Source organism: Clostridium sp. Ade.TY (assembly GCF_000498355.1).
Lineage (GTDB): Bacteria > Bacillota > Clostridia > Clostridiales > Clostridiaceae > Clostridium.
The window spans coordinates 1-57,671 of sequence record NZ_AVSV01000016.1 but is presented as its reverse complement, the minus strand read 5'-3'; the positions used below and the strand labels follow the sequence as shown (position 1 = coordinate 57,671).

Annotated in this window: 46 protein-coding genes and 1 tRNA gene (1 of these 47 running past the window's edge); 14 read left to right on the top strand and 33 right to left on the bottom strand. The window is 26.2% G+C overall.

Features of this window, described 5'->3' with window-relative positions; all coding sequences use genetic code 11:
• Positions 1 to 199, bottom strand: partial view of a glutamate 5-kinase gene (gene proB / locus O212_RS0105305; RefSeq protein ID WP_024614101.1) — the beginning only. The gene continues 620 nt to the left of window position 1, outside the view; 199 of the gene's 819 nt are visible here — the first part of the coding sequence; it begins with the start codon at positions 197 to 199; its stop codon lies beyond the left edge, outside the window.
• Positions 200 to 599: 400 nt separating this feature from the next.
• On the opposite strand from proB, the gene O212_RS0105300 reads away from it, so the two are divergent.
• Both O212_RS0105300 and glpK read left to right on the top strand, forming a co-directional pair.
• Positions 600 to 1,307, top strand: coding sequence for an MIP/aquaporin family protein (locus O212_RS0105300; RefSeq protein WP_024614100.1), 708 nt, complete (start codon positions 600 to 602; stop codon positions 1,305 to 1,307).
• A 33-nt stretch (positions 1,308 to 1,340) separates the two neighbouring features.
• Positions 1,341 to 2,840 (top strand): glycerol kinase GlpK, encoded by a 1,500-nt coding sequence (gene glpK, locus O212_RS0105295; protein WP_024614099.1) that lies wholly within the window; start codon positions 1,341 to 1,343, stop codon positions 2,838 to 2,840.
• Between the two features lie 70 nt (positions 2,841 to 2,910).
• Here glpK and O212_RS0105290 read toward each other — a convergent pair whose 3' ends face one another.
• A complete protein-coding gene (locus O212_RS0105290; RefSeq protein WP_024614098.1) occupies positions 2,911 to 3,102 on the bottom strand; it encodes a hypothetical protein in 192 nt (63 codons plus the stop codon).
• A gap of 217 nt (positions 3,103 to 3,319) precedes the next feature.
• Here O212_RS0105290 and O212_RS0105285 point away from each other — a divergent pair, with 217 nt between their 5' ends.
• The 3 genes from O212_RS0105285 to O212_RS0105275 all read left to right on the top strand — a co-directional run bounded on the left by O212_RS0105285 (position 3,320) and on the right by O212_RS0105275 (position 5,361).
• Entirely contained in the window at positions 3,320 to 4,675 is a 1,356-nt protein-coding gene (locus O212_RS0105285; RefSeq protein ID WP_024614097.1) for a YjiH family protein, read from the top strand.
• 41 nt (positions 4,676 to 4,716) lie between these two features.
• Positions 4,717 to 4,986 (top strand): ATP cone domain-containing protein, encoded by a 270-nt coding sequence (locus O212_RS0105280; RefSeq protein ID WP_024614096.1) that lies wholly within the window; start codon positions 4,717 to 4,719, stop codon positions 4,984 to 4,986.
• Between the two features lie 93 nt (positions 4,987 to 5,079).
• Positions 5,080 to 5,361: a hypothetical protein gene (locus O212_RS0105275; RefSeq protein WP_024614095.1), complete on the top strand. Its 282-nt coding sequence runs from the start codon at positions 5,080 to 5,082 to the stop codon at positions 5,359 to 5,361.
• A 33-nt stretch (positions 5,362 to 5,394) separates the two neighbouring features.
• Here the strand turns inward: O212_RS0105275 and O212_RS0105270 are convergent, their stop codons facing one another.
• From O212_RS0105270 to O212_RS0105240, 7 genes are all read right to left on the bottom strand, one after another.
• Positions 5,395 to 5,718 (bottom strand): DUF5661 family protein, encoded by a 324-nt coding sequence (locus O212_RS0105270; RefSeq protein WP_024614094.1) that lies wholly within the window; start codon positions 5,716 to 5,718, stop codon positions 5,395 to 5,397.
• 62 nt (positions 5,719 to 5,780) lie between these two features.
• Positions 5,781 to 7,808, bottom strand: coding sequence for a molybdopterin-dependent oxidoreductase (locus tag O212_RS0105265; protein WP_024614093.1), 2,028 nt, complete (start codon positions 7,806 to 7,808; stop codon positions 5,781 to 5,783).
• 30 nt (positions 7,809 to 7,838) lie between these two features.
• Positions 7,839 to 8,054, bottom strand: a complete 216-nt coding sequence (locus tag O212_RS0105260) for a hypothetical protein (RefSeq protein WP_024614092.1) — start codon at positions 8,052 to 8,054, stop codon at positions 7,839 to 7,841.
• Positions 8,055 to 8,090: 36 nt separating this feature from the next.
• A complete protein-coding gene (locus O212_RS0105255) occupies positions 8,091 to 9,050 on the bottom strand; it encodes an alpha/beta hydrolase (protein ID WP_024614091.1) in 960 nt (319 codons plus the stop codon).
• Positions 9,051 to 9,210: 160 nt separating this feature from the next.
• Positions 9,211 to 9,378 carry a (2Fe-2S)-binding protein gene (locus tag O212_RS16370; RefSeq protein ID WP_081705804.1) on the bottom strand — a complete coding sequence of 56 codons (168 nt, stop codon included), beginning with the start codon at positions 9,376 to 9,378 and terminating at the stop codon, positions 9,211 to 9,213.
• Between the two features lie 74 nt (positions 9,379 to 9,452).
• The gene (locus O212_RS0105245; protein WP_024614090.1) at positions 9,453 to 11,156 is read right to left on the bottom strand and encodes an ABC-ATPase domain-containing protein; all 1,704 of its coding nucleotides are present in this window, start codon (positions 11,154 to 11,156) and stop codon (positions 9,453 to 9,455) included.
• Positions 11,156 to 11,737 (bottom strand): DUF1836 domain-containing protein, encoded by a 582-nt coding sequence (locus O212_RS0105240; protein ID WP_024614089.1) that lies wholly within the window; start codon positions 11,735 to 11,737, stop codon positions 11,156 to 11,158. Before O212_RS0105240 ends, O212_RS0105245 begins: the two co-directional genes overlap by 1 nt.
• Positions 11,738 to 11,950: 213 nt before the next feature.
• Between O212_RS0105240 and O212_RS0105235 the strand changes: the two genes are divergently transcribed.
• The gene (locus O212_RS0105235) at positions 11,951 to 12,598 is read left to right on the top strand and encodes a hemolysin III family protein (RefSeq protein WP_024614088.1); all 648 of its coding nucleotides are present in this window, start codon (positions 11,951 to 11,953) and stop codon (positions 12,596 to 12,598) included.
• Positions 12,599 to 12,620: 22 nt separating this feature from the next.
• Here the strand turns inward: O212_RS0105235 and ybaK are convergent, their stop codons facing one another.
• Together ybaK and O212_RS0105225 are read right to left on the bottom strand one after the other, a co-directional pair.
• Positions 12,621 to 13,091: a Cys-tRNA(Pro) deacylase gene (gene ybaK / locus O212_RS0105230; protein WP_035279188.1), complete on the bottom strand. Its 471-nt coding sequence runs from the start codon at positions 13,089 to 13,091 to the stop codon at positions 12,621 to 12,623.
• A gap of 156 nt (positions 13,092 to 13,247) precedes the next feature.
• Positions 13,248 to 14,159 (bottom strand): type II CAAX endopeptidase family protein, encoded by a 912-nt coding sequence (locus O212_RS0105225; RefSeq protein ID WP_024614086.1) that lies wholly within the window; start codon positions 14,157 to 14,159, stop codon positions 13,248 to 13,250.
• Positions 14,160 to 14,389: 230 nt separating this feature from the next.
• Between O212_RS0105225 and O212_RS0105220 the strand changes: the two genes are divergently transcribed.
• Positions 14,390 to 15,601: a multidrug effflux MFS transporter gene (locus O212_RS0105220; protein WP_024614085.1), complete on the top strand. Its 1,212-nt coding sequence runs from the start codon at positions 14,390 to 14,392 to the stop codon at positions 15,599 to 15,601.
• Between the two features lie 378 nt (positions 15,602 to 15,979).
• A complete protein-coding gene (locus O212_RS0105215; protein WP_029699200.1) occupies positions 15,980 to 17,386 on the top strand; it encodes a C69 family dipeptidase in 1,407 nt (468 codons plus the stop codon).
• 38 nt (positions 17,387 to 17,424) lie between these two features.
• Here the strand turns inward: O212_RS0105215 and O212_RS0105210 are convergent, their stop codons facing one another.
• Positions 17,425 to 18,732: a sodium-dependent transporter gene (locus O212_RS0105210; RefSeq protein WP_024614083.1), complete on the bottom strand. Its 1,308-nt coding sequence runs from the start codon at positions 18,730 to 18,732 to the stop codon at positions 17,425 to 17,427.
• A gap of 514 nt (positions 18,733 to 19,246) precedes the next feature.
• On the opposite strand from O212_RS0105210, the gene O212_RS0105205 reads away from it, so the two are divergent.
• Positions 19,247 to 20,836, top strand: a complete 1,590-nt coding sequence (locus O212_RS0105205; protein ID WP_024614082.1) for an ATP-binding cassette domain-containing protein — start codon at positions 19,247 to 19,249, stop codon at positions 20,834 to 20,836.
• Positions 20,837 to 20,890: 54 nt separating this feature from the next.
• Here O212_RS0105205 and O212_RS0105200 read toward each other — a convergent pair whose 3' ends face one another.
• Together O212_RS0105200 and O212_RS0105195 are read right to left on the bottom strand one after the other, a co-directional pair.
• Entirely contained in the window at positions 20,891 to 21,676 is a 786-nt protein-coding gene (locus O212_RS0105200) for an HAD-IIB family hydrolase (RefSeq protein ID WP_024614081.1), read from the bottom strand.
• A 71-nt stretch (positions 21,677 to 21,747) separates the two neighbouring features.
• The gene (locus tag O212_RS0105195) at positions 21,748 to 23,502 is read right to left on the bottom strand and encodes a ferredoxin hydrogenase (protein ID WP_024614080.1); all 1,755 of its coding nucleotides are present in this window, start codon (positions 23,500 to 23,502) and stop codon (positions 21,748 to 21,750) included.
• A 285-nt stretch (positions 23,503 to 23,787) separates the two neighbouring features.
• Here O212_RS0105195 and O212_RS0105190 point away from each other — a divergent pair, with 285 nt between their 5' ends.
• Positions 23,788 to 24,678: a phosphatidylserine decarboxylase gene (locus O212_RS0105190; protein WP_024614079.1), complete on the top strand. Its 891-nt coding sequence runs from the start codon at positions 23,788 to 23,790 to the stop codon at positions 24,676 to 24,678.
• 18 nt (positions 24,679 to 24,696) lie between these two features.
• Here O212_RS0105190 and O212_RS0105185 read toward each other — a convergent pair whose 3' ends face one another.
• The 12 genes from O212_RS0105185 to O212_RS0105130 all read right to left on the bottom strand — a co-directional run bounded on the left by O212_RS0105185 (position 24,697) and on the right by O212_RS0105130 (position 36,561).
• Positions 24,697 to 25,824, bottom strand: coding sequence for a DUF1887 family CARF protein (locus O212_RS0105185; protein WP_024614078.1), 1,128 nt, complete (start codon positions 25,822 to 25,824; stop codon positions 24,697 to 24,699).
• A gap of 49 nt (positions 25,825 to 25,873) precedes the next feature.
• Positions 25,874 to 27,562: a CDP-glycerol glycerophosphotransferase family protein gene (locus tag O212_RS16570; RefSeq protein WP_024614077.1), complete on the bottom strand. Its 1,689-nt coding sequence runs from the start codon at positions 27,560 to 27,562 to the stop codon at positions 25,874 to 25,876.
• 109 nt (positions 27,563 to 27,671) lie between these two features.
• The gene (gene pssE, locus O212_RS0105175) at positions 27,672 to 28,139 is read right to left on the bottom strand and encodes a PssE/Cps14G family polysaccharide biosynthesis glycosyltransferase (RefSeq protein WP_024614076.1); all 468 of its coding nucleotides are present in this window, start codon (positions 28,137 to 28,139) and stop codon (positions 27,672 to 27,674) included.
• A 1-nt stretch (position 28,140) separates the two neighbouring features.
• Entirely contained in the window at positions 28,141 to 28,611 is a 471-nt protein-coding gene (pssD, locus tag O212_RS0105170) for a PssD/Cps14F family polysaccharide biosynthesis glycosyltransferase (RefSeq protein ID WP_024614075.1), read from the bottom strand.
• 9 nt (positions 28,612 to 28,620) lie between these two features.
• Positions 28,621 to 29,772: a CDP-glycerol glycerophosphotransferase family protein gene (locus O212_RS0105165; RefSeq protein ID WP_024614074.1), complete on the bottom strand. Its 1,152-nt coding sequence runs from the start codon at positions 29,770 to 29,772 to the stop codon at positions 28,621 to 28,623.
• Positions 29,773 to 29,833: 61 nt separating this feature from the next.
• Positions 29,834 to 30,853, bottom strand: coding sequence for a ribitol-5-phosphate dehydrogenase (locus O212_RS0105160; protein ID WP_024614073.1), 1,020 nt, complete (start codon positions 30,851 to 30,853; stop codon positions 29,834 to 29,836).
• Complete coding sequence (locus O212_RS0105155) at positions 30,843 to 31,565, bottom strand: 2-C-methyl-D-erythritol 4-phosphate cytidylyltransferase (protein ID WP_024614072.1); 723 nt, start codon at positions 31,563 to 31,565, stop codon at positions 30,843 to 30,845. Before O212_RS0105155 ends, O212_RS0105160 begins: the two co-directional genes overlap by 11 nt.
• Before the next feature lie 39 nt (positions 31,566 to 31,604).
• Positions 31,605 to 33,293: a CDP-glycerol glycerophosphotransferase family protein gene (locus O212_RS15920; RefSeq protein WP_024614071.1), complete on the bottom strand. Its 1,689-nt coding sequence runs from the start codon at positions 33,291 to 33,293 to the stop codon at positions 31,605 to 31,607.
• A gap of 9 nt (positions 33,294 to 33,302) precedes the next feature.
• The gene (locus O212_RS15915) at positions 33,303 to 34,487 is read right to left on the bottom strand and encodes an ABC transporter ATP-binding protein (RefSeq protein WP_024614070.1); all 1,185 of its coding nucleotides are present in this window, start codon (positions 34,485 to 34,487) and stop codon (positions 33,303 to 33,305) included.
• A gap of 13 nt (positions 34,488 to 34,500) precedes the next feature.
• Positions 34,501 to 35,316: an ABC transporter permease gene (locus tag O212_RS0105140; protein WP_024614069.1), complete on the bottom strand. Its 816-nt coding sequence runs from the start codon at positions 35,314 to 35,316 to the stop codon at positions 34,501 to 34,503.
• 213 nt (positions 35,317 to 35,529) lie between these two features.
• Positions 35,530 to 35,604: transfer RNA gene (locus O212_RS0105135), tRNA-Arg, on the bottom strand.
• A gap of 117 nt (positions 35,605 to 35,721) precedes the next feature.
• Complete coding sequence (locus O212_RS0105130; RefSeq protein WP_029699195.1) at positions 35,722 to 36,561, bottom strand: HAMP domain-containing sensor histidine kinase; 840 nt, start codon at positions 36,559 to 36,561, stop codon at positions 35,722 to 35,724.
• A 213-nt stretch (positions 36,562 to 36,774) separates the two neighbouring features.
• On the opposite strand from O212_RS0105130, the gene O212_RS0105125 reads away from it, so the two are divergent.
• Together O212_RS0105125 and rbr are read left to right on the top strand one after the other, a co-directional pair.
• Positions 36,775 to 37,650, top strand: coding sequence for a DegV family protein (locus tag O212_RS0105125; protein ID WP_024614068.1), 876 nt, complete (start codon positions 36,775 to 36,777; stop codon positions 37,648 to 37,650).
• Between the two features lie 64 nt (positions 37,651 to 37,714).
• On the top strand, positions 37,715 to 38,329 hold the full coding sequence (rbr, locus tag O212_RS0105120) for a rubrerythrin (RefSeq protein ID WP_024614067.1): 615 nt from the start codon (positions 37,715 to 37,717) through the stop codon (positions 38,327 to 38,329).
• A 48-nt stretch (positions 38,330 to 38,377) separates the two neighbouring features.
• Here the strand turns inward: rbr and O212_RS0105115 are convergent, their stop codons facing one another.
• The 3 genes from O212_RS0105115 to O212_RS0105105 form a co-directional block, all read right to left on the bottom strand.
• Positions 38,378 to 41,506 carry an AAA family ATPase gene (locus O212_RS0105115; RefSeq protein ID WP_024614066.1) on the bottom strand — a complete coding sequence of 1,043 codons (3,129 nt, stop codon included), beginning with the start codon at positions 41,504 to 41,506 and terminating at the stop codon, positions 38,378 to 38,380.
• A gap of 3 nt (positions 41,507 to 41,509) precedes the next feature.
• Complete coding sequence (locus O212_RS0105110) at positions 41,510 to 42,709, bottom strand: exonuclease SbcCD subunit D (protein ID WP_024614065.1); 1,200 nt, start codon at positions 42,707 to 42,709, stop codon at positions 41,510 to 41,512.
• 94 nt (positions 42,710 to 42,803) lie between these two features.
• On the bottom strand, positions 42,804 to 43,592 hold the full coding sequence (locus tag O212_RS0105105; protein ID WP_024614064.1) for a DUF1189 domain-containing protein: 789 nt from the start codon (positions 43,590 to 43,592) through the stop codon (positions 42,804 to 42,806).
• Between the two features lie 153 nt (positions 43,593 to 43,745).
• Between O212_RS0105105 and O212_RS0105100 the strand changes: the two genes are divergently transcribed.
• Both O212_RS0105100 and O212_RS0105095 read left to right on the top strand, forming a co-directional pair.
• Positions 43,746 to 44,957 carry a L,D-transpeptidase gene (locus tag O212_RS0105100; RefSeq protein ID WP_242829559.1) on the top strand — a complete coding sequence of 404 codons (1,212 nt, stop codon included), beginning with the start codon at positions 43,746 to 43,748 and terminating at the stop codon, positions 44,955 to 44,957.
• A 99-nt stretch (positions 44,958 to 45,056) separates the two neighbouring features.
• On the top strand, positions 45,057 to 46,403 hold the full coding sequence (locus tag O212_RS0105095) for a CCA tRNA nucleotidyltransferase (RefSeq protein ID WP_024614062.1): 1,347 nt from the start codon (positions 45,057 to 45,059) through the stop codon (positions 46,401 to 46,403).
• A gap of 31 nt (positions 46,404 to 46,434) precedes the next feature.
• On the opposite strand, the gene O212_RS0105090 is transcribed toward O212_RS0105095, so the two are convergent.
• The 4 genes from O212_RS0105090 to addB form a co-directional block, all read right to left on the bottom strand.
• Complete coding sequence (locus O212_RS0105090) at positions 46,435 to 49,149, bottom strand: YfhO family protein (protein WP_024614061.1); 2,715 nt, start codon at positions 49,147 to 49,149, stop codon at positions 46,435 to 46,437.
• A 15-nt stretch (positions 49,150 to 49,164) separates the two neighbouring features.
• Positions 49,165 to 50,163, bottom strand: a complete 999-nt coding sequence (locus O212_RS0105085; RefSeq protein ID WP_024614060.1) for a glycosyltransferase family 2 protein — start codon at positions 50,161 to 50,163, stop codon at positions 49,165 to 49,167.
• Positions 50,164 to 50,365: 202 nt separating this feature from the next.
• Positions 50,366 to 54,079: a helicase-exonuclease AddAB subunit AddA gene (gene addA / locus O212_RS0105080; protein WP_024614059.1), complete on the bottom strand. Its 3,714-nt coding sequence runs from the start codon at positions 54,077 to 54,079 to the stop codon at positions 50,366 to 50,368.
• A complete protein-coding gene (addB, locus tag O212_RS0105075; RefSeq protein WP_024614058.1) occupies positions 54,079 to 57,537 on the bottom strand; it encodes a helicase-exonuclease AddAB subunit AddB in 3,459 nt (1,152 codons plus the stop codon). The genes addA and addB overlap by 1 nt, the downstream gene beginning before the upstream one ends.
• Positions 57,538 to 57,671 lie beyond the last annotated feature (134 nt).

The following is a 57,671-nucleotide window of genomic DNA, read 5'->3' as shown; positions in this document are numbered from 1 at the left end:
TTAATTTGCTACTTCCAACACCTATAGCTCCTGATGTTACAAGAACAACTTCTTTTCCTGAATTCATTAAGTCTGAAATAACTCTTGCAAGTTTTTCAATTCTTGTTAAATTAATATTTCCATTCTCATAAGTTAATGTTGATGTTCCTACCTTTATAACTATTCTTTTTGAATCTCTTATTTCTTTTCTAATGTTCATTGTCTTTACAACCCCTTGTATTATTTTTTAGCTTCTTCTATTATATATCCTTATTTTTTTATTTTCTATTATTATGTTATTAATTTTAGCATAATATATTTTTAAATTAATATATATTTATTGATTATATTTATTAAAAAAAATTTTTACAATTAAGTTTAAATATGTTATACTATCTTTGTAAATGTTTTCAATAGATATTATACATTTTAATAAAATATCATTAAATGTTTATGTGGTAGAGATTTAGAGTTAAGCATAAATAGGATAGCTTATTTTCCTATGCTTAACTTTTTTTGTTTTCATGAGAATTTTAGATATAGGTTTAATTAATGAATATAGAACATTAACTATTTCGTTAATGTTTATATTATAAAACTAATCTAATGGGGGTATTTTTATGGTTAACTTTCTAGCAGAAATGATAGGCACAATGATCTTAATTTATCTTGGAGATGGCGTTGTTGCAAATGTTGTTTTGAAAAAAACAAAAGGCAATAATGGTGGTTGGATGGTAATCACAACCGGTTGGGCATTTGCCGTTGCTGTCCCTGCATTTATTTTTGGTGCAACTAGTGGCGCGCACTTTAATCCAGCCTTAACTTTATCCTTAGCTGCTATCGGTGATTTCCCTTGGAGCCAAGTTCCTATGTATATAACTGCCCAAATGCTTGGAGCATTTTTAGGAGCTACTTTAGTATTTATTCAATATTATAATCACTTTGAGGTTACTGATGATAAGGATGGAAAACTCGGTGTATTCTGTACAGGCCCTGCAATAAAAAATAGTAAATTCAACTTTATAAGTGAATTCTTCGGAACTTTCTTATTAGTATTTGCTATTTTAGGAATTAATTCAGTTCCAATGGCTAATGGTCTTAATACACTTGCTGTAGGTTTATTAATTTGGGTAATTGGTTTAAGTTCCGGTGGTACTACTGGATATGCAATAAACCCAGCAAGAGACTTAGGTCCAAGAATAGCTCATGCTATATTACCTGTTCCAGGTAAAAGAGATTCTGATTGGAAATACGCTTGGATTCCAGTTATAGCTCCTATATGTGGTGCATTAGTTGGTGCATTTGCATTTGTAACTTTATTTAGATAGTTAATTTATGAGAATTTATATGAGGTGAGTGAAATGAAGAAATATGTAATAGCTTTAGATCAAGGAACTACTAGTTCAAGAGCAATTATTTTTGATAAGTGCCAAAATATAATTGCAGTTAGTCAAAAGGAATTTACTCAAATTTATCCAAAGGAAGGTTGGGTTGAACACAATCCAATGGAAATTTGGTCTTCTCAATTTGGTGTTTTACAAGAAGCTATAGCAAAAAGTAATATCTCTCCAGATGAAATTGCAGCTATAGGTATAACAAACCAAAGAGAAACTACAATTGTTTGGGATAAAAACACTGGTACACCAATATATAATGCAATAGTTTGGCAATGTAGAAGAACTGCTTCTATATGCGATGAACTTAGAGCAAAAGGATTAGAAGAATATATTAAAGATACTACTGGATTAGTTCTTGATGCTTATTTCTCAGGTACAAAAATTAAGTGGATACTTGATAATGTTGAAGGTGCTAGAGAAAAAGCTGAAAATGGAGATTTATTATTCGGTACTGTTGATAGCTGGCTTGTTTGGAAACTTACAAATGGAAAATCTCACGTAACCGATTATACTAATGCTTCAAGAACTATGCTTTTCAATATAAGAGATTTAAAATGGGATGATAAATTATTAAAAGAATTAAATATTCCAAAAAATATGTTACCTGAAGTTAAAAGTTCATCTGAAATTTATGGATATGCAAACCTTGGAGGAGAAGGTGGCGTTAGAGTTCCTGTAGCTGGTATGGCAGGTGACCAACAAGCTGCACTATTTGGACAAACTGCCTTTGAAAAAGGTGATGCTAAAAATACTTATGGTACAGGATGCTTCTTATTAATGAATACAGGTAATGAATTAATAAAAAGTAATAAAGGCTTAATTACAACAATTGCAGCTAGTACTAAAGATAATGTACAATACGCTTTAGAAGGTTCAATATTCGTTGGCGGAGCTGTAATTCAATGGCTTAGAGATGAATTAAAACTAATAACAGATGCTGCTGATTCAGAATACTTTGCAAATAAAGTAAAAAATAATGGTGGTGTTTATGTTGTTCCAGCATTTGTTGGACTTGGAGCTCCTTATTGGGATATGTATGCAAGAGGTGCTGTACTTGGATTAACTAGAGGCTCTAATAGAAATCATTTGATAAGAGCAGCTTTAGAATCAATAGCTTATCAAACAAAAGATGTTTTAGATGCTATGGTTTCAGACATGGGTTGTGAAATAAATATTTTAAGTGTTGATGGCGGCGCTAGTAGAAATAAATTCTTAATGCAATTCCAATCAGACTTAATAAACAAAAAAGTAGAAAAGCCAATAATTATAGAAACAACAGCTTTAGGTGCTGCTTACTTAGCTGGACTTGCTGTTGGATTCTGGCAAAACAAAGATGAAATTAAACAAATGAAATGTATCGGCGAAACATTTGAACCAAAAATGGATTCTGATGAAGTTAATAAACTTTATTCAGGTTGGAAAAAAGCTGTTAAGAGATCAATGGAATGGGAAGATTCTGAATAAAAATACAAAAAAGAACTATCATGAAAATGATAGTTCTTTTTTTATTTTAGTTTATCAGAAGGCTTTATTATTAATGTTCTTGGTAGTTTGAAATTGTACATTCAACCTTTTTAATAGTATCTTGTACTGCACATAATGAATCTTCTATCATCTTTTTATTTTCCGTCTTCTCAACAGTGCTAGTTGCCTGATTTAACATTGATTCTGCTTGTTTTAATTCATCAAGAGAACATCTTACATTTTGAATAGCATTTCTTTTCATTTGTAACACACTCCTTTCTTACTACACTAATAGTATGTGTCTTTTAAAAATCTTAATACATGTGCATTTTAGAATATATTCCAAAAATTTATATATATTTTTATGAATATTTTTTAACATAACCCCTATCTTTTTTCATAAATTTAATGTATTATTAATACATATAATGTATAAATATTAATTTTTAATGCATAAAAGTATAAAAGGAGTATGATTTATGAATAATTTAACGAATAAATATAATTTAGGATCATTATTAAAATTTTTAATTCCATCGTTAATTGGAATATCTTTATTTATGATTCCTTTTAAAATAGAAAATCAAGTAACAATTCCTATAGCCTTTTTAGCTAAGTTTATAGAAGGAAATTTTACTAACTTCTTAAAATTAATGGCTTTAATTTTAATATCACTATCTGTTATAGGAAGTGTAATTATAAAAATATTTAAGCCAAAATTTTTAGTAGAAAATGAATACTTAAATAATTTATTTAATGTATCACCACTATGGTTTATCGCTAGAATTTTAGGAATGATTTTTATTATATGTGCTTATTTTAATATAGGACCTGAATTTATATGGTCTGAAAACACAGGTGGACTTGTATTAAATGATTTATTACCAATATTAATTGCAGTATTTTTATTTGCTGGATTTTTATTACCATTACTTTTAGATTTTGGACTTTTAGAATTTGTAGGTTCACTTCTTACTAAAGTTATGAGACCTATTTTTAATCTTCCTGGAAGATCATCAATAGATTGTATTGCTTCATGGCTTGGTGATGGAAGTATTGGTATACTTTTAACTTCAAAACAATATGAACAAGGATTTTATACTAAAAGAGAGGCTGCAGTTATAGGAACAACATTCTCAGCTGTATCAATAACATTTTGTTTAGTTATAATCTCACAAGTTGGACTTGCTCATATGTTTTTACCTTTTTATTTAACAGTTACACTTTCAGGAATTGTTGCAGCAATAATAATTCCAAGAATTCCACCTCTTTCAAGAAAAGAAGATTCATACTTTGGAGATCAAGATTCAAAGAATTTAGAAGTTATTCCTAGTGGATATACTCCATTTTCTTGGGGACTTGAAAAAGCTGTTGAAAAAGCGGAAAGTAATACTAGCACAAAAGAATTTTTTATATCAGGAATAAAAAATGTTTTAGATATGTGGATTGGCGTACTTGCAATAGTTATGGCTATGGGCGGAATAGCTCTTATGATTGCTGAATATACTTCTATATTTCAAGTTATGGGAACTCCATTTATTCCATTACTAAAATTACTTGGAGTACCTGAAGCTGCTGCCGCATCTCAAACTTTAATTGTTGGCTTTGCAGATATGTTTATACCATCAGTTCTTGCAACTACAATAACTAATGAAATGACTAGATTTATAGTAGCTTGTATATCAGTAACTCAACTTATTTATATGTCAGAAGTAGGCGGCCTTTTACTTGGCTCTAAAATTCCTGTTGGAATAAAGGACTTAGTAATATTATTTATTGAAAGAACATTAGTAACTTTACCTGTTATAGTTCTTATGGCGAATATTTTCTTTTAATTCATATAATACTAATAAGAGTATTTAAGGGAGGTTTAGGTATGGTAATAATAAAAAAAGATGGTCGTTTAGAAAATTTTAATATTGATAAACTAATTACAAGTATTAAAAACACTTTTAGTGACTGTAATGAACTATTAAACCAATCAGATATTAACTATATCAGAAATACTTTTAACTCTAAACTTACTAATTTCATAAGAAGAAATCCTGATAGACAGATTTCAAGCTTAGAAATTAAAATGTTTTTATTTGAATCATTAAGAGAATGTGGATTTAATGATATCGCTAAAAAATATATTTTATTTTAAATTTATAGCTATACCAATTATTTTGGTATAGCTATTTAAATATATTGAAATTTTATATGGTATAATTTGTATATAAATGTGGGGGTGATTCATTTGTTTAGTTATATAAAAATTTGTCCTAAATGTTCAGAAACATTTAATGTTAAAGAAGTTAAAATGAGTAGGGTTACTAAATGTCCTCATTGTAAAACTCCAATAATAGCAACTCTTAACAATACTTTTATAGCAGGAATTTTTTTAGTTATAGGTTATGGCATATCTCAAGTATTATCTTCTAAAGGTATTGTTCCTTTTTATATTCCATTTATAATAATAGCTTTTATAGCTCTATTTGTAATAGAACCTTTAACTATAACTTATAAAGTAAAAGACTAGGATTTATCCTGGTCTTTTAAATATTATATTTTATTATTTTTTAATTTTGCTCCAATAATCTTTTGCCTCATCTTCTAACTTTTTCAACCTTGTATAATAATCAGGAAACTCTAATAAATGAGCTAAAGCTATTTGACCTGTAAGTATTGGATCATTATTTGTAACATTAGTGTTTGGAAATTTAGTTCCATGTTCAAGTTCAACTTCTAATCCCATTTTAAATTGTTTAAAATCAAATTTTTCTTTTGAAAAATCTATTTTTAATTTTTTAGCTATATATTTTGCTTCCTCATCTGTAAAAGAAATTTTTCCTAATTCACCTCTAAATTTAACTAACATCCACTTACTACTTTTCATTTTAAACCTCTTATAATAAATTATTTTTAAATTTATTATATTTATATATAACTATAAATGTTCTAATTTAAATATATTTTAAAGTAAGTATATTTTTCTATACTAACAAATGTCTCATTATAGGTTATTTGTCCGCCAATATCTGATTTATCTGAGATAGTTATATAATTAGGATTACCATGTTTAGTCCACCAACCAACATACATCATTACAACATAATCAGAAATTGAATTATCTAATATAATCTCAACTTTTATACTTCCATTTTCTGATTTCAAAGTAACCTTTTCATTATTTGTTATACTTAATTTTTCAGCCATATTTTCATTTATGTATGCCTTTGATATTCCTTCTTTATCCATCATATGTTGACTAAATAAAGTATCTCTGCTGTGATTAGTTAACAACCTAAACTTATTATCATTATTATTCTCAATAAAATCTTCTCTATATAGATTAATTTCAAATTTTCCTGACTTAGTTAAGAATCTTTTATCTCTCCATGCAACTGAGTCATGTATAGTTATATAATTTTCTTTTATTTTTTCTAAAGATATATCCTCTATATATTCATTAAGAGGTTCGATTATTTTTTCTATGTATTCCCTCTTGCTTATGAATGGATAATCTTTCATCTCTAGCCGTTTTGCAAGTTCCTTAAAAAATTCATATTCATCCATTCTTTTATCTAATGGTTCAACAACTTTTTCATTATATATTATATATGGATTTGTCATTGAACTATAAAGTAAATCTTCGCTCTCTAAAGTACTTGTTGTTGGTATAAATAAATCACATTTTTTTGCAGTATCAGTCATAAACATATCAAAACAAACTTTAAATTCTATTTTATCAATAGCACTATTTAAACCATTTAAATTTGGTAATTGGTTTAATAAATTACTCTTTACTATTACAGCCATTTTTACAGGTACATTGCTTTTAGTTAAGTCATATTTAATCTTAGGTTTTTTAATATAAATATTATCTTTATAATATGTACTACCTTGAATTGATTCTTTTATAAAACTTTCTATATCGCTAGTATAAAATTTTCTATTAGCACCAAAACTTTCACTATTAAATGGATCATTATTTAAAACTGATGGATAAACTTTATTTGCATAATTTATTCCACCACCGCTTTCTCCTATTTGTCCAGTTATAGCTCCTAATGTATCTATAGCTCTTATTGTATTTCCACCATTTCTATACTTTTGCATTCCATATCCTAAAAGTATCGTTGAATATTTCTCCGTATATAAATTTACAAGCTTATTTAATTCTTCTAGTTCAACTCCACATTTATTTATCAATAAGTTTAAATCTAGTGATTCCACATATTCTTTATACTTATTAAATCCTAAAACATATGAGTTTATATAATTCATATCATAAAGTTTTTTTTCTATTATTAACTTTCCCATAGCTAATGCTAATGCACTATCTCCACCAGGCTTAATCTTTATATACATATCAGATAACTTTGCTGTATTTGTATATATCGGATCAATAACTATTATTTTAGCTCCATTATCCTTTGCCTTTTTTATCATTTGCATAGTATGAATAGTTGTATTTGCAGGATTTTTTCCCCATACAAATATATTTTTGCTATTTAACATATCTTCTAAAGAATGACTTCTTGAATCTCCAAAATCTAATTTTTGAGCAGCCATTCCAGCACTCCAACATGGACCACCTTTTTGTTTGCTTACCCCTCCATAAAAATTAAAAAATATATCTCCAATACTTTTTAAAACTGCACCATTACCATATTGCTCATAATATAATATAGAATTAGAAGAAAATTTTTCTTTATATTCCTTTAGCTTTTTAGCCATAATTTCTAATGCTTCCTCAAAAGATATTTCAATCCATTTATTATCTTTCTTAAGCATTGGTTTATATATTCTATCTTTATGATTTAATCTATCTAAATGAGCCAAGCCCTTTTTACATATAAAACCTTTAGTATAAGGATGATTTTTATCTCCTTCTATTTTTATCTCTCCATTATCTTTTACATAAACATTAAATTTACAACAATCAAAACAATCTAAGGTACAACCATGACTTAACCTTTTCATATAATACCTCCATTTAACTTTAAACTAAAATTATTTTCTCTTCCTATCTTTTGATTTATAAACATATAATCCATATATCATAACTGCAATTAAAGCTAATATATTTGTACTTTGATCTGAAAATGTACTTTTTCCTGAATATATATCAAAAAATATAATACCTGCACATAAAATTTCTCCTAATATTGCTATTCCAAATATTATCTTTGCTACTTTTTCTTTATTTTTTATTTTAATATTACTCATTATTACCTCTCCTTATATATCCTCTTTAACTTATTACTAAATATTTTTATTAATAAAATCTTTTACTGTTTCCCAATATTTTTTTGGATTCACTGTTGCTGACTTAGCATGTCCAGCTCCTTTTATTACTAATTTTTCCTTCTTACAATTTGCTGCATTATAAACTTCATCTAACATATAAAAAGGCACAAAATCATCCTTATCTCCATGTATAAACAGCATAGGAACCTTTGCTTTAGCCAATTGTTTAATTGATGATGCAGTTCCTAAAAAATAACCAGCTCTAATTTTACATACTAAGCTTGCTACATTCATAAAAGGAAATGCTGGTAATTTAAATAAAACTTTTAATTGATATGAAAATTGATCCCAAACTGAAGTATATCCGCAATCTTCAATTATCAATTTTAAATTACTTGGAAGTTCTTCTCCAGATGTCATCATAACTGTTGCTCCACCCATTGATATTCCATGTAAAATTATTATATTATCCTTCTCATTATCATTTAAAAATTTAATCCAATTAATTATATCTAATCTATCATCCCATCCCATTCCTATGTAAGTACCTTCACTCATTCCATGACCTCTTAAATCTGGAACTAATAAATTGTATCCCATATCATAAAAGTTTTTTGCAAAATTAGACATAAGCTTTCCTTCACTTGTGTATCCATGGACAGTTATAACCCACTTATTTGTATTATTTTTGTTTTTTATTTTATATCCATGAAGCTTTAAACCATCATTTGACTTAATATAAACATCTTCATAATTTGAGTCATTTAAAAACCACCTTAAATCTTCTTCAGCATTTTCGCCACTTGTTTGACTTTGTGATAAATTTTCTTCGCTTTTTGTTTCTTCAGAATTAAAGACAATATCCTTTGATACTTTAGGATTTATAGCTAAATTATAAAATTTATTTCCTATAAAAATTAAAGCACTAAAGATTAAAATTAATACTACACAAATTACAATAACTATATTCTCCATAAACCTCTTCCTCCATACTATAATTTAACTCTATATTGATATTATATTCCAGTAAATTTATTAAACAAAATCAAAAATATAATAAATTTTATTAACCCCTTTATCTTTTATAATAAACCAAAAAATAAAGTACTTAGTATTTAACTAAGTACTCTATTAATTATTTATTTTCATCTATTAATCTTTGAATTTCATCTTGGCAACTTCCACATACAGTCCCAGCTCCTGTTGCTTCACCAACTTCTTCAACAGTATGTGCACCATTTTTTATTGCTTTAATTATAGTCTCTTCTGTTACTCCAGTACATAAACATATAACATCACTCATTATAATCTCTCCTTTAATTAATATATCAGAGATATTATTTGCAAAATTTGTACTAAATATAACTATATCTTTAATTATTTAACTCTAAGTTTTCTATATCTATTAAACGCTGCCATTATTTCTTGTCTTCTTGGCATAGCTAAGTCACATGCCCCACCTTTTATTCCATTAATTGATATTAATCCTTTTTCTTTTATTCTATTTAATATCTTATCTGTAATTTCTATTAATGTTAACTTATTATTTATAGCATTATCTTCTGCCCATCTCATCATATTCCCTATTGAAGTTACTTGTTCTTTATCAACTATTTGTTCCACTGCCCTTAAATTTATATCTTCTTTATTTATACTAATTCCATCAACACCTAAAGTCTTAATTTTTACTCCCTTAGGACCACTTTGTACTGTTCCTTTTAAAAGTCTTCTTTCAAAATCTATTTTTATATTTAAATCCTTATTTTCAATTCTTTTAAGTATTAATCCTTTTGATAGTGCTTTAGCTTTTAAAGTTACATCCTTTGGTTCATAACAATCCATTTGAATTACTGAATCTGCTATATCAAAATAATCTCCTGAACTACCAACAACTATTATTGTTGATATTCCTTTTTGCTCATATATCCCTTTAACTAATTCTATAAATGGTGTTATAGGCTCTTCCTCATTAGATACTAAGCATTGCATTATATCATCTCTAATCATAAAATTAGTAGCTGATGTATCTTCATCAATAAGTAACAGCTTACTATCACTTTCTATTGCTTCAACTATATTAGCAGCTTGTGATGTACTTCCACTAGCATTTTCACTAATAAATTTTATAGTATCTTTTCCATTTGGAAGATTATTTATAAATAAGGATATATCATCTTTTATTATAGACCTTCCATCTTCTGCCCTAACTTTCATAGCACTATTATCAGTTATTACATATTCTCTTCCATCACCTTCAATATGATTATACACTCCAAGTTCTAAAGCATTTAAAAGAGTTGATTTACCATGATAGCCTCCACCAACTATTAATGATATCCCCTTTCTTATTCCCATACCTTTTATTAAACCTTTATTAGGTAAATTAATTTCTACTTCTAATTCTTTAGGAGATACAAATTCTTTTGCTTCTTTTAATGGTTTCGTTGATACTCCACTCTCTCTTGGAAGTATTGCTCCATTTCCAACAAATGCAACTAAATTTAATCTTTTTAATTCATCTCTTATAAATTGTTGGTCGCAAACAAGTTTAACTCTATTTACAAGTTTATCTTTATTTAAATTTTCATACTTTAAACTATTCTCAACTATCTTTGGTAAAAAATCATAGATTATCTTTTGAAGTTCCTTACCAAGTACAGTTCTTCCCCTAGCAGGAAATCCCACTTCAAATCTTACTTCTATTTTTTCTTCATCCAAAATAACTGCTGTTCTATCTAAAATCTCTTGAGGGCATCTACTAATATTTATAATTCCGCTTTTTCCTGAACCCATGACCCTCTCACCAAATTTATTTATACTCTGATTAAAGACTCTAGCAATAAAATCTTGAACTGCAACTTTTTTATGATATTCATCAAATAATTCATAAGGTATTTTATTGATATCTTTATTAACACTTATCCTAACTCTTGAAGGCGCTGCAAATGGATCTCCTTGAACATGATCTATAAATAAAATATAATCACCGAAATCATAATTTCCTTCCAAAGTTTTATATGCTTTATAACCTCTACCATCTATACTGTTTATAAGATTTTTTAAGTCTTTTTCATTTTTCATTACTTATCACTATCCCCTTCACAAAAAAATTCATCAATAAGTTTTTCACTTAACCTTCTATACATATTACTCATATTTACCATAGAACATAACAATAAAAATTTTTCTTCAAAATCATTATCTTCTTTAACCTCTTCTTTAATAGATTTCTCTTTTATTAAAGCATCCTCTTTAAAACTTTCTATATCATTATTGTATTGATTTAAATAATTTCTATATATCTCTCTTAAATGACATTTTTCTTCATTATCAAAATTTTCTACTATATTGTTTACTGATGATTTTATGTCACTTAATGATAATGCACCCTTCAAATTATATATAAGACTCATAAGTATTAAATGTTCTTTTGAATATTTTTTATTTTTTATAGGCATAAGAAGCTTACCCTTAGCATAATTATTTATCATTGTTTTTGTAAGTACTTTATCCTCTTCGTTTCTTTTTGCTTCGTTATATTTTCCTTCAAAAAGTTGTATTACTTGATCCATATATAAATCTATTTCTGGGATTTCATCTAATTTTATATTATTTTCTAAATGTAATTCATCTATTAATTCATTTAATTCTTTATTTTTCATTTCATCTCTCCTAATGTAGTTTTAAAAACTATATGTTAAAGTATCTATATTTTTATAATAATAGCATTTGTAAGATAATTCAATATTATTAAAGGAATTTAAGTGTTAATTCTAGAATTTAAGGAAATAATAACTTTGACCAAATATAAAATAGAATCATATAATAATATTATAATAAGTAGTTTTAAAAACTACATGGTGTAGGAGGTATTTATGGATAAATATTTAAGAGAACCATTAAATGGTTTAACTCATATTATTGGTGCTGGTCTTTCACTAATTGGATTAGTAGCATTAATAATAAAAGCTGTTATTACTCATAGTAGCCTCATGGCTATAGTTTCTGTAATTTTATTTGGTATTAGTATGATTTTACTTTATTCTGCTTCTGCAACATATCACTCTGTTATTTCAACTGAAAAGGTTATATATAGATTAAAAAAATTAGATCATTCAATGATTTTTGTTCTTATTACTGGATCTTATGCTCCATTTTGCTTAATTGCTCTTAACAATAAGGCTGGTTATATTCTGTTTGGAGCTGTATTAACTTCAGCAGTTTTAGGAATTATATTTAAAATGTTTTGGGTTACTTGCCCTAAATGGGTATCAAGCGTTATGTATATTGCAATAGGTTGGTTTGCCATATTTGCCATTTATCCGCTATCTCAAGTTTTAATTCCAAAAGCTTTATTTTTATTAGTTTTAGGTGGCATTATGTATACAATTGGTGGAGTTATATATGCCTTCAAAAATGATAGAATAAAAATAGGTCCATTTGGAACTCATGAAATATTTCATATATTTATTATGCTTGGAACTTTATGTCATTTCATTGCAGTATTTTTATATGTAATTTAAAAGGACTACAATTTTGTAGTCCTTATTTTATTAAATCTTTAAATTCAACTCTTATTGCTTTTTCTATATCATTTGGATTCATTTCTATTTGAAGTCCAATTTTTCCTCCACTAAAGACAATTTTATTAAGTTCTAGTGCTTCCTTTTGGAAAAATGTCTTATATTGTTTTTTCATTCCAATTGGAGAACATCCTCCTCTTATATATCCTGTAAGTTTATTTATGTCTTTTACATGAATCATTTCAACTTTCTTTTCACCACAAGCTTTTGCACACTTTTTTAAATCAAGTTCTTCTAAAACAGGTATAACAAAAACATAAAGTTCTTTTGAATTTCCTACAGTAACTAATGTTTTATAAACTGTTTTTGGATCTTGCCCTGTCTTTTCTGCAACAGCAGCTCCATCTATATGTCCATCTGATGAATCATATGTTAATGCATTATACTCTATTTTATTTTTATCTAAAATCCTCATTGCATTAGTTTTTTGCATCTTTTGCATCTTTTGTACTCTCCTCTTATAAATATGAATCTATACTTTATATTATAACATCCTAAAATTCAGTTATTAATAATCATATTAAAATCAAATTATCTTTAAGTAAAAAAATTGAGTTACTACCATTTAAGGTTATAACTCAAAATTTTCTTATTTACTAACTGAAGACCTTATTTTAATTAAATATATAACTATGAGTATAGCCATAGCTAATACTATAGTCGTTAATATGCCACCTTCTGGACCAAAAGTTCCACCATTTATTAAATTATTTTCTAATATTTTTGTATTTATTATACTAGGAACTCCACTTTCTGTACCACTTACTAAAAACCCAAATATATTTCCTTGAGCAAAATTCCATGCACTATGAATTGCACATACCCCCCAAAGACTATTTTCATAAATAGCATATACTGCTGCAAATATACCAAATAATATTAAATTTACTACTGCAAGTGGTGCTATTCCTGGATTACCAAAGTGAAGTATACCAAAATATGATGATGATATTATTATTGCTACTATTGGTGATATCTTTATTCCTAAAGTTTGCATCATATGTCCTCTCATCATTATTTCTTCAGATGCACCTTGAATAATCCATGCAATTATCATAAAAATAAATGGCACTATGAAAGATATATCTAAACTTTTATTAAGTACAAATTGACCTTTACCAAATATAACTATCGCTACTGCTATTATAGAAATCATTAATAGTCCTATTAAAAATCCTCTAATATATTTAAAAATAAAATTATCATTAGTCTCAAAACCTAAAGTTGATATTTTTCTTTTTTCTTTAAACTTTACTATTAAAAAATAAACTATAATAATAGAACCCGTAGATATAATCATACCTAATGGCATATTTATAGATTTAAACATCCCAAATCTCCACAGTCTAGAGAATTTGAAAATAATAGTGAAAATTAAGACTATAGGTAATGCTATAAATGGAGCTAAAATTGGAAGTAATAATGTAAATATTATTCCTGAAGGCTTACCTTTTCTTGCAAGCTTAAATAAACCTTCATCTGAATTAAACAAATTTTTCAAAATATATATCCCCCTTTTATTTTCATAATAATATTTTATATTTAAATTATTACATTAATTCTTAATTTTTCTAAATATTTAAATATGTATTTTACTTACATTGACTTATAGCTAATTTGATATTATTATTTCTTTTATGCAATAACTTAGGCATTTACATTATTTCGTAAAATTCAATGTAAATGTCTAAGTTCTTGTTTTTTTAAAACTAAACAAACAAGGAGATTTAAATGAAAACAGAAGAAAAAAATACTATTCACCAAAAGTTTTTAGGTGATAAAGGATTTGTTTTATTTATAGGCTTTTTAAGTGCCTTTGTACCTATGTCCACTGATTTGTATTTACCTGCTTTACCTAATATGGTTAATACTTTTAATACCGATATAAGTACATTAAACTTAACAATAACATTTTTCTTTATTTTTTATGCTATTGGTATGCTTTTTTGGGGACCATTAAGCGATAAATATGGAAGACGTAAAATTCTTTTAATTGGTATGACTTTCTATTGTATAGGAAGCCTTTTATGTGCTAATTCAGGAAGTGTTGAAACACTTATAATTTCTCGTATAATTCAAGCAACTGGTAGTGGTGCTGCTGTATCAGTTTCAACTGCTATGATGAAAGATGTTTATACTGGTAAAAAATTAGTTGCAATGCTTGCTGTTGTTCAATCAATTGCTATGACAACACCAGTAATAGCACCTGTAATAGGTTCATTTATATTAAGATATACTTCATGGCACGGAATTTTTTGGACACTTACAGCTGTAAGTATACTTGCTATAATAGGAGGATTATTATTAGAAGAAACTCTTTTAAATTATAGCACTCAAAAAATTACTCAAGTATTTGGTAATTTAAAAACAGTAAGTAAAAATCCTGGTTTTTCATTACTTGTATTTATATTTTCAATTACAACTTTACCTATGATGGCTTATATAACAATGTCATCATATATTTACATAGATGGATTTAAAGTTCCAGATCAAATATATAGTTATTTTTATGCTTGCACTGCAGTATTTTTAATTATAGGTCCAATGCTTTATGTTAAACTTTCTAAAAAATTTAATAGCAATAAAATCATTACTATAGATTTTATAGTATTAATATTAAGTGGAATATTATTAATTACAGTAGGAGATAAATCGCCTTATATTTTTGCTCTATCCCTTATTCCAGCTATGCTTTGTGGTAATATGCTAAGACCACCTAGCACAAACTTAATGTTAGCACAGCAAAATGATAATATAGGTTCTGCTTCATCTCTCATAAGCTTTTTCAATACAATTATGGGAAGTGTTGGGATGTTTCTTATAACATTAAAATTTGGAAATAAAATAGCTACAATAGGTTTTATGTACTTAATTGTTGCAATAATAAGCTTAATCCTATGGATATTATTACATAAAAAAACATTTATAAAACAAATATATTAAATGAAAAAGCTAGGAATTAATTCCTAGCTTTTTAAGATTATATAAATAATTAAATTAATACTTTTAAATATTAATTTTAACTCATCATTAATATTAATAAAACAATATTTACTAAATATTATTTTTATTTGTTATCTATTATAAAATTATCACTATCCTCCATGAATAATTAAACTTTTTTATATTATATATTTCGGAAACTAAATTAAACGTTATAAATTATCATTTTCGATATTGATTATTAAAAATTAGAAATATTTACAAAGAAAATTTAAAGTATATCATATAAATTAAGAAAAGCTTTAAAAGTTGTTATACGAAATATTATTTTAAATTAAAACTTAATAAATAATTTTTAGAATTGGGGATGAGTTTATTATGTGTACAACTGTCTTAATAGGAAAAAAAGCTTCAATTGATGGATCAACAATAATCGGTAGAAATGATGATACATTTAAACCTTATAATCCACAAAGGTTTTATGTACAAGCTGCTAATAATAATCAAAGCGGTAGCTATTCTTCAAACCAAAATGGTTTTAAAACAAAACTTCCTAGGTCTTCTTTTAGATATCAATTAGTACCAAATGTTGATATTAAAAAAGAAGGTATCTATGGTGAAAGTGGATTTAACGAAAAAAATGTAGGTATGAGTGCTACAGAAAGTGTATACGCAAATGAGCGTGTTTTAGCCTATGATCCTTTATTATCAGATGGATTAGCAGAAGATTCTATGACTATAATGGTACTTCCCTATATAACTTCAGCAAAAGAAGGTGTTGAGTATTTAGGTAATTTAATTAAAAATCATGGTTCTGCTGAAGGAAACGGTGTTATATTCAGTGATAAAAATGATGTTTGGTATATGGAAATAGTAACAGGTCATCACTGGGTAGCTCAAAGAATTCCTGATGATGCTTGTTGTGTAATAGCAAACCAAGTAGCTATTCAAGAAGTAAATTTTAATGATACTGAAAACTTTATGTGGTCAGAAGGAATTAGAGAATTTGTAGAGGAAAATAATTTAAATCCAAACTTATCTGGATGGAACTTCCGTAAAATATTTGGAACAGATACAGAAAAAGACCGTCACTATAATACTCCAAGAGTTTGGTTTGGACAAAAATACTTTAATCCAGAAATAAAACAAGAACCTAATTCAAGTGATTTACCATTTATTTTCCATGCAAATAGAAAGTTATCTGTAGAAGATGCAGAATATATTTTAAGTTCTCATTATAATGAAACAGTTTATGATCCATATGGAAAAGGAACAGAAGAAGAAAAACTTCTATTTAGACCAATATCTTTAAATAGAACTCAAAACTCTCATGTAATGCAAGTTAGAAATAATGTTAAAGATGAATTATCTACAATAATGTGGATTTGTGTTGGTGTTCCAGCTCATACTCCATATGTTCCATTCTACGGTAACTCCACTGATTCAGATGCAAGTTACAATAATACAAAACTTGAATGGAACTTAGATGATGCTTATTGGATGTATCGTACAGTAACTGCATTAGTTGAAGGTCACTATAGTAAATTAATACAATCTGATATAGATTACTTAAAAAATTGTCGTGAAACATTAATAAGAATGATTTCACAAATAGATAAACAAGGTGATGCATTAACTGGAAATGAATTAACTGAATTTTTAACTAAGAAAAATCATGAAATTGTTTCTAAAATGCGTGATATAACAATGAAATATATTGGTGAATTAGTAGTTAATAGTCTTGACCTTTCAAAATTAACATTTGATATGGATAAGAACTTATAAAAATAAAAGCTAGGAATTTAATTCCTAGCTTTTTTAAATTATCCTATTCCACCATATACTACCCCAAGAACTATTACACATATAGTTGTAATGGTAAATACATATTTACCCATTGCAACGAAGCCTGTTCCTAACTTTAATTTAGAACCAGTATTAACTTCTTGAAGCACATGTTCTTCGCCATATACAAAGTAAAATATTATAGCAACTACTAATGCTGCAAGTGGTGATATTACTATTGTTGTTAAATTAGTAAACCTATCAAAAGTATCCATACTTAAATTTAATGGAATTGAAAGTATAAATCCTGAAAGAGCAACTAAAATTGAAGCTTTTTTTCTAGTTAAATTAGTTTTTTCCATTATAGCTTCAACAGGTCCTTCAAGCATATTAATTGATGAGCTTATAGCTGCAAATAATATACTTAAAAAGAATATTACACTTAAAATATGTCCTCCAGGTATTTCTTTAAAAATTGTTGGCATTGTTATAAAAAGTAATGGTGGTCCAGCCTGTGGATCTAATCCAAAAGAAAATACAGCAGGCATTATTACAAATGATACTATAAGTGCTGCTAATGTATCTAATATAGCTGTACTAAATGCTGATTTTGGTATATCAAAATCTTTATCAATGTAGCTTCCATAAACAACCATACCACATCCATTAAGAGACACTGTAAAAAATGCTTGACCTAAAGCCATAATCCATGTTTCTGGCTTTAAAAGGTATGAAAAATCAGGTTTTAATAAGTATTTTACACCTTCCATAGCATTTGGAAGTGTTAATGATCTAATTGCTAATATTATAAATATTATAAAAAGTCCAGGCATTATTATTTTATTTATTTTTTCTATACCTTTTGTTACCCCAACAAATACAATTCCAAGAGTTATTGCTATGGCAATAAAATTAAAAAATATTGTACTACTAGTTCCTGCAAATGAATCAAAGTATGACCCAATATCTATATTATTTATTTCTCCTGTAACACTCATCCCAAAGTATTTTATAATCCAACCAACAACAACATTGTAAAACATAAATACTCCCATAAGTCCAATGGCTGGTATTATTGATATAAGTTTTTCAAATTTTACACCTTTTTCTTTTAGTATTTTACTAATCCCTGTTGATGAACCACCTTTAAATCTTCTACCAAATGAAAACTCTGTCATAAGTCCAATTGTTCCAAGCCCAAATACAAATATAAAGTATGGTATCAAAAAGGCTGCTCCTCCATATTGTCCTAACCTGTACGGAAACATCCATATGTTCCCAAGGCCTATAGCCGCTCCTATACACGATAGTACAAATCCTACTTTTCCAAATCTTTCTCTTTTCATTTTAAATCCTCCTATACTACTGTACTACTTATTAAAATATATAAAAAAAGCCACATAGATGTTACATCCATGTGGCAAATTTTAACTAAACAAAAAGCCACATAGTTTCGTACTATGTGGCTAATATATAAAATCCGAACAAGTCATTAAACCCTAACCATCATAGATACAAATCAATAGTTTCTTAAACTAAAGTTTGTATCTATAATTTTTATAAATACAAACTTTATCTATAATAGTTAAAGTAATACGCTATATTAACTTTTTGAATCAAATTAAAGTTAATGCATTTCATGACCATTCTCCCAACCTACAAATTTCATTATAAGATAATTTTATCATTTCTATAAAAACATTGTCAATAATATTTATCCATTTATTCACTTTGCTTTAACGCATTATTTTTACTTGCTTTGAAGCATTTTACATAAGTAATATTTTGTTATAGTACTTATTTGAATTTATGTGTTATAATAGGCAAATAAATATATTTATGAAATGAGGTAGAATAAGATTGATAACTGTATCAAATGTTAGTTTAAGATATGGTGGACGTAAACTTTTTGAAGATGTTAATTTAAAGTTCACTGCTGGAAATTGTTATGGTGTAATTGGAGCTAATGGTGCTGGTAAAAGTACATTTTTAAAAATCCTTGCTGGAGAAGTTGAACCAAATACAGGAGATGTATCAATTGCTCCTAATACAAGAATGTCTGTTTTAAAACAAGATCACTATCAATATGATGAATTTGAAGTTTTAGAAACAGTAATAATGGGTAACGAAAGACTTTACCAAATAATGAAAGAAAAAGATGCTTTATATGCTAAACCTGATTTCACTGATGAAGATGGAATCAAAGCGTCAGAGCTTGAAGGTGAATTTGCAGAACTTAATGGATGGGAAGCTGAAGCTGAAGCATCATCATTACTTCAAGGACTTGGAATAGGAACTGATATGCACTATAAAAAGGTTTCTGAATTAACTGGTGGAGAAAAAGTTAAAGTTCTTTTAGCTCAAGCTTTATTCGGTAACCCTGGAATACTTATACTTGATGAGCCTACAAACCACTTAGATATTAAATCAATCAACTGGCTTGAAGAATTCTTAATAAACTTCGAGGGAACTGTTATTGTTGTATCCCACGATAGACACTTCTTAAATAAAGTTTGTACTAATATCGCTGATGTTGATTTTGGTAAAATTAAAATATTTACTGGTAACTATGATTTCTGGTACCAATCAAGTCAATTAGCTCTTCAAATGGCTAAAGAACAAAACAAGAAAAAAGAAGATAAAATTAAAGAACTTCAAGACTTCATTGCTAGATTCAGTGCTAATGCATCAAAATCAAAGCAAGCAACTTCAAGAAAGAAATTATTAGATAAAATTACTTTAGATGATATACAACCATCAACTAGAAGATATCCTTTCGTTGGATTTAAACCTGAAAGAGAAGTTGGTAATGATATATTAATCGTTGAAAATTTATCAAAAACTATAGATGGAGTTAAAGTTTTAGATAACGTAAGCTTCAGAGTTAATAAAGATGATAAGATTGCTTTAGTTGGAAACAATGAAATAGCTATTACAACATTATTTAAAATAATAAATGGTGAAATGGAGCCAGATAGTGGTTCATATAAATGGGGAATAACTATTTCAACAGCATACTTCCCTAAGGATAATTCAGAGTTCTTCAATGATTGCCACCTTTCATTAGTAGATTGGCTTAGACAATTCTCTGAAGAAAAATCTGAAAGTTACATAAGAGGTTTCCTTGGAAGAATGTTATTCTCAGGTGAAGAAGCTCTTAAAGAAGCTTCAGTTTTATCTGGAGGAGAAAAAGTTAGATGTATGTTATCTAGAATGATGCTTTCAAACGCTAATGTATTAATGCTAGATCAACCTACAAACCACTTAGACCTTGAATCAATAACTGCTGTAAATAATGGTCTTAAAGATTATAAGAGCGTATTATTATTTGCATCTCATGACCATGAATTTATAGAAACTATTGCAAATAGAATAATAGATATTAAAGAAGATGGTTCTATAGTTGATAGAGTTATGTCTTACGACGAATACTTAGATACTATAAAATAATTAATAAAAAGAATCCCAAAACTTTGGGATTCTTTTTTTATTAATTATTTTAATTTATTTTATTATGTAATCAACAATCTCATGAACATAATCTATATGATTCTTTGCATATATTTTTACGCCATCTTCCGCTCTATTAAATGTATAACTGTTATTTGTTATTTCAAACATTGATACATCATTAAACGAATCACCTACAGTATATATATCATCAAAATTTTTATTTTCTATCTTTAAAACTTCTTTTAATCCATTTCCTTTTGATGAACCCTTAGAAACTATATCAATAAAAAATTGATTTCTAAATATACCAAGTTCATCTCCAAACATATTTATTAATCTCTCTTTTATTTTTTCTGCTCTCTCTATAGAACCATCTGATGCAAATACACTTAAAATTAATGCTCCACTTTTTAAGTTTAATATATCTTCCTTTTTAGCTACTTCAACTTCAAGCTCTTCAAAAAATTGTAGATTTTCCAAGTCAGCATTTTTATTTTCTATTAAGTTCATTCCATTTCCATTATCAAAATAAATCATAGTTTGCTCTTCATCTGAAAATTCTTCTATAATTTTTTTAACTGCTTCAAACTCAATCATACTATTTTTTATTACCCTTTTATCTTTATCAAGTATTAATGCCCCATTACAAAGAACTAAATAATCAAATTCTAAATCATATTTTTCAAATACTTCTTCCATACCTAAAAGAGTTCTACCTGTAGATACAATAAATTTATGTCCTTCCTTACGTAAATTTTTTATTCCATCAAGATCCCTCTTGTGAATCTCCTTATCAACCAACAACGTTCCATCAAAATCACTTGCTAATAACTTCATAATTCCTCCCTAAAATAAAAAAATGTACCTCATACTTAATATAGCATGAGATACATTTTTATTATATAGAATTATACAATTTCTTCTGAAGATTTATCTTTTTTCTTATATTTTAAGTGTAATAACTCATGAGCTCTTCCATGTCCTGGTTCTCCCATATATGTTTCATACATCTTTAATAAAGCTTCATTTTCATGTGATTTTCTCTTCTTAAAGTTTTTATCTTGGTTATATAAAACTGATGCTCTTACAGCTTTTACATTTATCTTTTCTCTATTTTCAGCGCTTACATGTGGTTGACCACCACCATCTACACATCCTCCTGGACATGCCATAACTTCTATAAAGTGATAGTCTTTATTATTCATTCTTCCACTTTCCATGAATTCATAAAGGTTTGCTGAACCATTAACTACTGCTAAATTATAGTCTTTTCCACCTATATTTACTGTAGCTTCTTTTATTCCATCTAAACCTCTTACTGAATGATATTCTATTTCTTCTAAGCTTTTCTTTTCAACGAAGTCTTTAGCTGTTCTTATTGCAGCTTCCATAACTCCACCAGTTGCTCCAAATATAACTCCAGCACCAGTGTATTCTCCCATTGCAGGATCTTGAACTCCATCTTCTAACTTAGCAAAGTTTATCTTTCTTTTCTTTATCATGCTAGCTAATTCTCTTGTAGTAATAACAGCATCGATATTTCTTATTCCGTCATTTTCCATTTCTGGTCTATCTGCCTCATACTTTTTAGCTGTACATGGCATTACAGTAACTGTAAATACTTTTTTAGGATCAATATCTGCTATTTGTGGATAGTATGTTTTTGTTGCAGTACCAAATATTTGTTGTGGTGACTTAGCTGATGATAAGTTTTCTATAAACTCTGGATAATTATTTTCTACTTGTCTAACCCAAGCAGGACAACATGATGTAAGCATTGGGAATGGACCACCAGCTTCTATTCTTTGAATAAGTTCTGTAGCTTCTTCCATTATAGTCATATCAGCACCAAAGTTTATATCAAATACTTTATCAAATCCTAATTCTCTTAATGCAGTATATAATTTTCCTGTTACATCTACTCCATAACCCATGTTAAATAATTCACCCATTGCTGTTCTTACAGCTGGAGCCATTGCAACTATTACATGCTTTTCTGAATCTGCTAAAGCTTCTTCAACTCTTTCAATATGTGATTTTTCTTCTAATGCAGCTACTGGACATGCTGCAACACATTGACCACATAATAAACAATTTGTTTCATCAAAACATTTATTATCTGTTGGCGCTACCATTCTTGTTCCATCTATATTTGTTATCTTTATAGCTTCTGTACCTGATTTTGACTTACAAGCAGCTTGACATCTTCCACAAAGTACACATTTTGTTCTATCTATAGTAATTGATTTACTTCTTTCATCAATATATTCGCTCTTATCTTTAGGTAAGAAAGGTGTTGTAGCTCTTCCTTTGCTTTTTATAACTAACTTTAAAAGCTCACAAGTTTCTCTTCTTGAACATTGTCCACATTTAAACTCATGCTTATTTAATAAAGTAGAAACTCTAGCTTTAACTCTTTCTTGTACCTTCTCAGTATTAGTTCTTACAACCATTCCATCTTCAACTTTTGTAATACAAGCTAATGCAAGATTTGGCTTTCCTTCTATTTCAACAGCACACACTCCACACTTACCTATATTTGAACACTCTTTTAAATAACAAAGCGTTGCTATATCGTTTATGCCATTTTCTCTTGCAGCATCTATTATAGTAGTACCTTCTGCAACTTGGATTTCCTTGTCATTAATAATTAATTTTTTCATCCTTAAAAACGTACCTCCATTAACTTAAATTTAAACCCTCTTAAAACTAAAAAGATTGTTATAATTTTAACTATCAAAACTATGTATGTATTTTAAATTATTAAAAAATAGGCTTATAAAATTTAATCACAATTTGATTTTACCTTATTACGTACATAATATCAATCGGTTGTTAATATGTTATAATTTTCAAACTACTTCAACTTGCATTAAATATTACTTTACTCTATACTTTTATTATATTTGCTAAGAAAATTCTTATAAAGATTAACAGAGGAGTAAAATATGATACTTGTATACAATAGAACTACAAAATCATACGAAGAAGAAAAAGTTGCCGGAATAAAATATTTAGAATGGTGCTATCAATCCCCTTCTGGAAGACGTATTACTGAACTTATTATTAAAAAGAAAATTTGTTCTAAATTATATGGCTTTTTTTGTGATACAAAATTAAGTAAAAAGAAAATACCTCAATTTATAAATGATTTTGATATAAATATGAATATATATTCTAAAAAGCCTAAAGAATTTAAAAATTTTAACGATTTCTTTGCTAGGAAAGTTCGCTCAACTGCAAGACCTATACCTTCAAATAAGGATACATTAATGTCTCCTGTTGACGGAAGATTGCTTGCCTATGATAATATAGATATGAATAAACTAGTTCAAGTAAAAGGAATAACTTATAGTCTTAAGGAACTAATAGGTAATTCTGAAATAGCAAAAGATTACGATAATGGAATTTGTTTAATTTTTAGGTTATGTCCTACGGATTATCATAGATATCATTTTGTAGATTCAGGTATTCCACTTGAAAATCATAAAATAAAAGGAAATTATTATTCTGTAAATCCTATAGCAGTTGATAAAGTACCTAAACTTTTCTGCCAAAACAAGCGTGAATGGTCAATTTTTAAATCTGATCATTTTGGCGACATGCTTTATGTAGAAGTTGGTGCAACATGCGTTGGTAGTATAATTCAATCATACAAAGAAAACAAAAGAGTAAATAAAGGTGATGAAAAAGGCTACTTCAAATTCGGTGGTTCAACAGTAATATTATTTTTGAAAAAAGATATTGTTCAAATTGACAGTGACATACTAAAGCAAACACATTTAGGTTATGAAACTAGAGTTTATATGGGTGAGTCCATTGGTAATAAAATAAAGTAACTAGATATACTAGTTACTTTATTTTTTATTTATTATATATTCCAATTCTTCCTTAAACTTATTTAAATCCTTATTTAATATTATAATATTTATATCCATCTCTTTAGCCCTATCAAATATAGATGATTTTATTGGTCTTTTTGTTGCAACAAGTATTTTCTTTGTATTTTCTCCACCTAACTTATCGCTATATACTTTCAATTCATTTAATGTATTCTCATCATACTTTGAACTATCTTTACATGATATTATAACCATTATAGAATCTTTAACTGCAACTACGTCTAATTCATTCTTTATATTACCTTTTGGTTTATTCCATAAAAAAACTACACCACTTTTTACATCATCAATAGTACTTATATCTTTTACTACACTCTCAGTCAATATTTCAAGCCAAGTACCACTTTTAAATATAAATGGCTTTAATGTATCACTTAAAAAAGTTACTTCTAAGCTATTTTCATCATTATTTGTTTTTATTAATTCTAATTTTTTAAAGCCATTAATTATACTCAATAAAAGTTCTTTTTCTTCATTATTTAATTTATACAAATTAACCTTTACTAATTGTTGATTATTATAATCATGCTCAAATAAAGATGTATCATATAGTTTTTGTTTATACTTATGCCATAAATCAATATTTCTATATATTAATTTTGTAAATTCCATTATATTATTATCTTTATTAATCTTACTTTCATAAGATAATATATTACTTCCATTAGCTTCAATTATATCATCTACATATAAGTCTGCTAATTCTTCTTCTATCAAATTCATCCCTTTTTTAAACCAATATTCCCTTTTGGCTAATATATCAACATATACTGCTTCAATATTATTTTCAATGCATTTATTTAATAGTTTTAAAGCATAAAGTGTGTCTTCTATAGTTAAATTAAACACTAAATTATCTATATTTCCTATTTCTTTAATATTATCAATATAATTTTTATTTATTGTTTCTATTTTAATATTTTCATTATATCCTTTATAAACGTTAATTATGTTATCTAACTTTTCTTCTCTTAAGTTAGGTTCTATAACTATTTTTATATTATTAAATTTATACTTTTTAAATAATATTAAACCACTTTCATTATGCTCACTAAATACGGTAACTAAAGTATCTTTTTTCATAATGCTTCTCCTTAAACAAGTATTATATAAATTTTATATTTTTATAAAGCTAATTATCTAAATTTAATAATGTATCAACAACCCTTTTTGTGGATTTCCCATCAAAATGATCAAAAAACTTATTTCTAAATATACTTAACTTATCCATTTTAAAATTATTTTTTATTATTATATCTAATATTTCATCAGTATTTCTTGCTATAGGTCCTGGTATAAATTTTTCATATGGGTAATAAAAATCTCTTGATTCAATATAATTTTCTAAATCATACGCAAAAAATATCATAGGTCTTTCCAACAATGAATATTCAAAACAAACTGATGAGTAATCTGTTATTAAAATATCTGTTATAAATAATAAATCATTTATTTCTCTCTCTTTTGATAAATCTAATACAAAGTCCTTATACTCATTACTTATCTTAAAATTATTTTTTATAAATGGATGAAATTTCAAAATCAAAATATAATTATCTTTTAATTCATCATATAACTTTTTTATATTTAATCTCCTAAAATCATAAGTTGCACTACTTTGTCCATTTCCTCTAAAAGTTGGAGCAAATAATATAACTTTTTTATTCTTTATCATAGAATATTTGCTATAAAGTTTATCCATAATATCCTTTTTATAATTTTCATCAAAAAATATATCTGTTCTTGGAACTCCAGTAGATACAATTTTATTTTCTGAAATTCCAAATGCTTCAGCATAATATTTACTTATATTATTTGAACTAACTATAACTTTAGTATAATTTCTATGATTTCTAGAATTAAATTTAGGCCCTCCTTCTTTTCCCACTCTACTAAATCCAAATGTTTTAAATGCTCCTGTTGCATGCCATAATTGTATTACTTCAATCTCATCTCTAATATCATACTTATATATTTGTGGATAATAATCATCTAATAGAATATATTTACTAGTTGCAATATAATAAACTAGAGTTATCATTTCTTTTAATGATCTCCTTGCAGTTATACTTGGCTTCAATATAGACTTTATATCATATTCTCCTCTTTCTTTTAGTTCCTTATATATAAACTCAAAATTTCCTGAAAAATCAGTTCTACTATCTGATAAAAATACAACTCTATTTCTTATTATTTTTTTAAATTTAAATATTTTATACATTCTTTTTAAAATTAAATTTCCAAATTTACGTTTTTTATTTAGTACTGCTAGCTTACAATTATATATTAATGGATTCTTAGTAAGAATATTTTTGATATATGCTTTATAATTTATATATTCATAAAATATATCTATAAATAAATATCCCTCTTCAAATTTTAAACATTGTTTTTTTATAGCTTTTTTATTATAAATAAATATCTCTTTAGGAACTACTTTTTTAATTTTATTTATATCTCCAGTATAATTTAAATCACTTTTAACTTCTTTATCTCCAGTATTTAAATATATTCCAAATTTCCAAACACCAACATCCAATGATTTTCTATATGCTATATTACTTAAGTCTATTATTCCCTCAAATCCTGAATAATCATAATTGGTATAATCATCCATATATTTATATGTTATATCAGCTCTAAATTCATTCTTTATTGGAATTACAAATTTTTCATTTTCATTATATATATATATTGATTTCTTTATCTTATAGTTTTTATCTATCTTTACTCCTTTTATAAATGCAAAACCTCTTATATAAAGTTCATCATTAGTAGTATTTAATTCTATAGATTCAATTGATGATAATACTCTAACCATAAAAATCCTCTCTCAAAATATACTATCTATTAGTTTTACACTTATAATAAATTTTATACAAAAATAAAAAATACACGTAATCTTTAAAACTATTACGTGTATTTATATATTACATATTATCTATTGTTTCAATTATAAAATTTATAATACTACTATTATCAAAAATATATGGCTTTAATTTAATATCATTATAATTTTCTATAGCCTCTTTTAAAGAATCATAATCAGTACAATTTATTGTATATCCATCTTTAGAAAGTTTATTACATATTTCTAATTGATGATCGTCATTATGCTCATTATATTTAGAAAGTCTTGGCATTGTTATAACTTTTTTCTTATGTCTTAATGCTGTAAGTATTGATCCAACACCACCATGAGTTATTACTAATGTACTTTCTTTAATATATTGATTAAAATCATTTTGATCTAAAAAAGGGATTACTTTGTATTTATTAGATACAAATTTAGTATTTCCTGATTGTATTATTACTTCTTCTTTTATATCCATTTTTTCTAGATATTCAAGTAACCTTTTAAACTCCAATTCATGAGTTCCTAAAATAACAAATATCATTTTAATACAAGTCTCCTTTATATATAGAATTATCATAAACCTTAGTCATTTCTTCATGTTGAACTAAAAATACATCAGCAATTTTATTTATCATATTACCAGACATACTTTTTGATTCTACTCTAGCAAATGTTTCAATAAATATTATTTTCTTTTTAAATATTTTTGCAATATAGCACATTGGAACTGCTGTATGAGCTCCTGTTGTAACTATTACATCTGGTCTTATTTTAAAATATAAAAATAAAGATTTTACTATATTATATGGAAACTTAAACATATAACTTAACATATAATTTCTAGCTCCATAAACTAAATAATCTATTCTATTTCCATATTCATTTTTCAGTTTTAATGTAGTATCATTTTTTTCTGTAATTATATGATAGTCATATCTATCAAATATTTTTTTAAGTTGCATAAGTTCTGATAAATGGCCACCAGTTGATGATATAAATAATACCTTCTTCATCTTAATCACCTAATTTTCCTTTTTTAAAATTATTTTATCAACAAACCTTTTTGATGCTAATCCATCAACATCATCAAAAAACTTATTCTTAAAAGCTTTAATTTTCTCATAATCACATGTATCATTATTTAATACTTCTATTAATTCATCGGTATTTTTAACTATAGGACCTGGTACAAAATTTTCATATGGATAATAAAAATCTCTTTCATGTTCATATGAATCTAAATCATCCGCAAAAAATATCATAGGTCTTTCTAATAGTGAATATTCAAATACTATTGATGAGTAATCAGTTATAAGTAAATCAGTCATTATAAGTATATCATTTATTGCACCATAATCTGACAAATCGATTACTCTATCATTTTCTATATTAATTGCATCTTTTACAAAAGGATGCATTTTTAATGCCAATACATATCCTTCTGGTAAATCATTTACTACTCTTTCAACATCAAAGCTTATATCCATCTTTGCATCTGATTGACTATTTCCTCTAAATGTAGGAGCATATAAAACTATATGTTTTCCCTTAAGCTTAGGATATTTACTGTAAACTCTTTCTTTTGCATCTTCCTTCATTTTTTCATTAAAGAATATATCAGTTCTTGGTATTCCTAATGGCTCTATATTATTTTCACTCATATTAAATGCTTCTGCATAATATTTAGCTACTTCTTTTGAACTAACTAATACATGTGAATAATTACTATGAATAGGAATATATTTAACGTAATCATTATCTGCACCAAAATTTTTATCTAATATACTAAACCCAAATTTTTTAAATGCACCACAAGCATGCCACACTTGAACAACTTCCGTATTTTTTCTAAGCTTTTTAACTGTATATACTGGAAAATAAAAATCATCTATTAAAAAGTATTCTGAAGTTGCCATATAATATGTTGCTTTCATCATATGAAAAAAATATGTTATTATTCCTTTTATTCCTTTATTAAATTTCTCATAAAGAAATACACATTTATACTCTGTTTGTCTACTTTGTATCTCATCGTATATATATTTAAAGTTACCATCCATAGTATCATTTCTGTATGTTGCAAATACTACTCTCTTCTTTACCGGAACTATATATGAAATGTAATATACTATTCTTAAAAGATACTTTAGTATAATTCTTTCTAATGTTTTCATTTATAAAAATCCTCACTTTTAATATATATTTAAAGACCCTTCTAAAAGGGTCTTTATTATATTAAACTCTCCAGTTTAAAACAGTCTTAAACGGTGTTGTTAAATCATGCTCAAATCCTTTTACAATATCTTCGATTCCTTTTACATCAATAACTGCTGATATAAGTTTTTGCAATTGATTTTGAGCATCTTCATGAGCTTCTAAGAAATTAACTGCTTCTTGGAAGTCAACTCTTCCACTTCTACTACTTCCAACTATAGTTAATCCTTTTTCTAATACCATTCTAGTATTTATTGGTACTGGATTTTCTGAAACCCCAAGTATTGCAATTACTCCTTCTGGATTTATGTAATCAATTATTTGATCTATAGCATATTCACTAGCTTTTCCACCAACTGCTTCAAATGCATGATCTACTCTTAAGTCATCTGGAATACTATCTATTTGGTAAGTTTCATCTACAAATGAGAAGAAATTTAACTTTTCTTCATTTTTACCAAAAACTATTATTTCTGATTCTGGGAATTTCTTTTTAAGTATTAATGCAGTTATGAAACCAACATTTCCGTCTCCCCAAACACCAATCTTATTTCTTCTCTTATGAGCTTTTTTGTCAAATCTATCTATTGAATGAGCTGATACACTAATAAGTTCTAAGAATGAAGCAACATCGTGATTTATTCTATCATATTTTATTATACGATCTCTTCCCATAAATACATATTGTTGCATGAATCCGTCATATCCACTAGCTCTAAACTTACTTGTTCTTAAATAATTTTCTGCAATAACTGAATCATCTTCAGTTGGAGTATTTGGAATCATAACAACTGTATCTCCAGGATTAAATTCTCCCTTTGGGTCATATATAACTTCTCCAACACCTTCATGAATAAGAGCCATAGGAAGTTTCTTTTTCATAGCTTCCTTTCCTCTTGTTCCTGTATAATATCTTTGATCTGCTGCACATATTGATAATCTAGTTGGTCTTACAATAATTCCTTCGCCATCTAAGCTTCTTTCTTCAAATTCAACTGTAATTTGCTTAGGAGCAACTAATCTATATACTTTATTTATCATTTATATCATCCCTCACTAAAGCATTAGCTAATTTTAAATCATAAGGAGTTGTTATTTTCATATTGAAAACTTCCCCTTGTACTAGCTTAACATTTTTACCTTTTACAACAAATATCTTTGCAGCATCAGTTAATATTTTCTTTTCATCATCAGATAAAGAATTATATAATTCAACTAATTCTTTAATTCTAAAACTTTGAGGTGTTTGTCCTTGATACATGAAATCACGTCTTGGTATATCACTTATTATGTCACCGTCCACTGATTCAACGATAGTATCAAATGCTGGAACAACAGTATCACAAGCTCCAAATTCTAAAGCTGAATCAATATTATCATTTATTATTCTATGAGTTAAAAATGGTCTAACAGCATCATGAGTTACTATTACATCTTCATCATTAATACCAAAGTTTTCATTTATGTATTTTATTCCGTTCATTATTGATTCATTTCTGTCTGATCCACCTGCACATACTGCAATTTTATCTTTTAATTGTGCTGGAACAAACTTATTTATTAAATCGTTAGTATGTTGTATCCATTGCTTTGGTGTAGTAATAATTATTTTGTTAAATCTTTCGTTTAATAAAAATGCTTCAATTGTATGAATTATTATTGGTTTATTTCCTAGTTTTAAGAATTGTTTTGGCATCTCAGTATTACCCATACGAGTACCTTTACCACCAGCTAAAATTTCTGCGTATATCATTTTATCACTCCCATAAAATTTTATTATTTATATCCTTATTTAATTGTCTAATTTTAAAAGTGTATTTACAACTCTCTCTGTTGATTTTCCATCAAAATGATCAAAGAAATTATTTCTAAATTTTTCTAATTTTTCAACTTCAAATTTGTTTTCTTTTACTATATCTATTATATCATTAGTTGTTCTTGCTATAGGACCTGGAACAAAACTTTCATATGGATAATAAAAATCTCTTGATGCAATGTAGTCATCCAAATCATAAGCAAAGAATATCATTGGCCTATTTAATAATGAATATTCAAAACAAACTGAAGAATAATCTGTTATAAGAATATCTGTTATAAATAATAAATCATTTATTTCTCTTTCTTCTGATAAATCTATTACAAAATCCTTACATTCATTAGGTATATTCATAGGTTCCTTTATAAATGGATGTAACTTTGAAATGATTATATATTCTTCACCTAATGCTTCATAAAGTTTCTTTATATCAAAAACTTCAAAATCATAAGTTGCACTTTTCTGACCGCTTCCTCTAAATGTAGGAGCAAACATTATTACTTTCTTATCTTTTAACATTGGATATTTAGTATAGAATTCACTAATTTTTTTATTTTTATATTCATCATCAAAGAATATATCAGTTCTAGGAACACCAGTTGATATTACTCTATCTTCTGAAATTCCAAAAGCTTCTGCATAATGTAATTTTATATTTTCTGAACTAACAATAGCTTTAGTATAATTTCTATGATTTTTAGATTTAACTTTTGGACCACCTTTTTTTCCTATTCTACTAAATCCAAAAGTCTTAAATGCTCCAGTAGCATGCCATAATTGTATAACCTCTACATTATCCCTAATATCATACTTATATATTTGAGGATAATAATCATCAAGTAATATATACTTACTTGTAGCTAAATATTTAACTAAAGTAATCATTTCTTTTAATGACCTTTCTGCTGTTATACTTGGCTTAAGCATAGACTTTATTTCATAGCCACCTCGCTTTTGTAATTCATTATATATAAATTCAAAATTACCAGTAAAATCAACTCTACTATCTGATAAAAATACTACCCTATTTTTTATTATTTTTTTATGCTTAAATATACTATATGCTTTCTGTAAAATCCAATTTCCAAATTTTCTTTTGTTCTTTTTTAAATTCTTTTTTATCTTAATTGAAGTAGGACTATTTATAGTAATATTTTTAATATATTCTCCACTTGATAACTTTTCATCTGATACATTTATATTTATAAATCCATCTTTAATTTCCAATGATTCTTTTCTTATAAACTTCTTATTATCTGATTCTAATTTCTTAGGTATTGCATGCTTAATTTCTTTTTTCTCTCCAACATATTTTAAATCAGTTTCAATTTTTTCTCCATTAGCATTTAAATATAAACCAATTTTCCATGTTCCTTTTGATAATGGTTTTCTATAATTTATACTACTTAAATCTATAAACCCTTCAAAGCCTGCATAATCATAATTAATATTATCCTCTTTATACTTATCTGTTATATCAAGTCTTAATTCATTTTGAGCTGGCATTATAAACTTTCTATCACCATTATATATAAAGAAAGATTTCTTTACTTTGTAATCTTTATCTATATTTTTTCCTCTAATTAATGCATATCCTCTTATGTAGATTCTTTCTACATTCGAGTTCCAATCTATATGCTCGGCTCCACATACTAATTTATCCATTTCATCACCCTATTCGTTCTTTAAAACATCATGCTCTATATAAACTAATCCATTTCCATTCTTGCTATCATTTTCATTGTATTCAACATTAAAAGATCTTTTATTCGAATATCCTACAAAAAATATTCCTGTCCCTTCTCTTAATTCTCCTGATAATAAATATTTTCCAGGTAATAATACATTTTTTATCTTTATTTTTAAAGTATGCTTTCCTATACTATTTTTGATTAGATAATCATTATTCATTTTATCACTTGAATAAATTAAATTAGTTGCAGCATCTCTTACTGTAAATGACCATTTTAAATCTGGCATATCTTTTTTAACTTCATAATCAAATGAATAAACTATATCATCACCAGCTTTAAAAATTCCTTTATTCTCAAATTTGAAATTACTTACTTCTATATACGCCTTTTTATCTATTTGTGCTTTACCTTTAGATTTTTTCTTCTTCTCTTCTTTAGCTTTTTCTTCTTTTAAGAAATTTTCATATCTTGGTAATAACTCTTGAGTTGGACCATAATCTATTAATTCACCATCTTTTATCCACATACATTTTGTACAAAATGATCCAACTGTATATAATGAGTGACTTACAAAAAATATTGTTTTTCCATTTTTTCTAAAATCGCTCATTTTTCTTAAACACTTAGTTTTAAATACATCATCACCAACAGCTAAAGCTTCATCAACAATTAATACATCCGGATCAACATTAACTGATATTGCAAATCCAAGTCTTGCCTTCATACCACTTGAATATGTTCTTACTGGTTGATTAATATGTTCTCCAATATCTGCAAAATCAACTATTTCTTCAATCTTTTCATCCATTTCTTCTTTTTTATATCCAAGTATAGCTCCTTTTACATATATATTTTCATATCCTGTAAGTTCTTGATCAAACCCTGAGTTTAATTCAAGTATTGCCGATATCTTACCCTTAATATCAACATTCCCAGATGTTGGTTTTACTACTCCTGTAATTATTTTAAGTAAAGTTGATTTTCCTGCACCATTTTTACCTAAAACCCCAACAGCCTCTCCCTTTTCTATTTCTACGTCAATATTTTGTAATGCTTTATATTCAGTATAATTTTTCTTATTAAACATTAAATCTATAACCCTTTGAAAAGGCTTTTGATATATTCTATACGTCTTACATATATTATTTATTTTAATCGCATACATCTTTTAATCACTCCTATAATATGTCTGCAAAATAATCTCTTAATTTACCATGTATAAATATCCCAAACAACATTAAAATTAAAACCACTCCCCAAAAATATAATGTTAATGCAGGACTTTGCCAGAACCACTTATGATATAAAACTGAATCTCTAAAACCTTCTATAACATAAAAAAATGGATTTAATTTTACAATTGTATTTAATAATGGATTTGTTATGTTTGCAATAGGCCATAATATAGGACTAATCCAAAATATTAAGACTATTATTGAATTTAATAAGAACTCAACATCTCTACTTACTACAACTAATGCAGATGTTGTTAATGATATTGCTACTAACAATATAAACGCCGCAAATGCATAATATATTGTTTGTAACCAATATATATCTGGATAAATTCCACTAGCTATACACATTATAATAGCAATTCCAACAAACATAAAACTACTAATAAAACCTGATAAAACCTTAAAGGTTGGTATTATAGATGTAGGAAACACTATTTTAGTAACTAAATATCTATTTCTTCTTACAGAACTTGCTGCTGGCACTAAAGTATCTCTTATGAAAAACCATGGCACTAATCCTATAACTAGCCAAATTATATAAGGTTCATCAATTGATTTTGTAGTACCTTTAAGACCTATTTGAATAGTAAACCAATATGCAAAAACAAATATCATATTTTTTATTAAAGGCCATAAAACGCCTAGTGCTGTTCCTGAGAACTGCTTTTTTAAATCTTTTTTTGCCATATTTACTATTTGTAAAGGATTTTTTATGTGTTCATCTACCACAACCTTAACACTATCTGTAAACTTCATAATCTCTTCTCCTTGTCTCTATTATAACGCCTCTATTATATCATATTTTTAAAACTATAAAAAACATTAGAATATTAAGAATACCTTATATTTTATATAGTTTAACTATTGCTATTTTTCAAAGAATTTATACAAAATTATTTTTTGTAAATATTTTATTATTAATTTTTATAAATAAAAAAAGGATATTTTTCACAAAATATCCTTTTAATTTGGTAGGGCGTATAGGAATCGAACCCATAATGTACCGTCCGTAGCGGTATGTTATATCCATTTAACTAACGCCCCATATTTTTTTTATTGACAGAAATATATTAACACAAAAACTTATGTAGTGCAAATTAAAAATAGACCAAAATAACTAGAAAGACACCCATTTAGAGCAATCTTTCCAATTATCCTAATCTATCTTAGGTATATATCAGAAAACTCAATTTCAAGCAATTGAACCTTATCTGCATTTTTACTTAACTTTACTTCTTCTTTATCTATTTTTATATTTGGTATCATAACTGTAAATATAGAACCTGCTCCAAATTTACTTTCTACGCTTACATTACCATTATGGAGTTCAACTAAAGATTTAACTAAATCTAGTCCTATTCCACTACCTTTATGTTCCTTATTACCATCAGCTTGTATAAATCTATTAAATATTTTATCTATTTCATCATCTTTAATTCCAATTCCATTATCCTCTATTTTTATCTTTACATAATTAAAATCAATTATTAAATCTATATATATATTAGATCCACTATCTGAAAATTTTATTGCATTTGATATTAAATTTATACAAATCCTATCTAAAGCTTGAGGATCAACAGCCACTACACACTCTTCCTTATTAGTATCAAAAACAAGTGTTAAATTCTTTTGTTTTGCAAACCTATCAATAGACTCTATTGTACTTTCAATGAAACTAACTATTTCTATATTCTTTTTATTTATATTAAAATAATTCTTTTCAAGTCTAGTTATATCAATTAAATTCTCTATAAGTTTTAACATCTTATAACTATTTCTTTTTAACATTTTTAAATATTCTTTTTCCTTTTCCACTGAACCATTAATGTTTTCTAACATTTGATTAGCACTCATAATTACATTTAATGGCGATCTTAGATCATGAGATATATTAAGTATAAATCGCTCTTGCATTTCATTTTTATTTTCTAGTTCTTTAATGATTAATACCATATCTTCTTTTGATAAATTTTTTAAGTTACATTTATCTTTTTCCATTTTTCCCTACCTCACTATAACTTTTACACCATACCATATAACTATTAATACCATTATAAATTTTATCATTTTTTCAAACACTTAACAACCATTTTTTGTATTTTATTCTATTAAAAGGTATTATTTCTTTGTATTGATATTTTTTTATTGTATAATGTCTATAATATACTATAAACTATAATCTAAGTTTATTTTATTTAAGGAGGTTTTATTATTAATAATTATGTTATTTTAACAGATTCAAGTTGCGACTTACCACAACATATAATAGATAAATATTCTATAATTAACATTGGACTTATTTGTAATTTTAAAGATAAAGAATATATTGAAGATGGTGGTAAATCACTTAGCTACCATGATTTTTATGAAGCATTAAGAAGTGGTGAAATGCCAACAACATCACAAATAAATAGTTATAGATTTTATGAAGTATTTAAGAAATATATAAAAGAAAATTATTCAATAATATACATAGCATTTTCTTCTGCATTAAGTGGAACTTATAATAGTTCTTTAATTGCAAAAGATGAAATTCTTGAAAATTATCCAAATGCTGATATTTCAATAATAGATAGTAAATCTGCTTCATTAGGTGTAGGTCTTATTGTTCACGAAGCTTGTAAATTAAAAGAAAAAGGTAAATCTAAGGAAGAAGTTGTAAATCATATTGAAGATATGAAACTTAAAGTAAACCACCTTTTTACAGTTGATGACTTAAATCACCTTAAAAGAGGTGGTAGAATCTCTCCAACTGTAGCGGCTATAGGTACTCTATTACAAGTTAAGCCTCTTTTATATGTTCCTAATGATGGTACTTTATGTAATTTCGGTAAAGTTAAAGGAAGAAAGAAATCAATAAAATCTTTATTTAATAAACTTGAAGAAAAAATAGATATAAACTCAAATGAAACTATATTTATATCTCATGGTGATTGCATCGAAGATGCTGAAAGACTTAAAGATATGATTACTGAAAAATATGATATTGAAGTAATTATAAACTATATAGGTTTAGCTATTGGTAGTCATTCAGGTCCAAATACATTAGCACTTTTCTTTAAAGGAGAAAATAGAAATCTTAATTAAACATAATCCTCTCTCGAATAGTAAATACTATAGAATGAATACTATTCGAAAGGGGATTTTTCTCATGAAAAGTTTAAAAGGAAGTAAAACTGCTGATAATTTAGCAAAAGCTTTTGCAGGTGAGTCTCAAGCAAGAAATAGATATACTTTCTATGCTAGTGTTGCTTCTAAAGAAGGACATAAACATATAGAGGCTGTTTTTCTTGAAACTGCTGATAATGAAAGAGCTCATGCTAAAGTATTCTATGATTTATTAGTGCAAGGACTTGGTAAATATCAAATTCATGTTGATACAAATTACCCAGTTGGTTTAGGAACAACTCTTGATAATTTGGAATATGCTGCTGAAGGTGAAAAGGAAGAATGGGGAGTTGCATACCCTGAATTTAAAAAAATTGCAGAAGAAGAAGGATATCCAGAAGTTGCAGCTGCATTTTCTCACATTTTAGAAGTAGAAAAAAATCATGAACAACGATACTTAGATTTACATGCTAATTTAAAAGATGGTCTTTTATATAAGCGTAATGAAAAAGAATATTGGAAATGTAGAAACTGCGGATTTATTTATGAAGGTTTAGAAGCCCCTAAAGCATGTCCAGCTTGTAAGCATCCTCAAGGTTTCTTTGAAATTACATATGATCATAAAGTAGAAGGTCCTAGTAAGGAATATGCTAAATAATTTAACCTTAATATACTAAAAAGGCGAGATACTCTCGCCTTTAAATTTCTATAAAATATTAAATTCTGCTATACTTCCTCTTTTTGTTGATGTTACTTCAATTTTTGCATCAACTCTTTCCTTGAGTTCTTGAACATGCGATATTATTCCAACTAATCTTCCACCTTTTTGTAACTCTAAAAGACTATCTATAGCATTGTCTAAAGATTGAGGATCTAATGTTCCAAATCCTTCATCAACAAACATAGTTTCTAAAGATACTCCTCCAGCACTTGATTGTACAACATCAGACAATCCAAGCGCCAAAGATAATGATGCCTTAAAACTTTCACCACCTGATAAAGAACTAACATCTCTTGATGTTGCAGTATAATTATCATATATTTCAAGCTCTAATCCTTTTTGTCCTGCACCTTTACTTACTGTAGTTTTTCTCTTAAGTGAAAATCTATCTCCAGTCATTTTCTCAAGTCTTAAATTAGCTGCATCTATTATATCTTGGAAATATGATGCTAAAACATATCTTTCAAAAGATATATACGGGCTTCTCTTTCCATTAGCAAGATCAGAAAGCTCACCAATTACTTTATATTCTTCCTCTTTTTTACCTAATTCTTTATTTAAATCTTTTACTTTAGATAAAACATTTTTATTGTTTTCTATAATGTTATATAAATCTTTAATCTCTTTTTCTTTTGATTTTTTGATATTTTCTAACTCATTAATTTTTTCATTTATATCTTTTAAATCTATAAATACTATATTTTCACATTTCTTATTTAATTTTTTATATTCATTTTTTAATATAAGTAATTCTTTATCAAATTTTTCAATTTCTTCGTCTAATTCACTATATATTTCAATATTACTTTTAGCTATATAATACTCATCTTCATCATTAAAATTATTTTCTTTTAAAGCTTTTTCAAAGTCATTTTTTATTTCTAAAACATCTTTCCTTAATGCTACTATATTACTTTCTATTTCTTTTTCCTTAGCTTTTTCGCCTTCAACTAACCTTATATTTTCATCTCTATCTTTTATAGATAATAATAGCCTCTTTTTACTTTCTTCTAATTCATATGACTTTAATTTTATAAGTTCATTAAGTTTGTCAATTGATGTTATATCCTCTGGTATATCATTTTTTAGTTCGCTTAACGTAGCATTTATACTTTGAATGTTTGCATAAATATTTTTATCTTTTTCTCTTAATGAATTTAATTCTACCCCTGAATCCTCTAAATATTTATTTAATTCTATTATTTTTTTATCTATTACTTCTTTTAATTTTATTTTTTCATTATAACCTTTAAGTTCTTCTTTAAGTGATTCTATTTCACTTTTTAACTGTTTTCCCAATTTAGTGACTTCAAATTTAGATGTTTTTTCATTGTATTCATTATTTATATCAGCATCCCTTTCTGAAAGCTTATTTAATGAATTATTTATGTTATCTAAAATACCTTTAATTTTAGAATTAATAGAAGTTAACTTTAATAGCATAGAATTATTTTTTTCTTCAACCTTTTCATATTCTAATTTCTTTTTCTTTAACTCTTCATCAGTAGGTACATTTTCACTATTTTTTATTGCTTTCATTGGATGCTCTTTTGAGCCACATACTGGACAAGGTTCTCCATTTCTTAAACTATCTGCAAGTATACCCGCTTGTTCTTTTCTATATATATCAAGCATATAATCATACTCTGATTTTAGATTGTTATATAATTTCTCAACCTTTAAGTACTTCTCCTTTAGCTCATTGTGCTCTTCTACTTCTTTTTCATATTCATCTATAATCCTAAATATATCTCTTAATTCTTTTATAATCTTTTCTTTATTCTCAACATTATTTTTTAAATTAACTACTTTTATTTCTATTTCATTTATTTCTTTTATATTTTTCTCATTTAATTCTTTCTTTTCTTTTGAAGCTATTATATTCTCTTCTTTTAGTTTTATTTTTTCTTTTATTGATACTATATCTTTTTCTAACCCTAAAGCTTTAATCTTATTCTCTTCATATAATTTAATTTTAGGCTCTAAACTTCTTAATCTCCCAATTTCTTCTGTAAGATTATTTCTAAATTCTTCTTTAGATTCTTCTCTTTTTACGGCTTCTTCAAGAACTATCAATTTATCTTCTAGTGAATTTATTTTTAATGATGATTTTTTCTTATCCTCTTCTTTTTTTAAAAGCGATTCTCTTTTCTCCAAATAATTTTTTTCTACATAACTTACTTCTTTAGCCCTTTTAGCTTTTTCACTTATAATCTTTTTACTCTTAATTTCAGCTTCCATTGATATTAATTTATTTAACTTATATTCAGTGTTTTGCTTTTCAATAAGTAAACTATTATTTTGCTCTAATAGAGATTTTTCAATTCTCTTTTTATTTATTTCTACATTTAATTTTTCATCATCATCTTCTTTATCTTTATATATATTTTTTTCACTTTTTATAAGCTCTGTAAGTTCTTCTATAACCTTTGGAAAATCAATATATTCACCAATTTCTATATTGTTTTCTCCTTTTATATTATCTAAATGAACTTCAATTTTTTGTTTGCAAGAATTTCTCTCTTTACTTATCTTTATAGCTTTTTCTTTTAAATCAGCTTGTATATTCTCAAAATTATAAGTATTAAATATTTTTCTAAATATATCTTCACGTTCAACAGAACTTGCTAAAAGTAATTTTTTAAACTCACCTTGAGGAAGCATAACTATCTGTTTAAATTGAGCTTTATTTATTCCTAATATTTGTGTTATTTTATCATTTACATTACTTATTCCGATTATTCTTTTGCCATTTGGTAAGTCAAGTATTGCTTCTGAATCTTTTTCAGTAAATCCATTTCCTCTAACTTTCTTTTTAGGCTGCTTTGGACTTCTTCTAATTTTGTATATATCCCCCTTTAGTTCAAATTCTAATTCAACAAAGGTTTCTGTATTTTCATCTGCAAAATGACTTCTAAGTGAATCATTTTCTCTACTTTCTCCACTTGCTTCACCATATAAAGCATAACTTATAGCATCAAATATAGTTGTTTTTCCAGCACCTGTAGTTCCTGTGATAACAAATATATTTCTACCATTTAATTTTTCAAAATCTAACTGTTGCTCCTTAGCATAGGGTCCAAATGCTGATATTACTAAATTTATAGGTCTCATAAATTACACCTCCTTTTTTAAAACTCTATTTATAGTTTCATCTATTAATTGTTCTTTTTGTAAAGTAAATTCTCCATTTCCTAAAGCTTCATAAAACTCTTTAAAAAGCTCTTTTTCAGATTTGTTCTTATATCCTTTTTTAGCAGATGTACTATTTTCATCATAAATTTTTTTCTTTTCTCTAGTTATTAACATAACATTTGGATATATAGCTCTTAATTTTTCGATTGGATTTATAATTTCCCCTTCATCTGTAAGAATAGCTTGTATATAATCCTCTCTTTTTTCGTCACTTCTTCCAATCTCTATAAGTTCTTCTATATTACCTTTTATTATTCTTAAATCTCTAATTGGAGTAAACTCTTTTAAATTTATAATAATCTCTTTATTTTTATTTATATTAAATAAAGTTACTCCCTTTTTTTGTTTAACTTCAGAGAATGAATATTTAAGAAGTGAACCTGAATATCTAACTTCATCTCTTGAAACTTTCTGTCTTCCATGAAGATGTCCAAGTGCTACATAATCAAATTCATCAAATATACTTGAATCAATAAGTTCTGTTCCTCCAATAGATAAAGGTCTTTCTGATTCTGAAACTTCAAGGTCAGCTACTTTATACATTTCATCATCACTTAAATCTTTTGCTTTATCTCTATACATAGTTACATACCCATGAGCAACTATTATATTTATTTCATCAAAATTTGCCTCTAATTTTATTTTATTTAAAATCTCAATCATAGCATCATTATGACTTTTTATATTTTTATTTTCCGTAAGCTTTTTTATAACTGCTGGGTCTTTATATGGAATTAAATAAAAATTAACTATCTCATCTTTTCCTTCTATAACTACTTTTTTAAATAATTCATTATCTTTTCCGGCTATATATAAACCTTGCCTTTCCAAAAGTTTAGCTCCAAAGCTTACTCTCTCTCCACTATCATGATTTCCTGATATCGCAACTACTTTTACATCTTTATTAATTACAATTTCATTTAATGTATCATTTAAAAGTTCAACAGCCTCAACTGGAGGGATAGACCTATCATACATATCTCCTGCTATTATAAGTACTTCTGGTTTTTCTTCATCTATAAGTTTAATTAAATTTTCTAACATATATTTTTGATCTTCTATCATAGAAAATTCATTTACAATTTTTCCAATATGCCAATCACTAGTATGAATTATTTTCATAAATAACCATCCTCATTTCATATAATCTAATAATTTAATTATAACAAAAAAAGTAATTTCTAATCTTTAGAAATTACTTTTATAAATATAAATATTATCTTTTATTATTTAAAAGCTCATACTTTACATTTCTTAATACAAACCATGAAAATATAATTGTTCCTACAGAAAAGGCAACATCAAAATATATATCAGGTCTTATTATACTAAATGGTAATAATAATAAGTTTGGAAGAGTTCCTGCATATATAGCTAATGAATACATTGCACTTCCTCTCATTCTTAATCCCATAATCATTCCGATTAATATAGTAAAAGCAGATACAATTAAGCAATTAAGCAAATAATTTATAAAATATTGTACTATCATAACAATAAATACTACTGGCGCTATAAATTTAGCTACAAGTTGTAGTTGCTCTGTAAGTATTTTATTATTTAAATTATTAAAAGCAGAATCCTTATAAGAAACTGTTTGATTTAAACTTCCTGATCCAACTTCTATCCCATCTTTTAGTAATAAAACATACATATCTGATTGAACATATTCATCTTTAAAGTTATCAGCTTCATCTAACTTTTTATTACTATCTAAATATATTACTGTATTTCCATCTTCCACTTTAATTGGACTTTTTTTAGTATGAAGTATTCCATCTTTTATAGAAAACTCATAATCTGGATTATTAAATTCTTCTATACTGCTTTTTATAGCATCTCTTGTTTTAAACCCAGTATATATTCCTTGAATTCCTCCAAGTACTACACTTAACATAAGTGCATATAATATAGCTCTTCCTAATCCTTCTTTTATGTAATCTGAAAAAGTTTTTATGTTATATATATTGTTCTTTAATTTAATAAAAAAATTGCTTCGCTTCACTATAAATACTCCTTTTTTATCTATATTTAATAAACCTCTATTTAAATATAGTAACATACTAATTTAGATTATTAAACAATCCATGTTTAATATGTTATTTTTTGGTAATAATTGTTAATAAGAAAGTTTTAGGAGGGGATTATTTTGTCACATATGGATAATTTCAATAATATCAAAGATATCAATATACCAGAAGATAAAAATCAAAATAATAATTCAAAAAAATCAAAGTTAAACATCAAAAAATTATTACCTTTTGCTATAGCAAGCGCTCTAATCATTAGTATACTGTTAACATATCAAGGCTTTAGTTATAAAAATTTATTATCAAACTTTAAAAATAAATTTGATTCAGCTAAGTATACTGAAGCTAATAACTATATTTTAACTAAATCTAATTTAAATATATTTAAAACTATATTTTTAAAAAATGATTTAGGAGAGTATTTTGAAGACAAACTATCTACTATTGAAAATAATTTAGTTTCAAATAAAATTACTACAAATGATGCTAATACTGTAGTAAAAGAAATAGAACGTTATAATATTTTATCTTCTGATAAAACGCAAGAAGTACTTTCAAGTACTATAGATGATAATAGTCCATTATCTAAAGGAATAAAGGAATATGATAAAGGAAACTTTGAAAATGCATTAAATATATTTAACTCTATAAATGAAAATGATTCATCATATTCTATAGCTAAAGAATATATAGAAAAATGTAATACTGAACTTAAAAAGAACTTATTAAGCCAAGTTGAAAAGTATAAAGAAAAAGAATACTTTACTGCCGCTATAAATTTAATAGAAAGCAAACTTGAAATATTAAAGAATGATAAAGAGTTACTAGAAAAAGTAGATGAACTTAAAACTGCTAAAAATCAATATTTAACTAATCAAAAACAATCTACAGCAGTTAGTTCAAGTCAAATAGTAAATGTAATAAATACTTCAAATATAAACTCATTAAACATAGAAAGTTTAACTGATTACTTAATTTATGTTGATACTAATGCACAAGTAACTAACGTATATAAGGGTAATATGAATAATTGGTCTTTAATAAAATCTATGAGCTGTTCAACGGGTAAAGAAGGAAGTGAAACTCCAACTGGTGTATTTGATATAAGAGAAAAAGATGAATGGTTTTTCTCTGAGCAATATCAACAAGGTGGAAAATATTGGGTTCAATTTCAAGGTGATTATCTTTTTCATTCAATTCCTTATGCAAAAGATAAAGAAACTATCCTTGATACAACTCTAGGTAAAGCCGCATCTCATGGCTGCATAAGATTATCACTAGAAGATTCAAAATGGCTTTATGAAACAATTAATGCTGGAACTAAAGTTATAATAAAATAATTTATTGCTTACATTTTTTTAATCTATAATCCTTATGTATTAATACCTTACATATTAACTTATAATATATGTAAGGTATTTTAATATAGGAGGTAAATAATGAAATTTAAAGTTCCTAAAAACGCACAATATATAATAGATACTTTTTATAAAAATAATTATGAAGCTTTTTTAGTTGGAGGCTGTATAAGAGACATGTTATTAAAAAAAGAGCCCAAAGATTTTGATATAGCAACCTCAGCCATTCCATCAATTACTGAAAGTTTATTTTCAAAAACTATACCAACCGGAATTAAGCATGGTACTATTACTGTAATTATAGATAATGAGCCCTTTGAAATTACTACATATAGAACTGAAGGTACTTACAAAGATAACAGAAGACCAGATGAAGTTTTATTTGTAACTAATATAGAAGATGATCTTTCAAGAAGGGATTTTACTATAAATGCATTTGCTTATAATCCAAAAGAAGGCCTTAAAGATTATTTTAATGGCATAGATGATTTAAGTAATAAAATAATAAGGACAGTTGGTAATAGTAATACTAGATTTCAAGAAGATGCTCTTAGAATGCTTAGAGCTATAAGATTTTCTGCTCAACTTAATTTTGAAATTGAAAAAAATACATTTGAATCAATTAAATTAAATAAAGAATTAATTAAGAATGTCAGTATAGAAAGAATACGTGATGAGTTATGTAAACTATTAGTTTCTGACAACCCAAGAAAAGGCCTTATTAACCTTAAAAATTCTGGCATATTAGACTTAATATTACCTGAATTAATACCATGTGTAGGCTTTGATCAAAAAAATAAATATCATTTCGAAGATGTTTTCAATCATACTATTTCAGTAATAGAAAAATGTCCTAAAAATATAACGGTTCGTTTAGCTGCACTTTTTCATGACATAGGAAAGCCTGAGTGCTTCTTTATAGATGAAAGTAATAATGGTAGATTTTTTGGTCATAACAAAAAAAGTGAATATATATCAAAAAGAATACTTAGAAGATTTAAATTTGATAATAAAACAATTAATTCAGTTTGTATATTAGTTAGAGAACATATGAATGTTTTAGAAAATCCAACTGATGTAGCTATTAAAAGGCTAATAAATAGAGTCTCTATTGAAAATATATATTTATTGTTTGCACTACAAGAGGCTGATATAAAGTCTTTAAAATTATATGAAGAACCACTAAAGAATTTAAATATTATGATTGAAAAAGCTAATTTTATTATAAATTCAAAGGAACCTTTATCAACTAAAGATTTAGCTATAGACGGTGGTACTTTAATTAAAAGTTTAAATTTGCAACCTGGAAAAATAATTGGTGAAACTCTTAATTATTTACTTAAATTAGTGTTGAAAGATTCTTCTTTAAACACTAAAGAAATTCTTTTAGAAAAAGCTAAGTATTATATACAAAATAAAAAAGGTTAAATATATATTTAACCTTTTTTATTAATATTTATCATTTTATTTTTTTATTTATACTCTTTTTACCTAATAAAGATATAGCTATAAGAATTATTATTCCTACAAAACTACAAACTAATCCTATTCTTAAAAATGGAGTTCTGTAAGTTAATTCTATACTATGATTTCCCTTATTTAAGTTTGCTCCTAAAAATGCTTTATTTACAGGGAAAGTATTTGTTTCTTTTCCATCTATTTTTAAAGTCCAACCTTTAGAATAAGGAATTTGGAATGTAATCACACCATCCACCTTTGAATCTATAGTCCCTATTACTTTGTCATTTAAGATATTATCTATCTTCATAGAATTCTCTTTAAGCTTATTAATTTCATTATTATATTCTTCAACTGGCATACTAAATACATTTAATGAATCAAAAGTATATTTTCCTGGTTTATCAAAAGTTAAAATAATTTTTTGACCATTATTTGACTCTTCTTTATAATATCCTAAATTAATTAAAGTAGCATCCATAGTAAATGAATCTGATCCATCTAATGATCCACGTTGATCAAATGTTTTACTTATATCTTTATATGATGCTTTTAACTTAAATGCATCATATTTACCGATATTATCTAATTTAATCTCTTTATTTTTAGGTACATATTTTAAATTACCTAAATTTACAAATAATTCACCAGCTGGAATAGTATTATTTTTTATATTAAGAATTACTTTTTGATTAGCCTTAGTAACTACTATTTCATTTTTCTTAATATTTGCTGTACTGCTTTTGGTGTCAAAATTTATATTATTTATCTTTGTATTTATATTATTTATATTGCTCTTAGCATATTTAGAAGATATCGCTGCTGCATAAACTAAAGATTCTTCTTTTTCTAATCCATTAAATAAATCAAATTTATTTTCATCCAGTATATTACTATAAACATAACCAAACGGAAGTCCATTTTCCTTTTCATATACAGAAAATTTTCCAACATCCTTAATTTTTTTAATTGATGGATCAAAATGTGGATTTTTTGATGACTTTCCTATATAGTATTTAACTCCCATTATATTACTAACTAAAGCTCTATTATCGAAATTAATAATAGGACTATTTGGTGTAAATGATCTATTATTTAAAGTATTAGCAAATTCTGATAAATTTGAATTATTAACTGATAAATATGAATCTATTCCATTATAATTTAAAACTAAAGAATTATTTCTAGTATTATTACGAGAAATATTATCTGCTTTAGCTATTCTATAAAAGCTTTTATCATTTTTTTTAATATATTTTTCAGCTCCATCAAATGATTTTTTATAATAATTCAACGCTTTACCTTTTTGCATAAATTGTCCTATATAATTATCATCATTAGGATTATACCTATAATAATTATTAATTACTATATTTGCTGAAAGTAAAATTAAAATATAAATAAACATCCATTTATTATTTATAGTACCTTTATTCTTATAATTGTATATTATTATTCCAACAATAATAATACCAATAATGATACTAGGTAACATATTATTTTTAAAATCAGTAAATTTAAATTGTATTAATCCAAATAATATATAAAATATTATTATAGCAATCATCCAAAAAATATCTTTTTTACAAATATTCTTTATATTATCATATCCAACACTTATAATTACACTTGCCATAAATGCAAAAGCAAACGTCCATCTATTTGATATAGATAAAAATCCATTCATCGCCTTCCCAACTATTGGGAAAAGCAACATCACAGAAAATATAATTATCATATAAAAGTATGTTTTATATTCTTTTCTATTTCTAAAAGCAATTGGTAATAAAATAATTGTTAATATAGGGAATACTAAAACAACCCAAAATGGATAACTTCCCCCTGATATAGATCCATAAATCAAATTTAAATAATATGAAATTGGATACAATATCATACTTGCTTGACTGCTTTCATTAGCTAATCTTGAAGAATTAAGTATTGTATATAATGTTGGTGCTAAAACAATTCCGGAAATCAATAATCCAATTGCAAAATATATAATTAAATTCAATAAATACTTCCAGAATTTTAATCCTTCCTTTTTGTATAATTCAACATACCTTAAAAATGCATATATCAAACTAATTATTGCAATCATATAGAAAAAATAAAAATTTGAAATCATAGCTATTGCAACAATTATTGAAAACATATATTTTTTTCTATTTTGAAGTACATTTTCTATACATATAAATGCTAAAGGTAATATAATTAATGGATTTATAAAATATGGATGCTTAATTGCTGACATAAAAATAAATCCTGAAAATGCATATGAAATACTACCTAAAATTGAAGCATATTTAGAAAACTTCATCTTTTTAGCATATAATATGAATGCTATTCCAACACAATATAATCTTATTAAAATTAATAAATTAAAAACTAACTCTAATTTATTTAACGGAAATAATAATGATATGTAATCAAATAAGTCTCCTAAAACATAGTATGAATATGTTGCCATTAAATCATTTCCATATCCTATTGTCCATGACCATTCAGGAAACCCAGCCCCTGGATTTTTAATAAAATTTCTTATTGTTTCATTAAAGTTATACAAAATCGAATAATGTTGTCTTATTCCATCAGCATCCCAAATTAATGATTTATTGTTTTTAATGAACATTAAATAAAATAATGAAAATACTATAAAAAATACTATAGTATATATGAATACTGGCGATTTTTTTATTTTATTAAAAATTTTCATGTTTATTCTCCTAGTTTATATATCAATTTTTCCCACTGTATCAAAGTTCTTAGTTATTTCATTTCTAATAACTTCTTCATCCTCATCAGTTCCTGAGTATTCATCGATAAAATATAATGGTCTTCTTTTTACTTCTATAAACACTCTTCCTAGATATTCACCAATTACTCCTAAAAATATAAGTTGTATTCCTCCCATTAATAACATTACGCATATTAAACTAGAATATCCTGGTACATCTATACCAGTAATTAAAGTCTTTATAACTGTAAATATCATATATAAAAATGCTCCAAATGCAATTATTCCACCAACAATAGTTGAAACTCTAAGTGGAGCTGTTGTGAATGAAGTTATTCCTTCAACTGCTAAGTCTATTAATTTTAAATAGTTCCACTTTGTTTCTCCTGCAACTCTTGGATCCCTATCAAATTCTATTGCTTTTTTCTTGAATCCAATTAAACTAAACATTCCTTTTGTATATCTTTGCTTTTCAGGAAATACCTTCAATGCTTCTACTGCACGTCTACTTAATAATCTAAAATCACCTGTATCTTCTTGAATTGGGACTCTAGACACTGACTGTAACATTCTATAAAACATTTTTGATGTAAACTTCTTAAGGAATGTTTCTCCTTTTCTACTTCTTCTTTTTGCATATACATCATCATAGCCTTCTTCAAAATACTTTATCATTTCAATTATAAGTTCTGGCGGATCTTGAAGATCTGCATCTATTATAGCCACAGCATCCCCCGTAACATAGTCAAAAGCAGCTCCCATAGCAACTTCCTTACCAAAGTTTCTTGATAGATTTAAGTAACAAACTCTTTTATCATTAACTCTATATGATCTTACTATATCTAATGAACTATCCTTACTTCCATCATTTACAAATAAAAATTCTAATTTATAATCTGGTATACTATCAGCTAACTTTATTAATCTTTCATAAAGATGAGGCAATGACTCTTCCTCATTATACATAGGTATTATTATCGATAATTTTTTCATGTCATTTATCCTTCCTATTTAAATTTTATTTTTCGTAAGTACTAATACATAAATTTAACTTATTGAAAAAATTTTATTTAAACTATATATTTTTTTGAAGATATTACTATATTTATAAAATATAATCATATATAATATATCATACTTTTATTTATTGTAAAACTAAGCATAAAATATATAAAAGATTACTCTTTTATATATTTTATATCTCCAATTCTTTTTCTAAATAAAATAAATACAAATACCTACTTATAACTTTTTTACCTGTTATTTTCTCCAATGCATCAGTATAATAATCCAATTGTATTTTATATTTTTTATTCATCTCTTCTTCAGCATTTTCTTCTATATAATCTGTCTTATAATCAACTAAAATTATTTCTCCATTTTCCTCAAAGAAAAGATCAATTATACCCTGAAGTCTTACTTCTTCATTTTTTAATTCCTTTGATATATTATTATTAACTTCAGTTACTTTCACATTTGTATAAAATTGCAATTCCCTATGAACAACTCCACCTTCTCTATAAACCTTCAAAAGTCTAATTCCTATATCACTTTTAAAAAAGTTTAATACTTTAAATGGATTTATTATCTTAAATTCTTCTTCTGTAATTAACTCATTATCGACCATTTCTTCCAACTGATCTTTTATTTCTTTTATAGAACTAACTCTATCATAATCTATTTTTTGCATAACAAAATGCATAGCAGTTCCTCTTTCTGCACCTGATAATCCCTTTTCTTCCTGAAGAAATCTTGGTTTTATTAGAATCTTTTCACTAAATAATTTCTCACTATTGTTTTCCTCAAATTCTTCATAATTGTTCTTTTTTAAATCTGAAACTGAAAAATTACTTTTCAAAGTTGTTAATTCATTAAACTTATAATTATAACCAAGTCTTCTTTCTATTTCTTTATCCACAGTTTCTGCTTTCGAATCTATAAATAAATTTTTATCCACAGAAATTTCATCCACAGCCTCTATTTTTTTATCCACAACAAAGTCAGTTTTACTCCATATTTTAATATCCCATGTGGATAAATCATCTTTTGCTATATCATTAAATGCTGAAACTTTTTCTCTTAATACTTCACCATCTTTATGTTGACAAAGTGCCATTCCAACCCAATCTAAATAAGACTTACCTTTTAATACTTCTGAAGCTGCTATATTTTCTTTTTCTATACTTGCTGCATTAACCCACTTTTCCACAGTCTTATCTATATTATTTACACTTCCAGTTATAATAAGTTTTTCTTTTGCTCTAGTAAATGCAACATATAATATTCTCATTTCCTCTGATAATGTTTCAAGCCTTATTTTTTTCTTTATAGCATCTTTAGGTAAAGTACTATAACTTATTCTTTTTTCTAAATCTACATATTCAGGACCAAAACCTAAGTCATCATGATGTAATATACTATTACTTAAATCCATTAAATTAAATTGTTTTCCACTTCCAGATAAAAATACAACTGGAAATTCTAATCCCTTACTTTTATGAATACTCATTATTCTAACAACATCTTCATTTTCTCCAAGTACTTTCGCACTTCCCATATCACCTGAAGATTTTCTAAGTTTATTTATAAAATTTATGAAATTAAATAAACCTTTAAAACTAGTCTGTTCATATTGCTTAGCACGTTGGAATAATATTTTTAAATTTGCTTGTCTTAATACTCCATTTGGCATTGCTCCAACATATCCATAATAAGATGTATCCATATATAAATACCAAATAAATTCATCAATTGGCATATATAAAGATTTATCTCTCCATTTATTTATTAAAGAAACTACCATCTTACACTTTTCTTTTAACTCACAAGACACATTAGTATCCTCGTTAATAACTTGAATTATATTTTCATAAAAATATTTTTCTTTATTAACCATTCTAATATCTCCAAGTTCTTCTGCTGTAAAACCCATAAAAGGAGATTTTAAAATAGCTATCATAGGTACATCTTGAAGTGGATTATCTATAACTTTTAAAAGAGACATTATAGTTCTTATTTCAATTGATTCAAAATATCCAGATCCAGTATCAGCATAAACTGGTATACCTTCAAGACCAAGTTCATCCAAAAATATTTCTGACCAATTTTTAGTCGCTCTTAATAGTATTACTATATCTTTATACTTAAGTGGTCTATATTCTCCTGTTTCCTTATCTAAAACTCTAAATTTTTCTTTATTAGAATCAGACATAAGTTCAGCTATTCTTTTAGAGACAACCTTTGCTTCAAGATTTATTGCATCTATATCCTCTTCTTCACTTAAATCTATTTCTTCTAACTTTTCATTTTTATCTAATATATGAAGTTCTATAGGTCCACCTACATATGCCCCCATTTCTTTTACTTCTTTAAAATTAGCACCCAAATTTAAAGCTTCATCATCAGTATATTCAAGTTCTCCAACAGCATTTGACATAACTTGCTTAAATATAAAGTTAACTCCATTTATAATTTCTTCTCTACTTCTAAAATTCTTATATAATTGAATTACTCTATTTTCCGTTCCTTTTTCTTTTGAGTAAGTATTATATTTTTCTAAGAATAACTCTGGCTTTGCTTGTCTAAATCTATATATACTTTGTTTTACATCTCCAACCATAAATACATTTGGATTATTTGTATTTTTTCTTGATACTAAGTTTATTATAGCCTCTTGGACATTATTTGAGTCTTGATATTCATCAACCAATACCTCATCAAAAAACTCCCTAAACTTTAAAGCCACTTTTGAAGGTTCTATATTTCCATTTTCATCATTAATAAGGATTTTAAGTGCTAAATGTTCTAAATCATTAAAATCTAACATATTCTTATCTCTTTTTTTATCACTGAATCTCTTAGAAAATTCTAATGTTATATCCGATAACTTCTTCATAAAAGGATATGATGATTGTATCCCATATAACATTTCTTCAGGATTCATTGAAAATATATCTTCTTTTAATCCATTTATTTTTTTCTTAACTTGATCTCTAATTCCCTTAACAAACTCTTGTGCATCAGGATCACTAACATTATTTTTTCGTATAGACTTAAGCCTTCCAAATGATATTTTAGAAATTGAATTATATATTTCAGTAAGTCCATTATTTAAAGCAGCCTTTAAACTTATAAGTCCAGATAACTCATCATTAAATACTTCTAAATATGCTTCTATTCCTTCTGTGCTTGATATTATATCTATTGCATTGTGATACATATTAATAAAACTATCAACTTCCATTGATATATCACTTTTTAATACTTGAACCCATTCTGTATCATTTAAATCATAAATTGTATTTATATTGAAATCTTCTGATTTATCTTTAAGCCACTTTTCTGGCCAAGGACCACTCATTGAAAATCTATAAAGGTTTAAAATAATATCTTTAAGCTTTTGATCATCTTTACTTCCACCATAAGCTTCAACTAATTTTAAAAATTCTTTATCATCATTTTCATATAAATCTTCAAACAAATCTTCTATTATCTCATTTTTTAATAAAGTTCCTTCTGTCTCATCACCAATTCTAAAAGATGGATCTAAATCTATAGTATGAAAATTATTTTTTATAACATCTAGGCAAAATGAATGCATTGTAGTTATATTTGCCCTACTTAATAAGGTTAATTGCTTTTGAAGATTAGTTGAACTTGGATTTCTCTCAAGTTCTTTTGTTATTGCAGCTGCTATTCTTTCTCTCATCTCAGCTGCTGCTGCATTTGTAAAAGTAACAACTAAGAGTCTATCTATATCTACTGGATTATTATTATCTGTAACAATTTTTATTATTCTTTCTACTAAAACAGCAGTCTTACCTGATCCTGCTGCCGCTGCAACTAAAAGGTTACATTTTCTAGTATCAATAGCTTCAAGTTGTTCTTTAGTCCATTTAGTTTCTCCCATTATTCTATAACCTCCTCTCCATTAACATTTTTCTCTATCTTATTCCATATATCATCATCTTTTTTCTTTAATACAAGCTTATACTTATTGTCTTTTATACTAGTGTCAAATTGACATATAGATGAATAATCACAGAAATCACAATAAGCTCTTTGATTATTTTTTGTAGGCTCTATTTTTATTTTTCCACTTAACATATCAGTACAAAGTTCAATCATTTTATTATTTACATATTCTCTTAATATATTAAATTGTTCTTCTGTTGCAACAGAGCTTCTTGCTGAAAAATCACCATCTTTTTTAAATCCAGCTGGTATTATTAATGAATATGTCTCCATTGTATTATCCATTGCCCTTATAAGCTTAGCATCTTTTAAAAGTAATCCATTCATTTTAAGCTTATCTAACACTTGCTTTTGAATTTCTTTTTCTTCAATTTCTTTATTACCTTTAATTATTGGATCATCAATTTTAAAATAAAGAATTGCACCAGGTATTACTCCTTTATTTAAAATATAATCAGCATTTTTAATAAGTGCATCTAAATAAACTAAAAGTTGAATTTGAAGTCCATAATAAAGTTCTGTTAAGTCAAACTTTTTAGATCCTGACTTATAGTCTATTACTCTTAGATATATATTTCCATCCATATCTAAGGTATCTATCCTATCAATTCTTCCAGTTAAATAAACTCTTTCACCAGTAGGCAAATCAAGTTTTATAGGCTCTCCACCTTCTGAAGATCCAAACTCAAACTCATTTTTAAAAACCTCAAACTCCCCTCTCTTCATTTGTTCTGCAATTATTGAAACTGACTTAGTAATAATCCTTTTAAATCTATCAGTGAAATATTTATATCTTTTTGTACTATTTAAAACAGAATTTTTATCCTCTTTAAGTTTTATATCAACAAGTTCATTTACTATATCTCTACATTTTTCCTTATTTAATTCAGACCATGAAAGTTTTTCATTTTTAACTTTATTAGTAAACTTATCTAATATCTCATGCATAAAAGATCCAAGATCTGGTGCTGAAAACTCATATATCTTTCTATCTTTAGCCTTAAGTCCATATTGAACAAAATAAGAAAAAGGACATTCTGCATATTTTTCAAGTCTTGATACATTAAATCTTAAATTCCCATTATCATTTTCATAAAGCTTTCTTATTTTATCTCTTGGAATTTCATCCCCAATATTTGAATAATCAATTCCCTTAAATATTATTTCTGTCTTTTGCTTAAACTCTTCATTATTTATATACCAACTAAATACTTCTTTCCAGTAATCATCTATTTCTTCATTATCAGCTTGCATTCTAATAGCCAATATAAGTTCATTAAATGTTGGAATAGGTGTTGTTACCTTATTAAACTCATCATATTTATCAATATAATTAAATATGTCGCTCTCTTCTTTTAAGTTAGCAAGTATTCTCTTTAATCTTGGTATAATTATTGAAGGTCTTAATGACTTCCCTTCAAAATCTGCCATTGGATAAGTAACCATCATATAATTACTAGCAATGGTAAGCGCAGTATAAACCATAAACTGTTCTTCAAACGCCCTTGCTTTAGTTGTTGCTGCAAGTTCTATTCCAATCTCTTTTAATATTTCTCTATCTCTATCGGATAATATTCCTTCTTCTTTATTAGTTGATGGAAGCACTCCATCATTAACCCCAATTATATATAGAGCCTTTACGTCCCTTCCCTTAACTCTAGCTATATCACCAATATTTACTTGATCTAATGCAACTGGTATAACACCAATTTCTTTACTTTGAAAACCTGCATTTAAAACTTTATAAAAATCTTTAGGAGATATTTCTTCATCCCCAATTACATCAACAGCTTGATCTAATATTTCCATTACCATAGAAGGTATTTGTTCATACTCTCTTATCTTGCCCTCTAATCCTTCTTCATTGAATACATCAATCCATTCATCAATTTTATTGAATACATCAAGCTCTATTAGTAATTCGTATATAGCACTACAAATTTCTCTAACCTTCTTATTTTTCTTTCCTTTGATTTTATTATGGAAATTAATTAAAGGCTCGCGAACTTCTTCCATTATTTCTTTTATAAGAAGTTCATCCTTATTTTCATATACATCTTCACTTTCAAAATATCCATCATTAACTTCTTCTGTAGTCCACCTGAATCCTTTTATTCCATGAGCTAATATATAATTTTCTAATATATCAATATATTCTCTTTCTATGTTTATAAGTCCACTTTTTAAGTATTTAAATACACTTTCATAAGACCAATTTTGAATAAACACTTCAAAAGCTGAAAGTATTAATATGACTAAAGGATTACTAAGAACCTCAATCTTCTTATCTAAAAAATAAGGTATATTATATTGATTAAAAACAACAGATGTTATTTTTTCATAAGAATCTATATTTCTACAAACAACAGCGATATCTTTATATCTATATCCCTTATCTCTAACAAGTCTTATTATATCTTTTGCTATAGTATCAACTTCATCATAAGTATTATTTGCCTTATATAATCTTACATCTTTATTTTTTCCACTATATATCCTAAATGGATATGTGAAAAAATGTTTTTCTATATGCTTAAGTTCCTCACTATCTTTAAATCTATAAGGATATTCTTTATTTAAATCTATAGGACTTAAATAAGAAATATTGTTTTCCTCCATAAGATTAAGAATTCTTTTTTCAGTATTTTTTAAAGCATTAAATATATCTGTTACATCCGAATTTTTATTATTTCCACTTTCATCTATGCAAAGTGTTATATTTATTTTTCTAGCCTTAAAAGCTAATTCTTTAATAACTTCAAGCTGCTGTGGTGTAAAAGTAGTAAATTCATCAATCCAAACTTCTGCATCATCATAAATGTTGCAATTCTTTAACTTTTTAGCCAATATAGTAAGTTCATCATCACTATCAATTACATTTGATTCAATCCTATTATTATATTCACTATAAAGCTCTATTAAATCACTTAATTTTTCTTTTAATTCCTCATCATCAGTATCTTTCTCACCTTGTAATAACATTTCCTTGGAAATATTATATTTCTTAAATTCAGTTAAAGTTTTAGAAACTATATCTATAAAACCTTGCTGTCTTGATATTTTATTAAAATATTTAAGTTCTTCTCCCCTTTCTTGAAGCAACTTATAAATAAGCATATTTTTACCTTCATCACTCATTATTTGATGAACTCTTCCTCCACATTCCTCTGAAATAACTTGTGCCATTCTTTTAAAACTTAAAACTTGAGTTCTTAAAAGAGCTTTTTCACCTACTAACTCTAGAAGTTTTTTTTCAGTCTGAAAAGTATATTGCTCCGGAACTATTAATATTAGCTTATTCTGTTTTTTATCCTCTATCTTTTTTTTAATTTGTGTTAAACAAAATCTACTTTTTCCGCTTCCTGCTCTCCCATAAATAAATCTTATTCCCATATAAAATTACTCCTAAAAATTCAATTTATATTAATTCTATTATCTTATATTAATTATATCCTATTTAATCATCTTCTAAAAAAATTACATAAATAATTTTAGTTATTAACTTAATTATATTAAATTGATATTAA

What these genes read in the sequence shown, in the direction of transcription:
- O212_RS0105140 (WP_024614069.1), bottom strand. Translation starts at nt 35,316, where the DNA reads ATGAAGTTTACAGATAGTGTTAAGGTTGTGGTAGATGAACACATAAAA.
- pssE (WP_024614076.1), bottom strand. Translation starts at nt 28,139, where the DNA reads ATGATATTTGTTATTTTAGGAACTCATGAATTGGAGTTTAAAAGGTTA.
- O212_RS0105245 (WP_024614090.1), bottom strand. Translation starts at nt 11,156, where the DNA reads ATGAAAAATGAAAAAGACTTAAAAAATCTTATAAACAGTATAGATGGT.
- O212_RS0105290 (WP_024614098.1), bottom strand. Translation starts at nt 3,102, where the DNA reads ATGAAAAGAAATGCTATTCAAAATGTAAGATGTTCTCTTGATGAATTA.
- rbr (WP_024614067.1), top strand. Translation starts at nt 37,715, where the DNA reads ATGAAAAGTTTAAAAGGAAGTAAAACTGCTGATAATTTAGCAAAAGCT.
- O212_RS0105160 (WP_024614073.1), bottom strand. Translation starts at nt 30,853, where the DNA reads ATGATAAATAAAGTATATAGATTAGTTGCTCCTAAGCAAATTACAGTT.
- O212_RS0105300 (WP_024614100.1), top strand. Translation starts at nt 600, where the DNA reads ATGGTTAACTTTCTAGCAGAAATGATAGGCACAATGATCTTAATTTAT.
- O212_RS0105115 (WP_024614066.1), bottom strand. Translation starts at nt 41,506, where the DNA reads ATGAGACCTATAAATTTAGTAATATCAGCATTTGGACCCTATGCTAAG.
- O212_RS0105095 (WP_024614062.1), top strand. Translation starts at nt 45,057, where the DNA reads ATGAAATTTAAAGTTCCTAAAAACGCACAATATATAATAGATACTTTT.
- O212_RS0105235 (WP_024614088.1), top strand. Translation starts at nt 11,951, where the DNA reads ATGGATAAATATTTAAGAGAACCATTAAATGGTTTAACTCATATTATT.
- pssD (WP_024614075.1), bottom strand. Translation starts at nt 28,611, where the DNA reads ATGAAGAAGGTATTATTTATATCATCAACTGGTGGCCATTTATCAGAA.
- ybaK (WP_035279188.1), bottom strand. Translation starts at nt 13,091, where the DNA reads ATGCAAAAAACTAATGCAATGAGGATTTTAGATAAAAATAAAATAGAG.
- O212_RS0105155 (WP_024614072.1), bottom strand. Translation starts at nt 31,565, where the DNA reads ATGATATACGCAGAAATTTTAGCTGGTGGTAAAGGTACTCGTATGGGT.
- O212_RS0105100 (WP_242829559.1), top strand. Translation starts at nt 43,746, where the DNA reads ATGGATAATTTCAATAATATCAAAGATATCAATATACCAGAAGATAAA.
- O212_RS16370 (WP_081705804.1), bottom strand. Translation starts at nt 9,378, where the DNA reads ATGAGTGATGTTATATGTTTATGTACTGGAGTAACAGAAGAGACTATA.
- O212_RS0105185 (WP_024614078.1), bottom strand. Translation starts at nt 25,824, where the DNA reads ATGAAAAAAGATACTTTAGTTACCGTATTTAGTGAGCATAATGAAAGT.
- O212_RS0105285 (WP_024614097.1), top strand. Translation starts at nt 3,320, where the DNA reads ATGAATAATTTAACGAATAAATATAATTTAGGATCATTATTAAAATTT.
- O212_RS0105165 (WP_024614074.1), bottom strand. Translation starts at nt 29,772, where the DNA reads ATGAAAACATTAGAAAGAATTATACTAAAGTATCTTTTAAGAATAGTA.
- O212_RS0105220 (WP_024614085.1), top strand. Translation starts at nt 14,390, where the DNA reads ATGAAAACAGAAGAAAAAAATACTATTCACCAAAAGTTTTTAGGTGAT.
- O212_RS0105210 (WP_024614083.1), bottom strand. Translation starts at nt 18,732, where the DNA reads ATGAAAAGAGAAAGATTTGGAAAAGTAGGATTTGTACTATCGTGTATA.
- O212_RS15920 (WP_024614071.1), bottom strand. Translation starts at nt 33,293, where the DNA reads ATGGATAAATTAGTATGTGGAGCCGAGCATATAGATTGGAACTCGAAT.
- O212_RS0105280 (WP_024614096.1), top strand. Translation starts at nt 4,717, where the DNA reads ATGGTAATAATAAAAAAAGATGGTCGTTTAGAAAATTTTAATATTGAT.
- addB (WP_024614058.1), bottom strand. Translation starts at nt 57,537, where the DNA reads ATGGGAATAAGATTTATTTATGGGAGAGCAGGAAGCGGAAAAAGTAGA.
- O212_RS0105195 (WP_024614080.1), bottom strand. Translation starts at nt 23,502, where the DNA reads ATGAAAAAATTAATTATTAATGACAAGGAAATCCAAGTTGCAGAAGGT.
- O212_RS0105090 (WP_024614061.1), bottom strand. Translation starts at nt 49,149, where the DNA reads ATGAAAATTTTTAATAAAATAAAAAAATCGCCAGTATTCATATATACT.
- O212_RS0105190 (WP_024614079.1), top strand. Translation starts at nt 23,788, where the DNA reads ATGATACTTGTATACAATAGAACTACAAAATCATACGAAGAAGAAAAA.
- O212_RS0105260 (WP_024614092.1), bottom strand. Translation starts at nt 8,054, where the DNA reads ATGAGTAATATTAAAATAAAAAATAAAGAAAAAGTAGCAAAGATAATA.
- glpK (WP_024614099.1), top strand. Translation starts at nt 1,341, where the DNA reads ATGAAGAAATATGTAATAGCTTTAGATCAAGGAACTACTAGTTCAAGA.
- O212_RS16570 (WP_024614077.1), bottom strand. Translation starts at nt 27,562, where the DNA reads ATGGTTAGAGTATTATCATCAATTGAATCTATAGAATTAAATACTACT.
- O212_RS15915 (WP_024614070.1), bottom strand. Translation starts at nt 34,487, where the DNA reads ATGTATGCGATTAAAATAAATAATATATGTAAGACGTATAGAATATAT.
- O212_RS0105265 (WP_024614093.1), bottom strand. Translation starts at nt 7,808, where the DNA reads ATGAAAAGGTTAAGTCATGGTTGTACCTTAGATTGTTTTGATTGTTGT.
- O212_RS0105240 (WP_024614089.1), bottom strand. Translation starts at nt 11,737, where the DNA reads ATGAAAAATAAAGAATTAAATGAATTAATAGATGAATTACATTTAGAA.
- O212_RS0105255 (WP_024614091.1), bottom strand. Translation starts at nt 9,050, where the DNA reads ATGGAGAATATAGTTATTGTAATTTGTGTAGTATTAATTTTAATCTTT.
- O212_RS0105130 (WP_029699195.1), bottom strand. Translation starts at nt 36,561, where the DNA reads ATGGAAAAAGATAAATGTAACTTAAAAAATTTATCAAAAGAAGATATG.
- addA (WP_024614059.1), bottom strand. Translation starts at nt 54,079, where the DNA reads ATGGGAGAAACTAAATGGACTAAAGAACAACTTGAAGCTATTGATACT.
- O212_RS0105200 (WP_024614081.1), bottom strand. Translation starts at nt 21,676, where the DNA reads ATGAAGTTATTAGCAAGTGATTTTGATGGAACGTTGTTGGTTGATAAG.
- O212_RS0105270 (WP_024614094.1), bottom strand. Translation starts at nt 5,718, where the DNA reads ATGAAAAGTAGTAAGTGGATGTTAGTTAAATTTAGAGGTGAATTAGGA.
- O212_RS0105110 (WP_024614065.1), bottom strand. Translation starts at nt 42,709, where the DNA reads ATGAAAATAATTCATACTAGTGATTGGCATATTGGAAAAATTGTAAAT.
- O212_RS0105215 (WP_029699200.1), top strand. Translation starts at nt 15,980, where the DNA reads ATGTGTACAACTGTCTTAATAGGAAAAAAAGCTTCAATTGATGGATCA.
- O212_RS0105085 (WP_024614060.1), bottom strand. Translation starts at nt 50,163, where the DNA reads ATGAAAAAATTATCGATAATAATACCTATGTATAATGAGGAAGAGTCA.